Below are 57,671 nucleotides of genomic sequence, written 5' to 3' on the forward strand. Positions count from 1 at the left end.
GCAATGATTTTCAGGTCAAGATCCGGGGTTTCCGCATTGAATTAGGGGAAATTGAAACACAACTGGCGGCCTGTGAAGGTGTCAGTGATGCCGTTGTCATCGCCCGAGAAACAGAAAGTGGTGACAAGCGTCTGGTGGCTTATGTCATTCCACAGACCGATGTCACCCTTATCCCTTCCCAACTGCGCGAACAACTGGGCACACGCCTGATGGAAAACATGCTCCCCAGCGCGTTTGTGATATTGGATGCCTTCCCGCTCTCCGCCAACGGCAAGCTGGATCGCAAAGCCCTGCCTGCACCGGATGAGTCCGCCATCATCACACAAGGGTATGAAGCGCCAATCGGTGAAATGGAGAATATCGTGGCTGAAGTATGGCAAGAGTGCCTCAGTGTAGGACGGGTCGGACGCCATGACCACTTCTTCGAACTGGGCGGTCACTCCCTGTTAACCCTGCAAATTGTCGTCCGCTTGCGTCAGGTTTTGGGGATGAATATTGCAGTGCGCGATTTTCTTGCCAATCCGACCATCAGTGAATTTGTCGCATTTATTCAGTTGGACTCCCCATCCACCCAACAAACGAATGTAGTGACCGTTCGCAAAGGTAACCGCACAGACAACACTAAGCCTGCGCTGTTCCTTATCCATCCGGTTAATGGCGATATTAATTATGCTTACGAACTGGTCCCTTATCTTAATGATAAAGAGATGCCGATTTATGGGATCATCGCCAATGATGCACAGGCGGAAGAAAATACGCCGGTCAGCTTGAAAGATATGGCGAAAGGGTACATTGACTCAATCCGTCAGGCAGAAGTGCAAGGGCCTTACTCCTTTGCAGGCTGGTCTGTCGGCGGGTCAATTGCCTATGAAATGGCCTGTCAACTGATTGCGGAAGGTGAAACCGTGCATTTTGTCGGGCTTCTTGATACTCATGCCAGTTATGAAAATACTTTCTCACCGGAAGAGAAAGAGGCGGGATTTGTCTTTGATGAAATTGCCATTTTAGTGGATAACATCCCTGATGATCTCCCTGACAGTCTGGAAGATGAAATAAATGAACTCATACTGAAACGTGACTACAATGCGATGTTAATGCTGGCACAAGAGAACGACCTGCTGCCACCTGATATTTCCCCTGAAAATATCAGACAGCATCTGATCCTGTATCACAACATCTCAGTTGCGGCCAATTACTATACCCCATCGGTATGCCCTGCCGGTACTCGCATCACCCTATTCAGGGCCACGGAGCAAGAAGCGGATACTGAGCATAGTGTCAGTCTTGGCTGGGATAAGATCATTCCACCAGTACAGCTAACCGTTGTTGATATCACGGGTTCTCATGGCTCCATCATGAAGCAACCCAATATTCAATTTGTCGGTAAAGCATTGGTTGATGCCATGAAGGTTGATGCCATGATGAGCAAAGAAGAAGATTGATATACTGATAAGCGCCCGTTAAAACGGGCGCTTTATTCTTAAGCCGCATTTTAAACCGCTGAATCAGGATTTCTCAGATCAACTGTGCATTCCTGTATATCAGTAACTGCTCAGCCAATTTCTCTTTCTCTACAGCGGCAACAACTTTTCCTCGCCGCAGCACAACCTGATGCGTTTTCATTTCCTGCTCGCCGACAATCAAAATATTGGGGATTTTCATTTGATGGAATCGCTTGATTTTGCGGGAAACAGAATTATTACTGTGATCTATCAACACATGCAGCCCCGCAGATTTAAGCGAATTCGCCAATTCATTGGCATAGTCAAGCGCCGCTTCACTGACCGTTGCAATTGCAACCGGCAGCGGATGAATCCACTCAGGTAAAGCTCCCTGAGTCACTTCCAGCAACATGCCGATCCAACGTTCCAGAGAACCATACATTACCTGATGTAAGATCACCGGACGTTCTCTCTCTCCGGCAGCATTTGTGTATGTGATATCGAATCGTTCCGGCAGATTGAAATCCAGTTGGATTGTGCCGCACTGCCACTCACGTCCCCTGTTATCCTGAAGAGCCAGCTCGATTTTGGGTCCGTAAAACGCCCCTTCCCCGACCTGTAATTCAAAATCAATCGACTCGCTCCGGCAGACGTCAATCAAAACCTGTTCTGCACTTTGCCACAATGCCAATTCCCCCAAAGCTGACTCAGGACGTGTGGATATTTTGACCGCAAACTGCTGATAACCATACTGACGATAAACATGTCTGGCCCTGCCCAGAAAATGTTTGATCTCATCCTGAACCTGTGACCACGCACAAAACACATGGGCATCATCCTGAGTGAACTGACGCAGCCGTAAACTCCCGTTCAAAGAACCAGAAGGCTCATTGCGATGCACAAGACCAAATTCAAACAATTTTACCGGCAGTTCCCTGTAGCTGTGTACACCGCGTTTGAACAGTAATATATGCGCCGGACAAGACATGGGTTTTAGCGCATACTCTTGCATATTTTCCTGACCCCCACCGAAGAACATATCTTCTCCGAACATCATCAGATGACCGGAAGTTTGCCAGAGATCCTTTTTCAGAAACTGGGGAGTACGAACCTCCTGAAAACCGTGCTGTTGATAGAGTTGGCGAATATGCTGCTGAATATCCTGAAACAAACGCCATCCGTTCGGGTGCCAGAAAATCATCCCCGGCCCTTGGGGCTCTGAATGGAACAGATCGAGCTGTTGTGCGATTTCGCGATGTGTTTTCATCGTTTCTCCTTAGTGAAACTTTTATTGAGGAAACTTTAACTAATGAAACTCTGGGCGAATCGCATAAAACAGGGATAAAAAAACCCTCTGGCGAATCGCTCAGAGGGTTTTAAAAATTCAGTCGTCTTTACCCCCCGAACAACCTGCTGGTTTCGGTGGTGGTAGTTTGTTGAACTGGCTTAGCCAGAATAGGGATCAATTTAATTTTTTTCATAATGTTGATATTCTTAGCAGCCTGTTTCAGAAAAAGCAAGCGGGAGTTGTCTATTTAAGAAAATTACCAATATGCTTTTTAAGGTACTCTGATTTTCTTACTAAGCACTGTAAATTAATTAAGCATCCGAATTTGATAGTTAATAGAAAAAGAAACAACAGTCATTACAAATTAAAACGGCGTTATTTATTAATTTCAGTACATATAAAGCCAAATAAATATTTTTTAGAGAAAAGTCTCAATATAAGAGACACCCACTGCCTTGACATATAAACCCATCTCTTTATTCTAGTTATTAACTTTCGAAAAAACTGAGGATAACACCTATTATGTCTAAAGATAATTTAATCACTGGCGCTATATTTTATACTAAAAAGAATTATGACGGAGATTCTTATGAATATCCAGAAAATAGTACAGTAGTAAATTTAGTCGGCACACCATTAAATGATAAATTTCTTTCCGTTGAAGTAGGATCAGGCTCTATCGTTTTTGCCTGGCGACATGGCAGTGATAGCCAAGCGGGACAAATTTATCGTGAATGGGATACAAGTCAGACAGATGTCAGTGATATTCAAGGCTTATCAAAGTTTATTGTATCGCCTAACAACCGTGATTTACTGGCAATAAAATTAGTTAACAACTCCGGTGTGGATCAGGTTTTCAGAGCTAACATTCAAACCTATACCATTCCAGATGCTGTAGACTGCTATTCAAACGGCGACTATGAAATAGTGGGATTAATTCCTACAGATGGCCAGCTCTATGTTACATCTGTTGTTGTATTTGATCAGAATAACATTCCGGTTACACAAGGTGCTGTCTATTTTAAACATACTGGCACAGGTCTTGATATTGTTACATATGATGAAACAAAACCACCCCATATTAAAATAGAGAAAAAAGAGAGTTATCATTTTATTTTCACGTTAGAGCCTTTCTGAACCCCACATAAATAACTACAGACATAAAAAACATCCAAATTAATAACAGCAAATAAGGGAGTGCTTTTTAGCTCACTCCCTTTTTAATCTAAAAGGGTTAATATCAATAAAAGATCGCCCATCAATAACCACTCTGCTGAATTCATTCCTTTCACATAGTGTGACAATACCTTTGATTCCTTATAATTACAAAATTAACAATATCAGTTAAATTATATAAAAGTATTTATATTTAACATGCGTTATCTGTTTGTTTTTATTTTAATTTATAGTTAAATTTAAATGGAATTTAATCTATATTAAAAAATGTAACTTATGGATAAGTTTTCATCAAACTCCCCATCTCACCCTCCCTATTTCTCGGAGTTACTGAATATGAATAGAGTTCTGAGTGTCTGCATGGCACTGTGTTTTACGATAGCTCCGGCAACAGTACAGGCAGAGATTACAGCGCCGATTGTTTACCTTGATCGCGCAACCCCTTCGGTGTCACTCAATATCAACGGTAAAGAGATTGATAAGATTGAAATAGATACAGGGGCATCCGCCGCCTTTTATCTCCCTCAATCCGTCTTTGATTCGATTTTTCAAGAGCAGAAAATTCGCACGACAACCACGCAAAGTTACGATATTTTCGGCGTTGAGAGTTCTACTGTAACGGCCAGTCCAGCAAATATCACTGTGAACGGAAAAAGCCTTTCAAATGTTGATATTGAAATCCTTAAACCGTGGGGTAACGGCGGTATGTTAGACGACAACGGACAACTTCGCATAAATGGAGTGTTAGGGCTGGGTGTCGCCAAAAACAAGACACTCGTTATCGACTATGCTTCAAAAATGCTGACCATAACCGACAATCTTAAAACGCTTCCTGCGGGCTATCGCTGGCAATCTATCCCGTTCACCCGCGAAAAGCACGGGATAGAAATCAAGGTACAATCTGACAACAAGAAAATATACCGTATGGTTATCGATACTGGTGCAAGTCATACAGTGCTTTTTTCAAAGGAAGGGTGTATTGATTTCTCGCGGGCCTGTCCAAAGAAAACCATTGTGACACCTGACGGTATTAAGCTCTCTGCGCTGCTCTTGCAAGTTACTGATGACCGGATAAATTTTGATGGCCTGTTAGGTGATGACTTCCTTTCAAACAGGGTTCTTATCATATCGAATGATCGATTGATGATTAGCTTGCCGAAGTAACGATTATTCTCAATGACCTGAGCCAAACGTTGATGTCCTTTCCTCTTTCGAATATTAGTGTCAGTCTACCGGCGGAGTTTTTCGCATCATGGTTCAAAGGCTGGGTACTATAGAGCTAATGACTAGATATTTAGCCCCAGTATTTGATGGATAGTTTCATCGCAACGGGTTTGGAGGTTGTATGCTAAAATGCTGCCTACTGACAGGGCAAATCAGAGCGTTGTCAATCTAGTACATCTCAGAGTAGGATCAAAGTATGCCAAATAATCGGGCTAAACCTTCATATTTCTCTTCTTCGATCCTCATCATTTTTTGCTGTAAATGCTTATCATATTTATCCCATAAATGATGGGTTCTCGCTTCCAACCAAGGTGGATAAGTGGGCGACTTGTTTCGCCAAAATTGGATTTTTTTAGCAACTCTGGGATTAGTTCTGTGCCTGAAAAACCATCTTAACTCTTTTCCGGTCAGACTATCGTCTTTTTGGTTTCTATACTCATATAAATTACCACTACTGTTTCTTCCATTGGTGTTTATGTCTATATTACTGTATTTTTTAAGAAGACGTTCTATATTGATATTATCAAAGAAAATAACATTTATACGATAAGGTCGTTATCCTAACCCAGATATAACATTAATAATATGATCCAACGAGTGATCTACTATTGTCAAAAGTCATTGATTTAAACCCGACAAGGTTATATGGTAGTTATAAAATATTTTTAATGGAATTTTGAATAAAGAGGAAATAGATTATGAATGATTTCTTTTTATTTAACCAAACTCATTACATTAATAACTTGAAAGAAAATAAAATAATTAATGATTTCTCTTTTAAGCCTGGTCGTGGTTTTTGCTATGGAATTTCACTCTATCTATTAAAAAAAATAATAAATGAAACATGTCAATGTCATTATACTCTACTACCTCATTGTTGTGATTACATCTATGGTGAAAGAAATTTTAAATTTCCATCACTCCAGGAAGTATTTGATATAGCAAAAAAACACTCAGAAATAATCCATAACAGTGGACTAAATGCACTATCGAGTGAGTGTTTTAATTTTAATACAAATATGCTTTTTATACAGAAAAAGGCATGTAAATCTCCTTTTCCTGGTTATTTTTTTAATGATAACGAGTTTCCTGATGAAGGTTGCGTTTTAGTATTATTAAGTACTATGGATTATGAAAAAACCGCAGAAACACATATCGGATCATTGTTTTATAATAATTATAAAGACTTAGCATCCTCTAAAAATAATCTACTTTTGAATCATGCGGGATTTGCTTTTTGGAATAAGGAAAATTTATTTGTATTTGACCCAAACACCGGCGGAAAATTGGAGAAAATCAGAAAATTCACACCAGATGCAATAGAGATTGCTATAAATAGCATGTATTTTAGAATAAATAGTCATAAACGAATTAGAATTATGTGTTTTTATTTTCCAAATTTCAATGATAGAGATAATAAACATCTCAATAACATTATTGAACAAATGTAAGTACTATGAGTACTAATCGAAGAAAAAGCTTAGCTATGCTCCAAATAATTATTTAGGCTTTACAATGTCAACTCAGGAGGCAGGCAAACCCTACCCCCTTATTACGACTAAAAGACTAAAAAAAGAAAAATAAACTACAGCTTAATGATAAAAGCAAGAATATAATATGGGGGTACCACATTGACACTATGAGAATGACTGTCTTGAGTTGCAGAGGCACCATGGTCATGTGAGCCCCCCCCTCCTTCTGACTTTGAAAACTCCCATGTATAACCAGGACTCCTCCCATTCCTCTCGTATAGAGCTTGCCCGCCCCCCCCTTCATTCCCCGCAGTGTAAATAGAGTGACTGTGCGATGGGATCTCATTAATTGTTAGGGTATGCCCATTAACATTAACTCTAATGCTGGGGTTTTTTGTATCTGAAGTTACATTAAAATACTTGGCACTATTATTCCCCTGCACCTTTTGATTATTGGTTTGATTAACATTGGTAAATCCGGTAGAGCCAAGTACAAATCTATCCCGTAAATCCGGCCTTCCATTTTGGCCATCGCATAATGCCCACCCCTTCGGCATTCCAGACTCAGTGCCGGCAAACATCATCACCATCCCTTTCTGGAAGGTTTGCTCAGGAGTAAGACCAATACTATTTCCATTTACTTGAATACCATTGCTGACAACAACTTTTAAACCATTATTCTCATCCGCACTTAATCCACTGTTGGTCGCGAGTTTAACGCTCATCCCTTTAGCATTAATTTGAATACCATTGCTGACTACGGCTTTTAAACCATTACTCTCATCTGCACTTAATCCACTGTTGGTCGCGAGTTTAACGCTCACCCCTTGGGTATTAATTTGAATACCGTTCCCGGAATCAACAGATAAACCGCTGCTGCTTAATGCCAGACCTCCGGCATTGCCGTTGGTTTGCCCATCAGTACCTTGACCACCGCCGCCATTGACATGCGAGCCTTTCGCCAGTTTTAATGACACACTATTGGCACCGACGGCAAGACCGTTCCCCTCACCCACGCAGATACCGTCTTTTTTATACACCAGCCCGGAACCCAGGTCGGTTGCTAACATATCCTTCACGCTAATTAGCGGTGCATAGTCAGTGTCGGTACTGCCTGGATTTAATTTAAGTTGCAGCGTCCCGCTATTATCCAGTTTGAATCCATCACCAGAACCATTTTGATCTGAGGCTTGCCCTGTGGCACGTAGCCCGATATTTGCCATATCAATTAAATCAGCAAAATCAGTTTGCAATGGAATACTGCCCGATTTAAAACGTTCTTTTAGTGCATCTGCCAGTGGTATTGCGTTTTTTTAGTCGGAACCGTACTTTCAGAATTACGATTGTTATCAGCCATTTTCTTCTCCAAATCGATGAACATTTATGATGAACATTTATGATGAACATTTATGATGAGCATTTATAACGTTGACGGAATATCTTTCAGGACACAGAAGAGCTCTTCTTGTAAATAAATGCATTTATCATATTTTTTATTTGAACGTTTTTGATTCTATTTATTCAAGGGCATCCATATTTAATTTACCACATCAGGTTTATCAAATAATAAGCTTTAACCGGTAAGACAGAATATCTTCATCTTCGTTTGCATGTAAATGAAATTGCATAAAAAGCAAATTGCATTATTGGCAATGTACTCATTGTCACTTTTTCGGCACGATGATTATCGATATAAGCATGATATAGCCCCACAAAAATTTTTTCAGAATGATATACCTGTCATTTTGTGGCGGTAGCTTTATCTAAATATATTTTTACACCCTATTTTATTTGATATTAATCATAACCATTCTTATTTTAAAAGAGGCTATTATGTCTACAAGCACATCTCAAATTGCAGTTGAATATCCTATTCCTTCTTATCGTTTCCTTGTTTCTGTCGGGGATGAACAAATTCCATTTAACAGTGTTTCAGGACTGGATATTAGTTATGACACCATTGAGTACCGCGATGGTGCGGGTAATTGGTTCAAAATGCCCGGCCAGCGTCAACCCATCAATATTACTCTGCGTAAAGGTGTTTTCCCCGGCAAAACTGAACTGTTTGATTGGATTAATTCTATCCAGCTTAATCAAGTCGAGAAAAAAGATATTACCATTAGCTTAACCAATGACGCAGGCACTGAATTATTAATGACCTGGAATGTTGCTAATGCTTTCCCTACCTCATTGACTTCGCCTTCCTTTGATGCCACCAGCAATGATATCGCCGTTCAGGAAATTAGCCTGACAGCCGATCGCGTCTCTATGCAGGCTGTTTAAGGCATTACATCGTTAATCATTTTGTATAAAGGAATTTTTATGACAACCACGACCAGTTATCCCGGCGTTTATATTGAAGAATTAAATAGCCTGGCTTTATCCGTATCAAATAGTGCCACAGCCGTTCCTGTTTTTGCCGTGAATAAAGAAAAAAAACATATTAATGGAGATATTGCACTCCGAATTAATTCCTGGATGGATTATCTTAATCTGGAGAAAACCTTTGACAACAAAGATAAGTTGGCAGTTTCTCTGCGGGCTTATTTTACCAATGGCGGAGGTTACTGCTATCTCATTCAAACCGAGAGTTTAGAAAAACTAATTCCAACCTTAGATGATGTCACTTTGCTGGTTGCGGCGGGTGAAGATATTAAAACAGCCGCAGCAACTTTATGTCAGGCAGGAAAGGGGTTATTTGCCATTTTTGATGGCCCTGAAGAAGCATTGACTATCAATGATGCAGAAACGGCCAAAGGAAAGTATGACGCCACACCATTTGCCGCAGTTTACTACCCGTGGCTGAAAGCAGATTGGGCAGAGACAACCATTCCACCGAGTGCTGTTATGGCAGGGGTTTATGCCTCTGTCGATTTATCCCGCGGAGTGTGGAAGGCTCCTGCCAATATCGCCCTGAAAGGGAGTCTGGAACCTGCATTCTTGGTCACAGATGAATTGCAGGGCGCATACAACTCCGGTCGTGCCATCAATATGATCCGAAATTTCAGCAATACCGGTGCCACCGTTTGGGGAGCCAGAACACTGGAAGATAGTGATAATTGGCGCTATGTCCCTGTGCGCCGCCTGTTTAATACCGTCGAGCGGGATGTTCAGCGCGCCATGAGCTTTGCCATGTTTGAACCGAACAGCCAGCCGACCTGGGAGCGAGTCAGAGCGGCAATCAGCAATTATCTTCATAGCCTGTGGCAGCAAGGGGGGCTGGCCGGTAGCAAAGAAGAAGAAGCCTATTTCGTACAGATTGGCAAGGGCATTACGATGACGCCGGAACAGATTAATCAAGGGCAAATGATTGTGAAGATCGGCTTGGCTGCTGTTCGACCTGCGGAATTTATCATTCTCCAGTTTACGCAAGATGTAGAACAGCGTTAATCACATTGATTGATGAGGAATTATCATGTCAACTAATCTAAAAGCGCCCGGCGTTTATATTGAAGAAGATGCTTCCCTTGCATTGTCTGTCAGCACCAGTGCCACTGCCGTACCTGTTTTTATCGGTAAATTTACCCCGAAAGTAGCGGATTCAGCCCAAGTCTGTACCCGTATCAGCAATTGGCTTGAATTTACTTCCGCTTTTTCTTTGGCACCAGTGACCGAGATTGCCATCACATCGTTCCCCCCTTCTAAGGATGAAACAAAAAAAGAAGGAGGTGAAAAAGAACAAGTTGAACAGAAAGAGGCTGAAACCCCAAAAACACCTAATGTTCAAGTTCTCTCTGCTTCTGTTGCTGAAGAAGAACCAAAAAAATGGATTCACAATATTGAGAAAGTCTATCTATCTCAAGCCGTAGAAGCCTTGAAGCTCTATTTTCAAAATGGGGGAGGAGCCTGCTATATCTATTCACTAAATGATACTAGTGAGCTGAATCTGGCCGCTATTCCCGAATTAATTGAACAAAAAGGGGATATCACCCTGCTGGTTTGTCCAGAAGAAGATCAGGAGTATAAAAGCAAAATCTACGGTGCAGTCAGCTCACTGTTGAATAATAACAAAGTAGGCTATTTCCTGATTGCAGATAGCCTTGATGGTGAATCAGTGTCTGGCATGGGAAATAACAGCAAGGTCGCTGCCTATTATCCTAAGTTGGAAACAAACCTGAAATTCTCCACCTTGCCCGACGAGCAAGATGTTCTTATCAGTGGTTATGAGAATGAATCAGGTAAGGACAAACTAAAGACTCTGAAACAACTTAGAGAGACAGATAAAGTCCTGGCGCAGGAAATTGATGACAGATTGCAACAGGAACAGCAACGTAGTCTCATTCTTTCGCCAAGTACTGCCATTGCCGGAATTTATTGCCAAACTGATAGCCAGCGTGGCGTCTGGAAAGCCCCCGCCAACGTTGCACTCAGCGGAATCAAAGACCTGACTGATAAAGTCGATGACGAACGGCAAGGTACCATGAATGATAATGGCATCAATGTTATCCGTTCATTTACCGGCCGTGGCTTGATGGTTTGGGGGGCGCGTACTTATGCTCAGAACGGTGAGATCAACTGGCGCTACATTCCCGTCCGTCGTCTGTTCAATTCCGTTGAACGCGATATCCGTCAGGCACTGCGGGCCGTGTTATTTGAAACCAATAATCAACCGACCTGGATGCGCGCCAAGGCCGCCGTTGACCAATATCTTTATGCCCTTTGGCAAAAAAATGCCCTGTTGGGGAACAGCCCGGAAGAGGCTTATTTTGTCCATATTGGTCAGGATATCACCATGTCTGATGCTGATATCAAACAAGGCAAAATGATCATGAAAGTAGGTCTGGCTGCGGTACGGCCGGCTGAATTTATTGTTCTGCAATTTACGCAGGATGTCGCTCAGTAATCTCCATGATTAAACACAGGCACTGTCAATACAGTGCCTATCTAACCACTTTGGAGGAGATGATGATGGAAAAAATTCAACCGGGCGTGACCTTAACAGAAAGTATCATTACCACAGGCCAGCAAGAGATACCCAGCGCAGTGCCCGTATTTATTGGCTATACCGCCCATAATCCACAGCAACTAAAGCAACAGCAAGCAGAAACCGCGGTTCGTATCGACAATCTGGCGGAATATAACCAGCTATTTGGTGGCGATCATCTGATGGCATTGGCCGTCAGGCACTATTTCGATAATGGCGGGCAACGGGCTTTTGTGTTACCGCTGCAAGGCAATATGCCCTCAGCAAACATGACCCAAGCGGAAGCCGAAACCCTGATAGCCGCATTAAGCTCTGACGCGGTGAAAGAAGCCATTGGCGGTGAAACACAAATTACCCTGATTTTGGCACCGGATATCGCCCGGCTGAATGACAGTGTGATTGAGGATCAACACACTTTAGTCAATTTGTGGTCTGAAGGTTGGATGACCCTGCTGCAACTGAGCCAGATCCGCGCCAATCTTTTTGTACTGCTGGACGCACCGGATGAGGTTGAACAGGCTCACCAATGTCTGAGGGATTTATCATCAGCGTATCGCCAATGGGGAGCCGCCTATTGGCCACGTCTGGAAACCACTTATCAGGACGTATCCAGCCAAGATATATCCAGTAAAAACATAGCCGGCAAGAAAGGTATCGTGCTTTCCTCTACCGCCGCCATCGCAGCAATTATCCAGCGCACAGATAGCGAAATCGGCGTGTGGAAGGCGCCGGCCAATATTGCCCTGTCTCAGGTGATTCGGCCGGTTAGATCCCATTTTCAGGGGAGTGTGCTGTTTAACGCCAATGGCACTTCGCTCAATGTGATCCGCAGTTTTCCCGGCAAAGGCATACGCGTATGGGGATGCCGCACGCTGGAAAACACAAACAACACACCGTGGCGTTACCTGCAAACCCGTCGTCTGGTTTCTTATGTCACCGTACATTTGGCGCAATTGGCCCGTATGTACATCTTTGAACCCAATAACGAGCTGACATGGATGAAATGCAAGGGACAAAGTTACAACTGGTTACGGCAATTGTGGTTACAGGGTGGCTTGTACGGCTCACGGGAAGATGAGGCATTTACCGTGCTGTTAGGGGTCAATGAGACGATGACCGAAGAGGATATCCGGGCCGGGAAAATGATTATGAAAGTCGCCCTGGCCGTATTGTCTCCCGCTGAATTTATCGAGATCAGTCTGGTCTTTGATACCCAGACGGGAGCGCTTTTGTCTTAAGAAGGAAAGAGCACAATGAACGATTATTACACCCCCGTGGTATCCCACCGTTTTATGGCGAGTTTTATTTTTAATGGTATTCCCGATCCACTGGATATCCGCTTTCAGCGCATTTCCGGCCTGAGTCGGGAACTTCAGGTGACCCAGCACAGTCAGGGCGGCGAAAACGCCCGCAATAATTATCTGGCCGAGAAAATCCAACACGGCACATTAACGCTGGAGCGCGGCGTGATGACGGTTTCTCCTTTGACCTGGATGTTTGACCGCGTATTGCGCGGAGAAAAAGTCGCCTATGCGGATGTAGTGATTATGCTGTTAAACGAAAATTCACTGCCCGTATCCAGTTGGACACTGAGCAATGCCTTGCCGGTACGCTGGCAAACCAGCGACTTTGACGCGAACAGTAACGCCATCTTGGTGAATACCCTTGAGCTGCGCTATCAGGATATGTGCTGGTTGGGAGTCAAAGTATGACCGTAGAAATCAGAGAATTAATCATTCAGGCAAAAGTGGTGTCATCAGCACCAATATTACCAACACAAGCGACTGAATCAGATCAACAAGGCCATTCGTTGATTCAGGAAAGTCTGGATGAAGCAGCCTTGATTGAAAAAATTAAACGCGAAGTGCTGGCCGAATTACGCGATGAGGAAGGGTGGCGTCCATGAGTCTGATTGAACGTGGTTTAGCGAAGCTGACCATTAATGCTTATAAAGACAGGGAAGGAAAAATACGGGCAGGCACCGTGCAAGCCATGTATAACCCCGATTCCCTGCAACTGGATTATCAAACGGATTATCAACAATCCCAGGCCATTAACAGCGAGAAACAAAGCAGTATTTATGTACAGGCCAAACCCGCAGGATTATCCCTTGAGTTGATTTTTGATGCCACGATGCCGGGTAACAAAACCCCCGTTGAAGCTCAGCTAATGCAGCTCAAACAACTGTGCAGCGTGGATGCCACCAGTAATGAAACGCGATTCCTGCAAATTAAATGGGGCAAAATGCGTTGGGAAAACCGCGGTTATTTTGCCGGCAGGGCGAAAGGTTTGTCTGTGAATTACACCTTGTTTGATCGTGATGCCACCCCCTTGCGGGCGCGGGTCATCCTGACACTGGTGGCGGATGAAAGCCTGGTCTTGCAGGAGACAGAACAAAACCTGAAATCGCCGGCAAAAATCGCCTTACGGGTACAAGATGGCGTATCGCTGGCGCTGATGGCAGCCGGTACGGCATCAACGCTGTCCGGCGGTGTCGATTATTTGTCACTGGCCTGGCAAAACGGTCTGGATAACCTCAATGGCTTCGTACCGGGTGAAATATTACAGGCCACCAAAGGAGACGCACCATGAGCCATCAACTGAAAATTATTGCAGATGGCAAAGCATTGTCTCTTTTGGCCGTCGTCGATGTGGATACCTATTACCGCGTGAACAGCATCCCTTCGGCAACGCTGAAAATCAGCCTGCCGGATAGGCCACTGTCCTCTTTCAGCCAGACAGATGTACAGGCAGAACTGGCCCATTGTCAGGCAGGGAAAACCCTGCGTCTGGAAGTGACTGACGGCGGCCGGAAATCGGTGCTGTTTAATGGCCTGATTACCCGCAACACATTGAAGATCAAAAATAAGCAATTATTGCTGACGTTGCTCGTCAAGCATCGCTTGCAACTGATGGTAGATACCCAACATTCACAACTGTTTAAGGCCAGCAGCGAAAAAACCATCTTAAATACCTTGTTGAATCAGGCTGGCATCAAGGCTCACTTTGAACGGATAGCCGCGTTAGATCAAAAACATGAGCAGATGGTGCAATTCCGTTGTTCAGACTGGCGTTTTCTGCTGTGTCGGCTATCTGCCACTGGCGTATGGCTGTTACCCACGATAGAAGGCGTTCAAATTGCCCAACCTGAATCCCTGAAATCCAACTCAACCCATATCCTGAAAAGCCGGGGGGATGAGAAAAAAGATATCGTCGTCAAGGATGCCAGTTGGCAGTTTGACAATCATCTTAACCCCGCTTCACTGGAAGTCAGTGGCTGGGATATCAGTAAACAACAGGAATTATCAGGCGGCCGCTACGGCAGTGTTGCCGTGGGAAAAGCGGCACTCTCCCCTGACAGGCTGGCATCTTTAAATAAAACGAGTTGGGACATTCGCTACAGCAGCCCGTTAACCACTCAAGAGAGTGGCTATCTGGCACAGGGACTATTGTTGAATCAACGCATTTCTGGCGTCACAGGTGAATTCCTGCTTAAAGGTGATGGACGTTATCAGTTAGGGGACAACATTCAATTAACGGGATTTGGTTCACAACTGGATGGTACAGCCAGCATTACGGCGGTGCGCCATCGTTTTAACCGGCGAATTGATTGGGAAACCACCCTGAGCATAGGCTTACAACAGGAATATCTGCCCGTGTTGCCCGATGCCCCTGAACTGCATATTGCGACGGTCGCGAAATATCAGCAGGACAAGGCAGACTTGAACCGCATCCCGATTATTCTGCCGGTGCTGAACCGCCCGAATGAATTTCTGTGGGCAAGACTAGGGAAACCTTACGCCAGCCACGAAAGCGGTTTCTGTTTCTATCCAGAACCGGGTGACGAAGTGATTGTCGGCTTTTTTGAAAATGATCCACGTTATCCGGTGATTCTGGGGGCCATGCACAACCCGAAAAATAAAGCACCGTTAGAACCCACCCAAGATAATCAGGAAAAAGTCTTGGTGGTTAAGCAAGGTGAAAACCAACAACAAATTGTCATCAATGGCAAAAAGAAAATCATCCGAATCAATGCGGGAGAAAATCAAATCGAGCTCCAGCAGGATAAAGATATTTCTCTGTCAACGAAAAAAGACTTAACACTGAAAGCGCAGACAATGAATGCCCAAATGGACAAATCACTCAATCTGTCCGGCAAAAACAGTGTTGAGATCAAAGGTGCCAAAATTAATCTTACCCAGTGAAAGGTGAACAATGGAAAACCAAATACTGACACAACTCTATGGTCGTGGCTGGGCTTTTCCTCCCGCCTTCTCCCTTGAAAAGGGGGTGGAAATGGCGGAGGGGGCAGAAGATGTGCGCCAAAGTTTGCACGTTCTGTTCAGCACAGAGCCGGGGGAACGCCTGATGCGCGAAAATTATGGCTGCGGATTAAATGATTTTATGTTTGAAAATATCCGCAACGAACTGTTTGCTGAAATTGAATCCCATATCCAGGACAGCGTATTGCGTTATGAATCACGGGCGGATATTACGGATATCCAGGTTCGTCAGTCGCCAAACAGCAAAAATACCCTGCAAGTGCAGGTGATGTATCGCCTGCGGGGAAGCGATATCAATCAGCAGATTCAGGGAACACTGGCACTGAGTGAAGGTCGGGTGATGGAGGTGGTATGAGTGAGGCCATTGTAGTGAACGGTGACATGCTCCAGTTTGATCCTAACTTTGGAAATCGAAAGGTGATGGTTCCCAACCCGGGTAAGATCAGTGCTAAAGGGCATGCGCAGGTAAGCGGCAAGAAAGTCTGCATTCTGGGGGATGAGAAACAAGTCAGGGTTTCTGCAACCTATACCACAGATACGCATATGACACCGGGAACCGGCACTATTACCATCAGTGCGTTGGATGCCAGCCAGCAAGCTCTTCAATGTACCAGTGGCGCGGCCTTAATTATTAAGGGGCAGAAGTTTACAGCCATGTTTACGCCTCAATCACCCGCCATGAATAATACCGTGAACCCGCCACAACCGGATGTTCCGGCTCCTTCATTCGGCAAAGGCAGTTTTATCACTCAACAAAATTTTGCCACCGTGAATTAAGGCTTTGGCTGAAAAAAATCGAAATTAAACAGTGTGAGTAATCCTTTATTCACAGAGGAATCTCTGTGCCACACAGGTGATATTATGGAATCAACTGAGTTAAATAATAAATTGTCAGACTTGGTGCCGATGAGCGATTTTAAATTAGATAATCGAGCCAGTTTGCAATTACTCCAATATATTGAAAAGTACGCCCAAGTCATTCCCTTTAATCAGGACGGTAAGCATTGGAATGACTTTTTCTTTATGGCGAATAATACGCCAGAGAAACTGGCCGAATTATATCAAGGGGAAAGCGAAGCCAATGGCGAATTATTACCTCATCAGGCTTTTCTATTGGCCATATTGCGATTATTGGAAACCCCAATATCCTTATTGAATACCTTACCTGCGGCGCATCGCAATCTTTATTATCGGGCGCTTTTGGGCTTGTCTCCCTGTCCGGCGAAACCCGATCAGGTTGCCTTGTCGGTGGAACTGAATTCAACCGTGACAGAGCAACTGATTACTAAAGGTACCCTGTTCGAAGCGGGACAAGATGAACAAGGCAATGCCCTGCAATATGCGCTGGATGCCAGTTTGTTGGCGAACCGGGGCTATATCAGTGATTTGTACTGGTTACGGAATAAAGAACAACAGCAATGGATGACCGCGACACCCTGGAATTCACAGGCACAGATATCATTGCCATCTGATGGAATACGGTTATTCAGTAAAACGGATTTGGATAAATCTGTACTGGGTGGAGTGTTGCTCACCTCTGCACAATTGGCGATGGAAGAAGGAACAAGAAAGATAACTGTTACCTTTGAGAAAGATATTGATAGCCAAAGTTTGCTGGCACAAATTAGCAGTGGCAATCAATGGTTAACTTTACAAGTTGAGGAAAATAAAAAAGAAGTCACACTGACGCTTTCAGAGAAAGAACCGGCAATCAGTGCGCCAGAGGATCTGGATAACCTTGTTTTCACCCAGCCAGTGCTCCGGCTACAGGGAAAAGACAGCCAGGCACTGCCTGCGATAACTAACATCCAGACTCAAGTAAATACCACAGAAATTCAGGGCATCTCTTTTGAGATATCTTACCTAACCCCATTTGGCTATAGTCATGAAATTGAGCCATTGGAAGAAAATCCCGCGTTATACCTCGGTATCACTGACGTCGAACCGGGACAAACTTTATCGCTATATTGGAAATTGAAATCGCCGCAGCAACCCGAAAAAGTTTCCTGGTATTACCTGAACCAAAAGAACCAATGGACTGCATTGGATGCGTGGGTCAATGATAAAACCGAACATCTGTATCAAGATGGCACCTGGCAGGTTGTACTGCCCGCTGACGCGTCCAATCAGGCAACAACAATGCCAACGGGACGCTATTGGTTAAAGGCAGTCGTGACCATCCCTACACACGAAGGCTCATGGGGAAAAACCCCTTGGTTATGCGGCCTGATCTATAACGCTCTGACAGCAACATTAGTGAATGCCGATAACATCAGTCACAGCCATTTCTTAACGCCATTACCGGCAGACACTATTCAGCGTCCGGTTGAACCCATCATTGTCGTGGCTTCAATCAGCCAGCCTTGGGCGTCATGGAATGGACGTTTACCGGAAACCGACAGCGCTTTTTTTGAACGGGGAGCACAACACCTGTCCCACCGTAACCGAGCCTTAACCTGGGGCAATATGGCGACACTGTTAAAAGAGCGTTATGTCAGCATCTTTGATGTTAAGTACCCCGACAATGATGAACTCACCCGAGTACCGGCATTGAAGGAACAAAAGCTGACCATCATCCCCGCCAACCGATATAACGACAGCGATGATCCTCTGCGTCCGGTGCTAAACCCGGCACGTCTGCAAGGAATGACAGAATGGTTACAGCAAAAAGGCTCTCCCTGGGCTGAGATTAAGATCAACAATCCCCAATATGTTGATGTGAACATTAATTACACGGTGGTTTTTAAGCCGGATGTTAACACCGATTTTGGTTATCGCCAGCTACGGCAGCAACTCAGTGAGACATATATGCCCTGGAGCGTCGATGAACAGCGCCCCGTTATGTTGAATAACAGCATTAACTATTACCAGTTACTGGCGACCATTCAACAGCAGCCGCTGGTTGAGCGGGTCACTTGTCTGACGTTGCGTCGGTCGGATGAAGCTAAAGGCAGTGATATCACCGTATCGGTGGAAGCCAAAGATAATGAGGTGCTGATTTTAGTCTGGGAAGCAGACAATAAGCTGCAATACCGAGGAAATAACGATGAATAATCAAGAAGCACTGTTTCACAAAGTGAAAGACGATATTCACTTTGATACCTTGCTGGAACAGGCTCATCAGGTGGTTGAGCAACAGGCCGGAAAACAGTGGAGCGACACGACAGAACACGACCCCGGAATCACCTTTCTGGAAGGGCTTAGCTACGGTGTGTCAGATTTGGCTTACCGTCATACCCTTCCCTTAACAGACTTATTGACCCCTGCCCCCAATGAGCAGGAACAGCAAGATGGTATTTTCCCTGCTGAATTTGGTCCCCACAATACGCTGACTTGTGGACCAATCACCACTGATGATTATCGGAAGGCATTGCTGGATCTGCATAGCAGCGACTGGACAGGAGAGACATCAGCATCAGAACAAGATAAAGGGGATTTTCTGTTCCGTAACGTACAACTGGTACGTGAACCGGAAAAGCAAGGCTATACCTATTGGTATGATGCCACCAAAAGGGAATATAGTTTTGTCAGTCGTGAAGGGGCAAAAGAGTTTACCTTGCGGGGAAATTACTGGCTCTATCTGGAACCGACCCGTTGTACGCAGGAGAACCTGACAACAGCTACCCAGCAATTGACAGACTTTTTGATCCAAAACCGCAATATTGGGGAGTCAGTCAGTCAGATTATCTGGTCACAACCGGTTGATTTCCCGCTATTACTGGATATCGAACTGGATGACGATGTACAGGATATCGCTGGTATTTTTGCTGCCGTCTATAGCACCGCAGAGCAGTATCTGATGCCTGAGGCACAGCGTTACCACACTGAAACGCTGCAAGATGCCGGAATGCGCAATGATAAAATCTTTGAAGGGCCACAATTACAACATGGCTGGATCCCTGAATTGCCGACAGCCCGTGACTATACCAAACGGATCATCCTCAATCTTAGCCGGCTGGTTAATAAACTGCTTGAGATTAAAGGTGTTCAGAGTGTCAATCGCCTTCGGTTGGATGAAGGTTTTGATAAAAACCTGATTGAGTCGGTTCAAGGGGATACCTGGTCGTGGTCAATTAAAGAAGGCTACTATCCTCGCCTGTGGGGCCAAGATCCGATCCATCAATTGGCACAACATGATGGCCCGCTCAGGATGATCGCCAAAGGCGGAATTAGCGTCACAGTCAAAGAAGACGAAATTCGCAAAAGTTTACCCAATCCAACTCTGATTCAGAATAAACCTGTGGTATTGGCTTACGGTCGGCATCGCGATGTGGCGCGTTATTATCCCGTCAGCGATACGTTGCCCGCTTGCTATGAGTTACAACAACCCTTGTCTGAGAGTGAACATGCCCAACGCTTGTTATCACTTCATCAGTTTATGCTGCCATTTGAACAACTGCTGGCTTGCGGCTGTCAGCAAATTGCCATGCTGCCACAATTGTTGGCTTTTCAGCGCGAGGGATATGAAGTCTGGGGCGATCAATGGCCGTTTAAACCAGGTTCTGTCAATGATGAAGCCCATCAGGATTACGCTCCGGCATTAAAAGCACTGTTAAAACAGATTGCGCACGATAGCGATCATGAATTGGATATCGTCAATTATCTGCTCGGCTATTTTGGCACCCAGCGGGCACCGCGTACCTTTACCACCCACATTGATGATTTTCGCGTCGTGCAACAGGGCTATCTGGCTCAACAACCGACATTAACTTATCACCGTGCCAATATTCGGATTGACCAGGTTTCGTCGCTACAAAAACGCATTGCTGCCCGCATGGGATTAGGCGATGAACTGTTTAAACCGGAGCCTGACCTGAGCAAACTGCCTTTTTATCTGGTGGAACACCGGGCATTGCTGCCAATCAAGCCCAATAGCCTGTTTGATAAAGAGCAGGAGCTGGAATCGGTAACAGAGGAGAAAGAAAGCCAGACTGATCAGCATTATCTGGTGATTAAGAAAGCCGGTATTAATGGCAAGCTGAGACAGGGGCAAGTGATCAATTTAATCCTCTATGAAGGCGAACAGGGCAAAACCCAATTTACAGTGCGTGGTCAGATGATAGTCAAAGCCGAGGGGGATCAATTTTGGCTGGACATAGGTAATAGCGCTCAACTGGAATACAATCTGGAACGGATAATGGCCGCAGCCAAAGCGGAAACACTGTTCTGGCAAAACAGCGTGGTCTGGATGGAAGATATGAACTACCGTCTGGCCTACGATAGTGACCAATCCCAGAATGGCAAGCCATTGCCTGATAACCAGCGGCGCCTGACCCGCACAGCACAAACCCCCTTCCCGTCCCTGATTGCGGTAGGTAATGAAATTACCCTGACCAAACATTTAGGGATAGTCGGAGTCACACAGGAATATGCTGATGACTCAGAAAAACTGTATGCAAAAGTTGTCAGCTTTGATCGTATCAAGGGTACCTTGATTATTGAACGTCAGGATAGTTCGACATTGACATTCCCTGCCTCGGAAGAAGCATGGCGATACAGTTGGCATTTTTCGGGTAAGGAATTTGAAAATACCGATCGTTTTTCATTTGTTATCAGCGTGGTGGTAAACAGTGATTTAATTAAAGTGTCCGGTGTTGATCCCTATAAATTAGAAGAGTGGGTAAAAGAAACCATTCTTACCGAGTTCCCTGCCCATATTTCTATGATTATTCACTGGATGGATCGGGAAGCATTTTTAAATTTCGGCATGACTTATCAACGTTGGCAAAATAACGGAGCACCACTGGGTGATTCTGCCTATTCGATTCTGGAGAGCCTGACATTAGGTAAATTACCTTCTGCTTTAAAAGGCATAGGAACAATGCGAATTGCTACACCGCACCAAAGAGAAGACGTTGTCGGTAAAAATAACGATCAGTGGAATACCGATAAAATAATCCAGAATGAATTATTCTATGTTCCTAAAGAGAACGAATAAGAAAAAATATCTACCAATCACAATTTTAAATTAAATATAGTTTATGGGGTTAGTCATGAAAGAGATTCGTTATTCTGCAAAAACACAAGAGCAACAAAAATTATCTGACTCAAAAGGTATTGGGCCTGAAACTGATAAATTAAAAAATAAATTTAAAGACGGCAGTATTCCTTTACAAATTGATTTTAATGAATTGATTGATATTGCGGATGTTGGTCGTAAAGCGACTGGACAAACTCCTGGACAATCAGGAGAACCGGGTAACGGTTTGAGTTTGACAGATGATGGAACTTTACAGACCGTTGTGAATTCAACCGGCGGACTGCATTTTGATAAAAAAGCATTAGCAATTAAACCTTACGATGGGATTAACGTTGATAATCATGGTGTTTCAGTTAAAGCCGGTAATGGCATAAAAGTGGACAATAACGGTGTCAGTATTGATTCCAATAAAATATTACCCAAAGGAATGATTGTGATGTTCTCTGGTAATAGTGCTCCTACTGGATGGGCTTTTTGTGATGGTAATAATGGAACGCCAGATTTAAGAAGTCGCTTTGTCATGTGTGGTGAAACAATTTCTGAGATAGGAAAAAGCAACAGTAAAGCCAGTGGGAGTGATAATGGAAAAAACTTTTCCAAAGATACAACATCAAAGACAATTTCGGTAAGTGTTACTGTGAAAGATACTATATTGGAAGAATCACACATACCTAGTCATAAACACATTGGGGGTATGTCTTACTATAATAGTCGTGGATTTAAATATAGTTATAGCCCTGATATCCAAACCGAATATCAAATAAATAATTCCATCTCTGTCTCAGATAGTGCAATATGGATGAATCCTTCATCAGGGGCAAATTATTATGCCTACACATCAGAAACAGGCGGAGGAGAAGGACATGATCACCGAGCAACAGCCTCATCCCCTTCACATAGCCATAGCATTGATGTAGTTCCGCCCTATTATTTATTAGCCTTTATTATGAAACTCTAATAAAACTTTTTAAATTTATATTAGTAGCAGTGAGTATTAACTAATACTCATTGCTAGTTTACATCACTAATGTTATTTATGGAGTAAGTTATTTGATGATTCCATTGGTCAAAGAAACAAATTGCATTATTTACAGAATTATCATATCCATTGAATCCATAGATTATAATGGTGAAAAAATAATGGATAAATGCTCGTATCTCTTTAATGACAAGCTAGAAACAATCATTAAAGAAAATATTAAAAAATTAGAATCAACCAGTAATAACAAATTATTATTAGAAAAAATAGCCTTGGATTTAGGTAATATTGAGACAGATTTTTTTGAAACAGAAATCCCCATAAAACTAGAATCTGAATTAAGAAAAACTTTTCAAAAATACTTTTATTCTTCCGAACATACTCCATGGAAAGAGAAAAGATATTTCCCACAATCAGAAAAGAGTATTTCCCATCACACCTTTACTGGATCTCCATTAATAGAAAAAGTAGATCATTACTTACACAAGGGAAACTGGTCATCTGATGACGATAAACATCATGCAACAAATACTTTGAATATTGACAGAGAACACTGGCAACAGATCAATCACCAATCCCAACAATGGCTACCTATGTTAGCCAAACACTGTTTACAACCTGCGGGGTTAAGCCGCTTAATTCAGATCTGTCAGCCAGACGTTCTTGCTATGCTTTGTCGGTTATTTACTGAAACAACATCTGAATTTGTTAATTCAAAAGCGCAGGTAATCACAGATACAAAAGTAACACCCCAAAAACTGAGTTTAGCTGCTGAATATTATCTTCGGCATCAGATGAAATATGTACATAACTCACAACAAGCACTTACATTGCAAACTAAAAATGAACTAACATCGGAAAAAAACATTATTGATAATAGTTTTAATCCATTAAGGCAGGATAATAACGAAGCAAATACGCTAACAAAAACGACACTACAAACTCAAAATAAGCAAATACCGAGGGTAAATATTACTCAAAATGATAGCCATCTATTAAAACAGAATCATAATAAAACTGACATGCCAATGGATACAGCACCGCCATTTGCACTCCAGCCCATGCAAACACCCCCTCAATCAGCGGCCACACAACAGCGTCATGGTTTGATAAAGGAGACGGTAAAACAAAACCCTGCAACTTTACAAAACAGGGAGCAACACAAAGAATTACTGGAATCGGCTTTATCAGCGCAAATATCATCCATACAACCTGATAATAGAATTCAAACTCCATCAGCACAGTCGGTTTTACCCATCAGCAATGCCGGTTGCATAATTTTATGGCCGTTACTACCAACATTTTTCCGTACCTTTGATTTATTGGATAAAAACCGATTTATCAGCCTTGAAGCGCAAAGAGAGGCCGTCTGTTTACTTGACTGGCTGATTTGGGCCGAAGAGGAAATACCTGCATGGCGACTGACACTAAACAAAGTGATCTGCGGCCTTCCCATAAATGACAACGCGCTATGGCGTTCACCAGAACCAGAACAGCGAGCGGCCATCAACCAATGGCTGGAAAAAACCCTTATACAACTTCCGGCCTGGAAAAAAATGAGCGCCCGCGATGTACGACACTTATTTCTGCAACGTTCCGGGGAATTGAGTGAATTAAACGGTGTAACAAACATCCATATTCAACCCGAAGTTTACGATGCACTAATAAACGAATGGCCGTGGCCAATGAATATAGCGAGTTTTAGCTGGTTGCAACAACCCATTACCATCACATGGTTATAACCCTCGATCACAATCATTTAGTCTGAGTAAAAATTTATGAATACAGCGCCTGTTTTCTCTGATTTATTTCAACAAAATAATGACCCTAATCTGACATTTTTATTTAGCCAACTGGAACGCATCGATCTGGTTCTTCAATACCATTTCCATTGCATATCAGGTCAGCGAGGAGATCTCCTTGATGAGTTTTTGTTAACCGAAGAAGACGTTATCGCCAGACTGGATAATCCACTGGGTAAACCTCATTGGCTCAATGATGACTGTCTGGCAATACCACAAACCATCACTCCCGTGGCATCCCGATTCACTGACCTGATTACACGTTTTGAACTGACTGATTTTGAAAGAGATGTTTTGCTGCTGGGTTTACTGCCTCATTTTGATAGCCGCTACTATCACCTGTTTGCGCTGATTCAGGGGGAACAACAATCCCGGCTTCCTTCTTTTTCGCTGGCGCTGGAACTGTTTTGCCATTCAGTGCCGGAGAAACAGGCACAGCAGGCCAGTTTTCTGCATCGGTCGCCTTTGATTGGCTGCCAGCTATTATCCATTGATAGCCGCCAAAAAACGTTGTCCTGGCTCCAGACGCCCTTTATCACTGACAGCGGCGTATATCATTTTTTACTTGGACATCACTATATTACGCCCGCTTTAGAACATTGTGCTGAGTGGATAACACCTACAGAGATCGGCGGTTATCCCGCAGGTTTAAAACAAGCATTGGGTCATGTTCTGTTATCTGAGCACGATGAAATTCGGCCTATTATTTTGTTACGGGGCATGGCTGACAGTGCCAGAGCCTATGCGGTTGCCAATATGATGGCATCGGAAGAACGCCAAACGCTATTGGTGGATATGGCTAAATTGGCTGATAACGATGATAAAACCTTATTCTCCCACATAAAGCCTATTTTGCGGGAGACTCGCATGCGGGGTGCCTGTTTATTGTTGCGAAATTTTTGCTTATTTGCAGAACAGAATAAACAGCGACTGGATCCTCTGTCAGCCTTATTAAACCAACCAGAATTAAGGGTTATTTGTCTGGTTGAACCCTATTCACCGTTAGTATGGCTGAAAAAGATATCGACATTACTGATCGAGATGCCCGTTTTCACCTCGGTAGAAAAAGCCAGATTATTGACGACCGGCTTACCCAATAACTGTTCAAATGATATTGATGTCATCGCCTTAAGCCAACGTTACGCGTTTAATCCCGAAACCCTGCCATTGATTTTGCAAGAGGCGCAACTTTACCAACAGCAGCGAGATCCTTCGGGTATCTTGCAGCAATGTGATATCCGCAAGGCTCTCAATTTACGGGCACAGCAAAATTTCGGTCAATTGGCGCAGCGAATTATCCCTAAACGTTCATTAAAAGATTTGTTAGTCTCCGATGAAATTGCCCGGCAAATACAAGAAATATTCACGGCAATTAAGTATCGGGAACAAATTTTGGCAGGAGGGTTTAAAGATAAGATTGGTTATGGCACTGGTATCAGTGCCCTGTTTTATGGTGATTCCGGCACCGGAAAAACGATGGCAGCAGAAGTGATTGCTCATTATATCGGCGTTGACTTAATCAAAGTGGATTTATCTACCGTCGTGAATAAATATATCGGCGAAACCGAGAAAAACTTATCCCGTATTTTCGATTTGGCCGAGCAGGATGCCGGTGTTTTATTCTTTGATGAAGCGGATGCCCTGTTTGGTAAACGCAGCGAAACCAAAGATGCACAAGACAGACATGCCAATATTGAAGTCTCTTATTTACTGCAACGGCTGGAAAATTTTCCGGGGCTGGTCATTTTATCCACCAATAACCGCAGCCATTTGGACAGCGCTTTTAATCGTCGTTTTACTTTTATTACCCGCTTTACTTATCCGGATGAAATCATCCGCAAGAAAATGTGGCAGGCAATCTGGCCTGAAAATATAAAAATCGCCCAAGATGTGGATTTCGATAAATTAGCCCAACGAACCAGTGTGACAGGGGCGAATATTCGCAATATTGCTTTATTGTCTTCATTCTTTGCCGCAGAAAATAGTCACAATGAAGTCAGCAATGAAAATATCGAAATGGCATTGGAACGCGAATTAGCCAAAGTGGGACGATTAACTTTTTAAAATTCATAGCAAGAAAAATACAAGAAAAATAACTGAATATACTGATTACCTAATAGGTATCAACATAATAAATTAAGAGGATTATTTATGTTTAAAACGCAAACCGTTATTGAAGTTAATAAGGCAATGAAAACTATGCTGGAAAAATATCTGGGTGACAAAATTGCGATTCGTTTTGACTTACCTGAATTAGACACGGTTCAATCAGACACAATGGTGAGTGTTTTTCTTTATGATATCCATGAAGATCTACAGCTTCGAACAACAGAATCCAGAGTGTTTAATGCCGCTTCGGGGCGATTATTGCCGGGTTGGGTCAATATTAAATGTAATTACCTGATTACCTACTGGGAATCGACCAAACCCGCAACAGATGCCAGCAGTCCTGACAGCCAACCTGATAATCAGGCAATACAAGTCATGTCACAAGTCTTGAACGCCTTGATTAATAACCGTCAATTGACGGGAATTCCCGGTGCTTATACTCAGGTTGTACCGCCGAAAGAAAGTTTAAACAGCTTAGGGAATTTCTGGCAATCATTGGGGAATCGCCCACGACTCTCTCTGAATTACTCAGTGACAGTACCAATTAGCCTTACCGATGCTAAAGATAATGCGACTCCGGTAAGCACTGTTTCTTCTACCGTGGAACAAACCGCTTCACTCAGTCAGGAAACGATTAGTCATACTTTGCGGGAATTACTGATTACGGAATTACAGAAACTCCCTGTTACAGAATTGGAAAATCAAGAGAATATTAGGCTGGCACTAAGTAAAGTTGAACTGTTAACGATGAAAGATATTATTATTCCAAGCAACCCAGAAAAAGTCTCTGTATCTCTGTCTGTCTCTGGCATTACCCGCCAGAACTATCTGGAAGAAATCAATAAAATTTTTGAACGCTGGTTAAGTGATAACAATATTATCACCAAGATCGATGATTATGGCATCTGTATTAAAAACATAGAAAAAAGTCATCTTTTCGGCATTTAATTTATTGTTATTTCTATAAATCATTAAATAACGTTTTTCAAATCGGAGTACTATTGTGCATAGTTTTAAACAGAAAGAAGAAAATAAAAATCAATCCTCCCGTCCTAATCAAGATGTTGTCAATGATAGTCATGCAACATCATCAAAAATAGCTGAGTTGAGAAAAAACTTTCAACAATCTGATTCGAATGGAGGGTTCCAAACAGTGCGTCCACGTATTGCCCCGCGCCCATTGACTTTGCGCCCCCAAGCGCCTTTGAGAACAGAGGCATTTCAACAGACCACAAAAGCACCCGTGGCCTCTGAAAAAGTAATTCCTGCCAGTACAACGGCCGTTAATACACAAAATTCAAAAGCAGCACCAACGCCAACAAACAGCGCAAAAAAACCATTTACATTATATCGGGCAGATAACCGAAGCTTAAAAGAGTTGCAAACAAGTAGCCCTGAAGGATTTAAAGCCTGGGTGCATCTTGACAGTGAAAAAGCGAGGAAATTTGCCAGTGTATTTTTGGGTAATGACAATGTTGAGAGTTTGCCCAAGCATATTATTGATGAGATTAATAAATGGAAGAAAGCAGGAACACCTAAGCTAAGTGACCTTTCCACATTTATAAAATATACCAAAGATCGCTCAACCGTTTGGGTTTCTACCGCAGTCAATACTGAAGCCGGAGGGCAAAGCTCAGGAGCACCACTTTATGAAGTATCAATGGAACTTTATGAGATTGGCGTAGATAAAGGAAAATTGATTCCATTGCCAAATGGAAGAACCGGGAATATGAAACCTTCCATTCTTCTTGATACACCGAATCTCGAAGACGCAACAATTATCGCCCTGAATCATGGACCCGTTAATGATGCTGAAATATCCTTTTTAACAACTATCCCGATGAACAATTTAAAACCTTATAAAAGATAAAATCTGAAACCCTAATTAAGGATAGAATCAATATGCCAATACATTCTGATTACCAGAGAAAACCTAAACAGAGAAATCACAATATCCATGAAGCATCTTCATCGTCTCATTTCTCTGATGAAATAATTACACTTCCACATCATTCGGTTAATGACACTCTTACTCGTCAACAAGTTAAGAGAGAATTTATTTGGCAAGGCCATATGGACGCAATTGAAAAAGCATCTAAAAATGGTAATTTTGCTGTTAGTTTTCGGGCGGCGGGTGCGCCAACACTGAGAGCCTTAAGTCAAGGTGCCGCAGCCAAGGGGCATGATATTCTGGAAAAAACCATCAAACCCGGTTCTATCAACAAGGCTTATCCCAAAGATCAAGCGCCTGATGTGATAAAGAAAGTACAGGCTGCGGGTATTGAAGGCTATGTCGGCCACTGGAATAAAGAGACCGGACAGCTTCAAGGTGTCTATATGAGTCGCGATCACGGATTATCAGATGGACAGGTCAATGGAAAAATTTATCCCATCGATTTAGACAATCTCGAAGCCAGCCTTTCGGCCTTGAAAGAAAAAGAGAACTGGGCCGCACTACCCTTCACGGGGGACTATGATATGCATGACATGATCGGTTTCACAGGACAACCTCATTCAGTGCCATCCAATTCATCAGAAGAAAAAAGAATCATTGATCTCATTAATCAATATATCGCCGAATCTGACATAAACCGGCCATTTAACAAGATAGAACATAATGTTATCAGGCATGGACCTCAGGTAAGTTATCCTGCTTATGCGATGGATCAAGAAAAAGAAGAGATAAAAAAGCACGGGGGAATTGTTAAAGTCGTAGCTGAACCCGGTGAATTTCCTGTTGCCATTGTCAGCAAAGGCAAATGGACAATTGCCAACAACATTAATGAACTCAATCAGTTTTATAATAGTATTGGTGCAAAAATGAAAGTCAGCTGGAAACCAGGTGCAGACAATCCCGGGTTCGTTTCCAATTCACAAAAACCGGGCATGGCCAATTTTAACCGGAAAAGATAAAAGCAATTTCCGTGTGATCAAAGTTGTATTCAAAATACCGCTTCACACAAAATATTTTACGGACTCTATTCAACTATCAGGCTGACCTTCAAACTTTATTGACTAAAAACTGGAGTCTATTAGGTATATATCAACATTAATCAGCGATATAAATAAAATCACCATCAACTCAGTGAGTTTATTTATTATCATAATTGATGGGGGTATTCTTAAGCACAAACAAAAAACAAACTCACAGATATTTAAATTAAACTTACAATTAACCACCTAAATTCATTAGTAATATTTTATATTTTATCGCTATCCCATTAATTTTTATTATTTTAATTATCGTTTTTATTTATGTATTAATTTACACAGACAATTGTTGACAAATACTGATGTATATATATTATTGCCACCCAAAGAATGAGGGTATTATTCTAAATCATTGCACTAAATAATTTATTAAAGATAAAAATTAATCAATTTATTCATGTTAATTATTAAGTTAGTAAATAAATGCTATTATATTAAAGAAGGAATACAGGTGTTTACTTCGAAAGAACTTTTAAATTTTATTGCTGTAGCTAAGAATAAATCAATAAACAAAGCAACACAGGAACGCTTTATCACACAGTCACCTATTTGTCGGAGCTTAAAAAAACTGGAGTTTTCATTAGGCGTCAAACTTTTCGAAAGAAAAAGCCAAGGATTAATTTTAACAAAAGAAGGCGAAAGTTTATACAATAAAGTATCAAAAATTCATGAGCAACTTAAAAAAATCGAAAATGATTACAAGAATAATAGATCTCCCTATTAAGAGATTTATCAAAAATACACATGATAATTTAATGTAACGCATAAATTCAAAAACCGCCGTTAACATAATTAACCTGAGTTTTTGGATTTATATTTAATATATTTTATCACTATTCATAGAAATTAAATAAGAAACGTAATATGCCTATATATTTTAGAGAAACAACAAAAGAAAAAACGTGTTCAACACAACCAACTCATTCTTCTGATGACGATATAGACAGCGCTAGATTAGAAATAGGATTAGCTCCAGATACGGCGTTCGGAGACAGTCATGTCAGTTTGAATCAAATTCAAGAATATAAATTTTGGAAAGAACACATATCCCAATATTACAAATGGATGGTTGTTGTTAAAGAACATTTAAAGAGGCTGGATCTAACTTTAAAATCAATGGATTCCGCGGAAACAGCCAATATTAATTTGGCAAAAAATATAGGCTCTACTGCACTACACTCTATATTAAATATAGGAGGGGCTGTAACCGGTGGTGCTATTGGAGGAGCGATAGGAACCGCTATACCAGTCCCAGTTATAGGTACTATAGTTGGTGCGGCGTCAGGATTCGGATTAAGCTATCTTAATAATATAGTTATTAAAAAATTAAATAATAAATTAAGGATCGCACATCCTTATCCTAAAACAAGGAACATGATATTCGACATCAATAACTATGATAAAAATCCTATTACTAAAATAATTAAAAATGAAACTGACAAAAACAACATGAAAGTCACTGCTGCCAACATGTTAACATCACAAGTGGTGAATCAAATAACTCCAATTAAAATTCCTGTATATAAACTTGCTGATCTGGCAGTATCACGTCATAAAGCATCAGGAAAACTCAGCAGTGATAAGGCTGAACATATATTAGATTTCACTAAAAAAATTAGTGAAGTGTTAAATGAAAGCCATTCTGACGCAGTCACTTTTATGCGTAAAGAATATGGCGACAACAAAATGAGTCTTACTGGATTTTCCTCTAGAATAAAGGGCGAAAAATTAACCGCAGATACTATGGTAAGAACTAAAAATAAAATAGAAATTAAAATCAACAGCATTGATAAACAGATATTAAAACTTTTATCAAAAAACAGTGACATATAATTAACTCATAGTAATAAAAATCACCATCAGCATACAATACTTACTCAAAATTAATAACAAGATGCTTAAGTCTCAATTCAGCATTAATATAATGAATAGAACAAGCAGATATAGAAAGAGATTATTTTTCCAAATTAGAAGAATCTTTTTTAAAATAATGAAGGGCAGGCAGAAATCCTTTTCCCCAAAAACACCGCCTTCAATGTTCATTCAATCAAACAAGATGGTAGAAATACCTATGTTTTACTGAATGATATGTCCTCTGATATCGCCATAGATACAGATATAAAAGATATATTTTCAGGAGAAAAAATATGACATACAGTTATGACAACAAAATGATTTATAGGAAAAAGCAAGAATCGAATACGGCATTGGAAGCTTTGCATCTCGATACACCTGATACAGCAGAAGTCTCTGCTGCCTATCAGCGTCAATTGTCTTCTGTCATGAAGGAATTCCAGAATAAAACAGACTCAATTCTTGAGGAATCCAAACAACCTCCTCTCCCCAAGAAAAAGCAACCAACGCCCAAAAAATATTCCAAAAAGGCATTACAAAACTTTGCTGCCCATGCCGGCTATTCGCATAACAACGCTTATCAAGATGAGTTTGTTAACTTTAAGGATAATAATCAAAACCTGGCCCCCGGAAAACTGTTCCCCAGTGTGGAATTAATACCTCAAAAAACCATTGAAATAAACAGACCGACAGGGCCACGGAGAAATAAACTTGCCTATGATATCGAAGATACGTTCAGAAATAACATGGCAAATGAATATCGGATAACAAGTATTCCTGACTTTATCAAAGGATTACGGGATATGTATGAAAAAAATGGACAAACGCTGCACCCGATGACTCAACGCTTGGTTGAAGAGCATATCGCACATAACAATAACATCCTGCCGACGATGGCGGGTATTGCCGGTCTGCATGCCGAAGTACAGGCGTTGAACAAAGTATTTATTAAATCAGATCAGGATGCTGGCGAATCTTCTGATCCCCTCAGTCCGGCGCGTTATGCCAAGGCCATGCTTCAATCATCAATCTTCACCAAACGGTTGACCACGGCAAATGCAGGACAAGACTTTCCGGCTTGTCACAACTGTTCGGGTATCATCCAATCACCCGCTAATGTGATTACGGGAACAGTTGACAGTGCGGGCAGCAATTTTTCTGCGCAATACGCGAAACGCAATCGCTCCCAGTCACTGAGTAAATAAGTGATATTCGTTGTGATCCCGGACAATTTTTTGTTTGTACTCATGTGAAATAAAAGCCTGAGGCACGATCAATTTTTTGTTTTTTCACAGAACGTTAATCATGCCTCAAACAAAAACATCTTAGCAGTACCAGACTCAATACCAACGAAAGATTTTCATTCCCGCAATAAACATCACCACGCCGATTAAACTCAGGATAATGGCTGCCGGGATGGTCTGCATGACATCGCCGCCTTCGATAAATATTTTGCGTATATTATCGGCCAATATGGTCAGCGGCAGGTATTCGACGATATTTGCCATCCACTCAGGGAAGTTTTTGTAGCTGAAGAAGATCCCTGATAACAGAATCTGTATCAAAATCGAGACTTCCAGCAATCCGTTGGCTGTCTGTCCTTTGCGCGCGCGGGATGCCACCAGAACCGCCATGCCTGAGAAGCAGATATTTCCCGCTAATAATAAAAGCAGGAAAGCGGAAAACGACCCCTGCATTTCAACATCGAAGTAGATTTCCGCAAACCAGTAAATAATTAATATTTCAACAAAGTTGATGATGAGACAGGCCAGAATGTGCGCCATCAAAAATGTTGATTTTTTCATCGGTGTGATGCACATCTGGCGTGTCACCCGTGTAATGCGTTTTTCTGCCAGTGCCCAACCGACGGCGATCAGGCAGGTTTCCATGATCGCCATCGCCAACAGTCCCGGTATGAGAAAATCTAAATAGCGCAAGCCGGGGGTTTCCAGAATGAAGAGATCGCGGTCTGCCTGTTCTGCTTTCTGCTGGTTGAGCAGGTAGTATGTCAACAGGGCATCGCTGTTCTGGGGATCAATATAGTGAATGCGCTTTCCCTCCGCATTCTGTTCAATAAACATCTGGATATCACCCCGTTTTAATCCCAGCACCACGGCGTCACGATCGGGATAATATTTGATGCGGTATTTAACCTTAACCAGCTTATCGCGCTTGATTTCATTCTGGTTGATAATGCCGGAGATAACGTGCTCCTGTGCCGCAAGCCCTTCTCCCCACTCTTTGATTTTCTGCTGTTCCGCAATTTCCGTCGGTAAAACAATGCCGACATCCCTTTCAGGAATATTCTGGGATGAAAACGATATACCCAGTAACCAGACCAGCAAGAGCGGAAAGCCAAATGACCAGAACAGAATTTCTGGTTCACGCATATATTGTCTGAACTGGGTCGTCATTAAGTTGATTAGTGCGCTATTCATGGAATCGTCTCCCTGCCAAAGTCATGAACAGGTCATCCAGTGTTTTCTTCCTGACCACCAATTCATTGATATTAACGTTGACTTGTTTAGCAAACTCAAAAAGATAGGCTACAAAACTGGTTGAGTCGTTGATCATCATATAGACCTTATTCTTCTTTTCATCGAACTCATAATTCAGGACTTGGGCATGTTGACTCAATGCCTGTAAACGCTCAGGAAATTGAGTTCTTAATTCCACCCAGTCACCGTGACAATATTGTTTCAGTAAATCATCCATACTGCCCTGCGCGATGATTTCACCCCGGTTCATGATGCAAATGCGATCGCAGAGATATTCCGCCTCTTCCATGTAATGGGTGGTCAGCAGCATGGTCGATTGTTTTTCCCGGTTAAGTTTGCGCAGAATATCCCATGTATCGTGGCGGAACCGGGGGTCCAAGCCGGTCGTGGGTTCGTCCAGGATCAGGATTTCCGGTTCATTCATAATGGCGACGCCAAGTGCCAAGCGCTGACGTTGACCACCCGACAGCCCTTCCACATAGGTTTTACGTTTTTCCGTCAGTTCAATCAGCTCCATGACGTCTTGTGTCCGTTTGCGGGAGCAACCATAGAAACTGCCAAAAAGATTCAGCACTTCTTCAACTTTGAGTTTATTGATAAACAGCGTTTCCTGTAGGACACCGCTGAGACGTTGACGCAGGTAAGGTGAATCTTGTTGCCACGTTTTACCCAACACCCGAACAGTGCCGGAATCCTGTTTTTTCAGGCCCTGCAATATTTCGACCAGTGTTGTTTTACCCGCTCCGTTCGGGCCGAGTAAGCCAATGAACTCACCGCGCTTAACATCCAGCGTAATGCCTTTAAGCGCCTGAAAATCTTTGTAGTTCTTGCGGACTTGATCGAACTCAATCACTTTCTCACGGTCTTGGGTGCCGTGTTGGATACCATGTTTAATACCGTGTTGAATACCCATAAGGTTCCTGTATCTCACTTGGTGATAAATTGGGAAAGGGAAGATAGCTTTGTTTTCAGCAATCCCGTAAATTGCGCCATTCCTGCCTGACTGAAACAGCAGCAATCAATCTGCATGATCGGTGAACCCTTCTCAGAAAGTGTGACATAAATATTGATAGAGTCACTTTCCCACCGGGTGGAAATAGCCTGACTCGGCTGAGTTTGCTCTTCCCGGTGTTCACTTCGCCAATAAGTGCTGAGACGCAGTCCTCCCGGACTTGAATCGACTGTCGGTACTTTGAAGATATCTTGTAATATGTTGATGTTAATTGTCGGATCAGAAACGGCCTTATTGTGTTTTTGACGCCGGAACAGCGCTTGTGGCGGGTTAGGTTCCATAAAAAACAGATCTGCCAGAAAGCGGGGATATAGCTCAGCACGCCGGAAAATTTTGCTGTAAATCCAGCTTCCCGCCCGGATAGCCAAAGAATATATTTTCGGGCTGGCACTCCAGCGTTGTTCAGCCATGACGCCTATCGGCATACTCCACGGGCATTCCATGTGATCATAAGCCCGCAGTATTTTTGCCCTGATATGATCCAGTAATGCAAGCGTTGCGGTTTCTCCTTGTGAAGTCTTATCCATGATTGTGTCCATACAGACAGGCACCGGCATGACACGCAATAAAGGGATCATCAGCGTCTCACTGCCTGACTGTTCCCGCCCTTCCAGCACTGAATTGAGCGAAAAGCGTGACTGTCCCGTCATCTCATGAACAATCTCTGCAACCAGCGTCATGAATACCATCTGCAATGTTGCTCTTTGCTGTTTCGCAAGCACATCCAGTTGCTCGTAGCTGTCATCGGGAAATGGCAGGAGGAATTCGTGATCAATCAGAACATCCTGATTGATATAACGCTCAGGAAAACGCGCGTAAGGGTATCCCGTCAGATGATCTCGCCAGAAAGCCAGATTCTGCTGCCCCTGACGTCGGTAATTTTCCCGTTCATAGCGAACCCATTCACCAATCTGGGTATGAGCCGCAATGGTTAATTGCGGTTTTCTGCCCTGACATCCCTGAGCATAAAATCGCCACAATTGTTGTTCAAACAGATGAATGGCACCACCATCCGCCACAATATGGGGAAAGCATAAAGACAGCATGTGTTTTGCTTCTCCCAGTCGGCATAGTTTAGCGTGCAGATGGGGAGGTGATTTCAGGTCAAATGGGGTATTCAGGAACTGCTGGATACTTTTGTAAATGATCTGTTCCTGTTCAGCGGCATCATGACCCGACAAATCCAACAGGGGCAAGTCAAACGAATCGACATGGCAAGGCCGCTGGACCGGAGCATAATCCAGGATTTCCGTGCGCAGGGAGATATGTGACTGAATCAGGGCATTGATGGCCTGTTCCAGCAAATCTACCCGTAGTTCACCTTCAATCAGGATGCCGACATGATTGTTGACCGTATCCCCGAGCGCACTGGCCACAAACCAGAAGCAGTGCTGGGTATATCCCAACGGGAGCCACGGCTCCCGTCCTTTTTTCCCATAATTTTTCCCATAATTTTTCCCATAATTTTTCCCATAATGATAGACGGATGCTGATTGACGTATCGGCGTTCTGATACTCATTCCTCCCCCTTCTGGTTATCTACAGCGCTGTTCACTTGCTGTTTGTTGCGTAAATCAACTTGCTCCGCCAATTGCGCAATAGAGGGATGTTCATAAATAAATCCGACCGGAAATGCCACTTGCAGCCGTTGTTTGATTTTTGCAATGATTTGCACCGCCATGAGTGAATGACCATTCAGCTCGAAAAAATCATCAAACACTCCCAACGGGCCAATACCCATTTTTTCATGCCAGATATCAGCAATGATTTCTTCTGTCGGATTACGCGGTGGCTGATAATCAACACTCAGCACCGGACGGGGATACAGCTTCTGTTCCTGTGTTTTCTGGGCAGCGGAATGTTTGTCCGTATTCAGACTTTGTTCCGCTGACATGTTTTCCTCTGATTCATGACCGGTATCCGGCAGCGGTAAACCTTGCGTAGAAATGGCGTAAACGCTGTCATCATGAGCCAGCAGACGTTCCAGTAACTGACATCCCTCTTCCGGCTGAATACCGTGCTTAATGACTTCTTGTTCTTCATCCTGATACCACCGGCTCAGGCTATCCACCGCCATTCCCACTTCCCGCCATGAATCCCAACCGATAGCCAGATAGCGGGTCTGACGTCTATTGCCCGAACGGTGTTGATGGTGTAACAGGGCAAAGGCATCTTCATACGCATTAGCGGCACAATAAGCCACCTGACCGACTGAGCCTACCGTGGATGCCAGTGATGAACATAAAACGAAGAAATCCAGTGAATGATGCTTTAAACAGCCATCCAGCACTTGTGTACCCATCACTTTTGAGCGGAAAACCTGAAGGGAGTCTTCTAATTTCCGGTTTTGAATCAACCCTGCATCGGCTATCCCTGCACTGTGGAAAATACCGTGGATCTGTCCGTGCTGGAGAGTGATATCAGTCAGGGCTTTACTGACCCGACGGGCATCGGCTAAATCAGCGGAAATAACAGACACTGAAGCGCCCATCTGCTGTAACTGTTGCAGTAACCGAATATTCTGCGACCGTTTATTGTTGGCATCATGATTGTCGAGCCAATTTGACCACTCATTTTTCGGCGGCAATTCGCTGCGGCTGATGAAGATCAAATGAGGCTGATAGCGGCTCGCCAGATGAGTCGCTATCGTGGCACCGATACCGCCGAATCCTCCCGTGATCAGATAAGTACCGCCCTGCCTGAAAGAGGGTGAAACAGCAACGGGCAATGTGGCCGTTTCAATCAGCGGCAGATAACGGTTTCTGCCACGAATTGCCACGATACTGTCTGAGTTATTACCTGAATTATTGCCTGAATTATTACCTGAGTGATTGCCTGAACGATTGCCTGAATGTCTGACAATCTCTGCCAACAATACCGATAGCGTCCGGGAGGGCAATGAATGGAATAAAGGCAACGACCATTGATTGGCAGACAATGAGATATCGATGCTCTTGCACTCTACCTGTTCAAATTCTTTGGGGATCACGCGACACGGGCCAATCAGCAACGCTTTGGCCGGATCGTTGCGATCATGTTCTGAAATGGCGTGTAACCGGTTAGAGAGAATGTTGATTTTCAGTAAGGTGTCATGCTGGTTTTCCGCTCTGCCCACCGCAAATTGGCGGGCAATGTGCAGCAAGGATTCATAATTCGTGAAAGCCGTCTGCAATGAAATAGAGGATGAGCGAGTTACCGACCATGCGTGAATAATGTCGTTAACCTCAATCTGCCGGGATTTAAACAGCATCGCCAATGCCTGATAATCTTCTTCATGCTGAGGATTAATGGTGATCCGACGCAAGGCGATATTCGCGTTGTAACGCCTGCCCTGTACTACCTGCCAGACTTTTCCGCCATGTTTTTCAAGCTGGACAGCCAACTGCTTACCTACGCCCAATCGATCCATAAAAATCAGGAAAATCTGCCCGTCCAGCCCGATATTATCCATTGATGGCGCAAACATTTGTTTCCAGCGGATCTGGTGGCTCCACTGTTCCAGTGGCAAGCGTCCGGCTTTTGGGGCAGAAAGTTTGGCTTGTGAATGATGAACAAGAGATTGACTGACTAATGTATCCAGACTGTAACGCTGATGCTGGAAAGTGTATCCGGGTAAAGGAAGACGACGGCGCGTCTGCTGCTGATAAAGGGCTGACCAATTGACGGAGACCCCTTGCTGCCATAATTGCCCCAATACATTCAGCAAGTGTTGCCTGTCTGGAACTTCCTGCTTGATGTCCCGTGTACTGCTAAAAACACGTTGGTATGCCAATCCTGCTGCCACCTGCATTCTGGCCAGTCCGCACAGGGCGCTGCCCGGCCCCACTTCCAGCAAAACAGGGACTTTTTGGGGCACTGTTGTTGGGGACATTGCTTTTGGGGACGTTGTTTTTGGAGACGTTGTTTTTGGAGACGTTGTTTTTGGAAATAACAAACACGCAATGCCCTGACTGAATTCGACGGGTTCACGCAACTGGCGCACCCAATAATCCGGCGATGTTGCCTGCTCGCGACTAATCCACTCACCCGTTACACAGGAGATAAATGGCAGATCAGGCGGTGACAGTGTGATGCCCTCAAATACCTGTCTGAATGGCTCAAGACAATCCTCCATCATGGCACTGTGGAAAGCATGGGAAGTATGCAACGCTCTGGTTTCAATACCATCAGCTTCAAGAGTGGCTTCCAGTGACAATATGGCCTCGGTTTCTCCCGATACCACACAAAATTCGGGGGCATTGCACGCAGCCAGTGTTACGCCTTCATGGAGATAACCCTGTAATATCCTTCTGTCCAATCCCACTGCCAGCATTTTTCCGGTCGGCATCTGATTCATTAATTCCGCGCGCTTGGTCACAATCGTCAGCGCATCTTCCAGCGTAAATACGCCGGCAAGACAAGCCGCGACATATTCACCAATACTGTGACCCATACAGGCCGAGGGACGGATACCCCATTCCATCAGCAATTGGCTCAGGGCATACTCGACAACAAACAGGGCCGGCTGGGTATAACGTGTTTCATACAAAGCCGACGTTTTATTGCTTACTGCCGAATCAAAGATCAGCGGGCGAATATCGCGTCCCAACAAGGGCTGCAAAATTGCCGCACAGTGATCAACCACGGCCTTGAATCGGCTTTCCTGCTCATAGTAGCCCCGCATCATGCCGGAGTACTGAGAACCCTGCCCGCTGAACATAAAGACAACGGTTGAAGAGGTCTTTGAAGAAATGCCTGAAGAATTTGTACGTGTAATATTTTCCTGTGCAGCCTGAGATAAATAGTTGTCCAGCACAGCTATGGCATTTGCGTGGTCATGACACACCAGACTGTACCGATAATCCATTTCATTACGGCCAACATGCAGGGTATAGGCGATATCAGCCAATGGCAGTTCAGGGGATTTATCCAGCCAGTTGCGGAATTTCATTAGGTTTCCACGTAATGCAGCCGGTGTTTTGGCTGAAAAGCAGAGCAACTGTTGCGGATGGGCCGGGCCGGATGGCGGAACGGACGGCGCTTCTTCCAGGATCATATGAGCGTTGGTGCCACCCATGCCAAAGGAACTGACACCTGCACGGAGAATGCCCTGACCCTGCCACGCTTTTCCTTCGGTCGGAATATAGAATCTTGAACCTGTCAGGTTAATTTCAGGATTCAGGCGGGTAAAGTTAACCGCCGGAGGCAGGTAGCGGTGGGTCAACATCTGGGCGGCTTTCATCACGCCGGTGACACCGGCGGCAGAATCCGTATGACCAATATTGGCTTTAACAGACGCTACGGCACAAGGAGTTTGAATTTCCCTTTCTTGAAGAATACCTTCCTGAACAGCCAACGCTTCCTGATCATAAGCATTGATCAGGGCCTGCATTTCCATCGGATCGCCAAGATGGGTGGCGGTACCGTGTGCTTCGATATAACTGACACTGTCTGCCGAAACCTCAGCCGCCAGCAATGCGCGCTGGATCACGGATGTCTGGCCTGCAACCGAGGGGGCGGTAAAACCGATTTTCTCCGCACCATCGTTATTGAGTGCTGAGCCTTTTATCACCGCATAAATATGATCACCGCTGTCCAAAGCATCTTGTAACCGTTTCAGCACCACCGTCCCAACGCCATCACCGCTCAGTGTGCCGGATGCTTCTGCATCGAAGGTGCGGCAATGTCCGTCATGGGAGAGAATGCCGCTGCCCTCAAAGTGATAACCACTATGGCATGGAAAACCAATATGTACGCCGCCACCCAATGCCATATCGCACTCTCCGGCCAGCAAAGACTGGCAGGCATAGTGCAAAGCCACCATTGAGCTGGAACAAGCCGAACCGACAGTAAAACTGGGGCCTCTCAGGTTGAGCTTATAGGACACCCGGGTCGAAAGCAGATCCCTGTTATTGCCGAATAACAGTATGTCCGACAAAACTTCCTGCATCACGGCGGAGTGATTCAATAAATAGTGGAATAAATAACTGCTGCTGGATGTACTGGCAAATACGCCGATGGCGCCCGGAAATTTCTCCGGCGCATAGCCCGCATTCTCCAATGCCAGCCATGACGTTTCCAGAAACAGACGTTGCTGCGGGTCCATCGCCTGCGCTTCCCGGGGCGAATAACCGAAAAATTCAGCATCAAAGTCTTCTGGATTGTTGAGTACGGAAGCGTTGCGGATAAAGTCGGCGCGTTCACGCGCCTCCATCGTGACTCCTGCTGTATCCAGTTCCTCATCGCTCAATGGCCTGACAGACTCCACACCGGCAGCGATATTTTGCCAGAATTCATCAATATCATTGGTACCCGCAAACTGCCCCGCCATACCAATAATGGCGATTTCAAAGCCATTTATTTCAGGATCATTCGTTTCAGGATCATTCATTTCAAAATCAGGTGACAGATCCATTGATTGTGTCGTTTGGGCGTTATTGACATCGGTATTATTCATGATTTGCTATCCCTTTTCCCATTACCCTTTGTGCTGCATTTTTTTCTGTCGTTTTGCCAGACGTTGACGTCCATCAGCGAGATTGTTCTGATTCATTGGCCTGTTTTCTGACTTCATCCCCATGACAGGTAACGACTCTTTGTGCTCACCCTGTTTCCGTCCGCTGCTGATAAACTGAGCGAGCTGGTGGATAGTGGAGTAGTTGAGCAGATCAATAATGGACAGACGGGGATAACCCAACGCATGCAGTTTCAGGTGGACACGCGCCAGAAGTAGAGAATCGCCTCCCAGATCGAAAAAATTCTCATCACAATCGGGAGATTCCATATCCAGTACTTCGGCCCAGACTTGCTGAATGGCCTGTATGACAGGGTCGGGCGATAACTCCCACGGGGCTGTTTCTATTTTTGTGTTTTCTGAGGCCATGCTTTCTCTTTCTGGATCACTCGCCGTCATACCCCAATCATGGGATGGCAGACGAGCAATATCGAGCTTGCCGTTTGCATTCAGCGGCAGAGAGGGTAAGGTCTGGAAATAGGCCGGGATCATGTAACGCGGTAATCTTTCCGCCAGATAAATGCGCAGCTCCATCAGATCCAATGTTTTTTGCGCCCGGGGGACGATATAAGCCGCAATACGTTTACCCCGTGTCTCCTCAATGATCCGAACAGCCGCGCGCTCAATATCAGGGTGCTTGCATAACACGGCTTCAATTTCCCCAATTTCAATCCGATAACCCCGGATCTTGTTCTGGCTATCAATGCGCCCCAGATATTCGATGTCGCCATTGGGCAGGTAGCGCCCGCGATCGCCGGTTTTATACAGCCGGGCTGACAGGGATTTATCGAATGGATTATCAATAAACAGATTTTGATAAAGGCTCTCTTGATTCAGATACGCCAGTGCCAGACCATCACCGCCAATGTACAGCTCACCAGTCGTACCCATCGGCACGGGTTGATGGAACGCATTGAGGATATAGACCAGATTGCCTTCATTGGGTCTGCCGATGGGCACACTGTTGCCCTCCGTCCCACGATAACGATAGGCGGTGGTGAATGTTGTATTCTCCGTTGGGCCATAACCGTTAATCAGACGCAATGCCGGATAGTATTTGCTGATACGGCTGGCATGGGCGGATGACATGGATTCACCACCGGAAATCAACTGTTTCACCGTTTGCAGTGTCTGTGGACGTTCATCGACAATCAGGTTGAACAATGATGTCGTCAGGAACAAACTGTCTATTTCTGCTTCTTTGATGATTTTTTCCAACAAAAGCACAGAAATGGCACTTTGCGGGTAAATGACAATCGAGCCGCCATTCAGTAATGGTCCCCAGATCTCCAGTGTTGAGGCATCGAAGTTGACGGACGCCAATTGCAGGAAACGCCCAAAGGATTGGAAATCAGCATAACTGACCTCCTTAACCAAGCGGATAATGCCTTTTTGCCCAATCAGCGTCCCTTTTGGCTTGCCGGTCGATCCCGAGGTATACATGACATAGGCAGGCAGGTTAGTCTGGCCCTCAACAGGGTGATCGCGATTGTCCGGCAGCTCCGTGACAGGCATTTGTGCCCATGTTGACTGTTCTGCATCCAGCCATATCACAGCGGATAAATTGGCGGCTTTCATCGGCAGTGAACTGTCGATTACCCGTCTGTCCGTAATGAAAAATGCACATTGTGCATCTTCAACCTGTTCAAGCAGACGCGCGTCCGGATCTTCGGGATTGAGCGGCAGGTAAACGGCTTTCAGTTTGACCAATGCCAGAATCGATATAATCAATTCGACACTGCGCCCCAGCAATAAAGCAACCCGCTGTCCCTGCTTCACCCCTTTTTGCAGCAACAAATGTGCCAGTTGGTTAGATTGCTGGTTTAGCTCCAGATAACTGAGCTGCTGTTTTCCGGACTGTTGCCCGACTTGTTTTCCGACTTGTTTTCCGAGTTCGATGGCACACGCAGAAGGTGAACGGGCAACCTGTTCAGCAAACAGTTCAGCCAGAGTTTGTTGTCCCTGATAACCCTGTGCTCCCTGACTGAAAATCTCAATCTTCCGTTGCTGCGTCACAGGAACGAAGTGATCGGCACAGTGCAGGTTCTGGGATTCTGTCACCATTGCCGTAAAGACCGCCGAATAGCACTCAGCCATATCCGCCGCCAGTTCACGGCTTAATTTATTTTCATCGTAATCAATCTGGATCGAAACCTGATCACTGATTAATGCCGAAGTCAGGGTCTTGTGCTGAAAATGAACAGTCAGGGAAAAATGCGTCCCCTCGTACACATCCTGGGTATGCAGTTTGCCTATTACGTCCAATCCGAGTTCTGATGCCATCTGGTCATAAACATGGAAGTCAATGTAGTTAAACAGGACTTCATCCAGCAACGGTTGCTGACCGAATTGACGTTGGATTTCCGCCAGTGGATAGCGGCGGTGGGGAATGGCTTCAATTTCGTTGGCGAAAACCTGCCGGATCAGTTCATGCCATGAAACAGCGGATAAGATCTGGCGGAATGGCAATATATTGAGGAACAAGCCATACAGATTATCCCCGCCTTGTGCTTCCGGACGTCCGTTGGTAGAAATACCGGTCAGAATGTCATGTTCCCCGCTGAAAATGCTCATCACTTTGATGTGCCCTGTCAGCAAAACACTTTTCAGTGGTACGCCAAGTTGCTGCATCAGATGACGCAATCCCTGATAGACCGAACCATCCAGTGTCAAAGAGAATGATTTTATTTTCGGGCCAACACTATCCACATTATCCACACCATCCACATCCTCCACCGCATCAATAGGCGGTTTGCGGGGCAATTCCATGATGGTGCAATCGTCCAGTTTTCGTGCCCAGTAAACTTTATTTTTTTCATCGGCAATCGCCGCTTGCTCCAGTGCAATAAAGTCACGGTATTCCAGCGATTTTTTATCCGGTGCCTGCCATTGGGCCAGTCCGGTCAGCGTGGCGTAGCGATTGAACACCTCTACGATCATGGTGTTATAGCTCCAGCCATCAAATATGGGATGGCATTCAGTCATCGTAAACTGGAATGAGTTATCCGTGCGTAAATAGATGAAGAAACGCAGCAGTGTCGGATTGAGCAAATCAAACGGATTTATCCGCTCTGCTTCCAGTAAGGCTTTTACGCGTTCGTCCTGTTCTGCGTCAGATAAATGGCGCAAGTCTTCAACGACAGTCGGCAATTCAGCAAATTCAAGCACCAGTTGAAGGGGTTCACTGTAACTTTCCATATCGAACGCGGTGCGCAATACATCATGGGCAGCCACTGTCTGGGCTGTCGCCTCGCGGAATGCTTGCTCATCAAACTGCCCGTTGATGCGCAGATGGGTTGATCCGGTACAGTGGTACACATTGGCATCAGGGGAAAGATTCATGTGATAGAACATGCCTGCCTGCATCCGGCTGAGCGGATAAGCATCGACAACGTTCTCCGGCAGGCGCTGGCGATCTTCCTGCGAAATCTGACTAAACGGAGCCTTCGTCTGCTCTGTCGGCTGATTCTCTTTGCTGCGCTCATCAACCAATATCGCCAACTCTGCCACGGTCTGGTGCTGGAACAGATCCACCAGCGTCAATGACCATCCGTGACTCTGAGCCTTGCCCGTCAGTTGCACACCACGCAGGGAATCCCCCCCTAAGGCAAAAAAGTTATCGTGAATGCCAATCTGGGATACCGGCAGCGTTTCTTGCCACAGCGCCAACAATGCTGTTTCTGTTTCATTTCGTGCCGACTGATATTTACTGGCAAGCTGGGGACGTACTTGTTGTGGCGCGGGCAATGCCTTACGGTCAATCTTGCCATTGGGGGTCAACGGCAGGGCATCCAGAAAAATAAAGGCAGACGGCAACATGTAGTCCGGTAAGGTGTGTTTCAATTCAATCCGCAATGCATCGACTGATAATTTCTCCTCAGACGATAAGTGACCTGAATGTGTATCCGCCACCGTCTCCGCAACAATATAAGCCACCAGACGGAGAGCATGATTGGCGTCATCCTGATGAGCGATCACGACGGCCTGATCCACCGATTCAATGCGTTTCAGTGCAGTTTCAATCTCACCCAGTTCAATGCGGAAGCCCCGGATTTTCACCTGATGATCAGCACGACCAAGGTATTCCAGTGAACCGTCACGACGCAAGCGGGCCAAATCCCCACTCCGGTATAATCTCTGCCCGGCGTCTGCCTGCGGAAAAATCTGCCGCTTATCAATAAAACGTTGTGCCGTGAGTTCGGGGCGGTTCAGATAACCCCGTGCCACTCCTGCGCCTCCTACATACATTTCGCCCACCGCGCCCAGCAAAGACAATCTGTGCTGTTTATCCAGCAAGAAAATTTCCAGATCGTCCAACGCCTCACCTATCGGGCTTTTCCCGCCCTGCAAGGCATCCGGCTGCATAATCCGGCGATAAGTCACATGTACCGTGGTTTCGGTAATGCCATACATATTGATGATGTGGGGTTGTTCATCGCCGTGTTTTTTGAACCATCCCTGTAATTTGGCCGGTTCCAGCGCTTCACCACCGAGAATCACATAACGCAGTGACAACGCACTTTTTTCGTCCTCTTTTTTCGCTCCGTTCAACTGGCTGTCTGCCGCAATGAATAGCTGGAAAGCAGAAGGCGTCTGGTTCAATACCGTGACCTTTTCCTGCTGTACCCACTGATAGAAGTCTCCCGGTGTACGGCTGACCCAATAAGGCACAATACTGAGGCGACCACCGAACAACAGCGCTCCCCATATTTCCCAGACAGAGAAATCAAACGCGCAGGAGTGGAATAACGTCCAGACATCGTTTTCGGTAAAATCAAAGTGACGTTCGCTGGCATGGAACAGTCGCATGACATTGGCGTGGGTTATTTCTACCCCTTTCGGTACACCCGTAGATCCGGAGGTATAAATGACGTAGGCCAGAGAATCCGGCTGACTGGTCACGTCAGGATTATCCGGCGGCATGGTCTGGATGAAGGTTTTTTCCGTGTCGATGCAAAGGTAATCCAGCTTATTGGAATCAAACAATGCCTGATGTTGTGGTACACCAATCACCAATTGCACATTGGCGTCCTCAACGTAAAAACGTATCCGCTCCGGCGCATGAGTTGTGTCAATCGGCAGGTAAGCCAGCCCGGCTTTCAATACCGCAAGAATGGAAACCAGCATCTCTTCGTCACGCTCCAGACAGAGACCAATCAAGGGCGCGTCAGTCGGTGCCATTTCCATTTGCTGCATGATTTGTACAATGTAGTGTGCCAATTGATTGGCGCGCTGATTGAGTTGTTCGTAAGTCAACAACCGCCCATTATCGGCACTGAGAGCAATGGCGTGCGGACGCTGCAATGCCTGCTGTTCAAACGCCTGATGCAGGGTTTGGCTGACCGGATGGTGCGCCAGTTTGCGCGGCCATTCATGCAGCAGCCACTGTTTTTCGTCTTCATCAATACATTGGTAATCCGCCAGAACAGCATGGGCGTTCCGGGCGATTTCTTCCAGCAAGAAACGGAAATTGGCATCAACTTGCCGGATAGTCGCTTCATCAAACAGATCGCTGCTATATTCAAACGCGCCTTGCAATTGCGCCACGCCATTTTCCAGCCGCGTTTTTTCCATTGATAATGTCAAATCGAATTTGGCGCTATCGCCCAACAAGGTGAGAGGCGTCGTTTTCACCCCCTCAAACTGCCATCCCGTGGTGCCGGATTCATCAAAGGAGAACATCACCTGAAACAGCGGGGAATAACTCAAATCACGCTTGGGATTGATCGCCTCAACCAGTTTTTCGAAACTCACTTGTTGGTGTTCTAATCCGGCAAGTACTGTGTCAAACACCTGATCCTGCAATTGGGTAAACGTTGCGTCCGGCTCCAGTTCAATCCGGTAGACCAGTGTATTGACAAAGAAGCCGATGATACCTTCCAGCTCCAGTTGCCCGCGCCCTGATACCGTCGAACCCACCACCAGATCCGTCTGACCGCTGTATCGGTGCAATAACAGGTAAAACGCACTCAGCAAGGTCGTGAACAGCGTTTTATTGTTCTGCTGTGCCAGTGCGGTTAAAGCCTGTGTCAGTTGAGGCGATAAAGTGAAGCAATGTGTCTTTCCGCGCGGGCTGAGACGGCTGGGACGCGGATAGTCAAAAGGTAAGGCGATAGGCTCACTGCCCGCCAGTTTTTGTTTCCACCATGCCAGAGATTCACCAAACGCGGGATCGTCGCTCTGTTGGTGCTGCCATTCAGAATAATCAATGTACTGAATGGGCAGTTCCGGCAGTTCTGGGGCATCTCCCCGTCGGCGGGCGTTATAGCACGTGGTCAGTTCACGGCTGATAATACCGGCAGACCAGCCATCAGAGATAAGGTGATGCAGCACCATCACCAGATAGTGACACTCAGTCCCGCAGCGATACAGGGTGAAACGCAACAGGGGCGCTTGCTGCAAATTAAACGGTTGCAGGCTATCCCGCTGCAACCGCTGTTTTTGCTCGGTCTCACTCAGTGCGGACAGATCAATCGTCTCCAGCGGCAAGGTCACCGACTCATGGCAACGTTGATAAAGCGTGTCGTCCTGATACACAAAATCGGTACGAAAAGATTCATGTCTATCCGACATATCGTTGATAGCCTGCTGCAATGCCGCTATATCTAATTGTCCCTCAAGCATCAATGCCGTTGTGATGTGGTAAAGCGCCGATTGTTGTTCGAGTTGTTCGTGCAGCCACAACCGTTTTTGTGCCTGGGATGCTTTAAATTGAAATGTGTTTTCCTGCATGTGACTCCCCTTCAATTTTGTTTAATTCCATTGTTCATTGATTTTTATTCACATTCCCCGCACAACACGTTTGATCGTGCCGTAACGAACAGGGTTTTCCGCTGTAACACGCGGCTCCAATAGACGAGCGAGCTGTGTAATGGTTTGATGTCGTAAAAATTCAGCTAAAGAGATCCTGACTGATAGCTGTTGTTCAATTCGGGCGGCTATACGCAACGCATGAAGTGAGTGCCCGCCCAGAGAAAAGAAATTCTGGTCACATCCGATGTCTTCCCGTTGCAGCACATCACACCAAATCCCGCCAAGCCGTTTTTCCAATGGTGTCTGTGGTTTGCTCAGTGAATGTTGTTCTTGCTGCCGTAACACAGACAAATGTTCAGGCAACAGCGCCAGTAACGCGGCGTGATCCACTTTGCCATTAGTGGTTTGTGGCATCTCATCCAGCAATACAATGGCATGGGGCAGCATATGGACGGGTAAATGCCGGCTGAGAAAATCGCGTAATGTTTCTGACCATACGGTTTCCAAAGATAGCGTTTCCGAAGAAATGTCAGCTTTGGCGGTCGATTTAAGGGCAACACAGGCCACCAGCCGCATTTCACCTTGTTCATCGGAATAAGGGATCAAAGCACTTTGCTGGACGTGCGGGTGCTGCATAAGCTGGGCTTCTATCTCTCCCGGCTCAATACGATATCCACGCAGTTTGATTTGTCGGTCATAGCGTCCGAGATAGAGCAGCTCTCCGTTCGGCAGGGCACAGACCCGATCTCCTGTACGATAAGCCCGGATTTCGCCGTTCGGTTCTGACAAGGTGATAAATTTTTCTGCGGTCAGTTCGGGACGATCCCAGTAGCCTCTCGCCACGCCCAAACCACCGATGTACAACTCACCTGCCATGCCAAAGGGTGTCGGTGACAGATCATCGTTAAGCACAAACAGTCGGGTATTGGCAATCGGCAAACCAATCGGCATCATGCCCTGTAAATCCTGCGCCCTGTCAGCACGGTGGACACAACAGCCCACAACAGTTTCAGTCGGGCCATATTCGTTAAACACGCCAAGCTCCGGTGCCTCAGACAACCACGCCTGTACCGTTTCACAGTTCAGGGCATCCCCCCCGATGACCAATGACTTCACATGGGATTTTGCCTGTGCATTGAGGTATTCCCCCAAAAGACCGAGATAGGCCGGCGTGATTTTCAATAACTGGTTATCTTGTTGCTGCAATGCCTCTGCCATTAACGCAATACCGGCATCATCCTGTATTACCGTGATCGTGCCGCCATGCAGCAGCGGTAGGTAAAGACTGGTCAGTGTGGCATCAAAGCTGACGGACGAGTGGAGCAGGCTTTGGGTATCCGCACTGACCTGATAACGCTGGCTGGCATCCGTCAGATAGTTAATCAGGCTAAGGTGTTCAATCATGACCCCTTTCGGCATTCCCGTAGAGCCGGAGGTGTAAATCAGGTAAGCCAGTGCGTTTGCGTCATCACTATTGAGTTCACAACTGAATGGCGGCAAAGAGCACGTCGGAACAGGATCAGTTTCTTTATCCAGCACCCGTACTGCGATATCAGGAGCAAAATTTGCTGCCAACGCCTGATGAGTCACAACCAGACGACTTTGGCTGTCAGACAGCAAATAAGTGACCCGCTCGGCAGGATAAGAGGTATCAATAGGCACATAACAGGCACCCATTCTGCTGACAGCCAGCATCGCGGCAATATAGTCCGGACTGCGCGGCAAATAGAGGGCAACCCTGTCACCCGAGCTAATCTGGTCGTGATGCAGACAATGGCAGATATGCTCTATTCTCTGTGCCAGCTCCGCGTAACTAATCTGATTTTGTCCGTCAACAACGGCAATCTGTTGGGGAGAACGCTGTACCTGACGGTCAAACAGGCTGTAGACATTGCCGGTAAAAATGGGTAATTCCGGCCCTTGCCATTGCGTCAACAACTGTTGTTTTTCCTGTTCATCCAACAATGCAATATCGTTCAGCATTCCCGTCATGTTATTCATCAATCGGGTCAGAATACCGGTAAAGTGCCCTGCCAGACGTCCCACGACAGACTCATCATACAGTCCGGTGTCATACACCAGTTCGCCATGCAAACGGTCAGAGAATGCCGTGACCAGTGTCAGTGGGTAATTGGTGCTCTCCGTTGCCTGTTCAAATTCAAACAGCTTTTCCTTTAATCCCGATGGCTGCGGGTAATTTTCAAATACCAGCAACGTATCAAAGGCGGGCAGATTACAGGCCGATTTCAGATCTGCCAGCGAAACAGCACTGAATTTTTCATGTTCCCGCAACTGCTGCTGAATGGTGCCCAACCAGTCAGCCACGGTTTGGCCGGCATGGCTGGTAATGTGGATCGGCAATGTACTGATTAACAGCCCCACCATTTTATCGATCCCGGCCAAATCCGCCTGGCGGCCCGAAACGGTCATACCAAACAGACATTCATCCTGCTGACTGTAACGCTGCAACAACAATGCCCAAGCCCCCTGAACCAGCGTACTGAGCGTCAGGCGATAATCGCGGCCTGTTTCTGCCAATTGGCGAGACAGTTCTGCGGACAGGCAGAAAGCATGGCGCTGTTTCAGTTGACTGGCCGTCCTTACCGGATGAGCCGCAGGCAACGGTGTTGCCGAAGTGACATCGGCCAGCCGTGCCTGCCAATAATCCTGACATGTTTTCCGGTTCTGCTGTTGCCAGCGAATAAATGACTTAAACGCCGGAGCGGGCAGCAATACATCATCGGGGCGATGGTAAATCGCTTCGACGGTCGTCAGTATCAGCCTGACTGACCAGCCATCCAGAATGGCGTGATGATGGCTGAATATCAGTTGTGTCTGTTCGTCAGGCAGTTGCAGTACGGTGAAGCGATACAATTTATTAGGGTTCAGTACGTCGTGGTTCAGTACATTGTGGGTCAGTACATCGTGGTTCAGTACAAATTCTTCGGCCAGATCCGCCGACAGTAAATTCTGGCGATGTTGCTCCGCCTCGGTTGGCTGATGAAGCCGCAGATCATGCTGCCGCCACTCCGGTGTCTGGTGAGGCATAATCACTTGCAATGGCTCATCAGCCAGACTCAGTTCAAAGCGGCTGCGCAGGATAGGATAATAAGCGACCACTCTCTGCCATGCCTGCTGTAAACGGGCAATATTCACATCTTGGGGCAGGTTAAAACATAACTGTTCGTGATACAGGCCGCTGCCTTGTTCCGCCATCGAGTGGAACAACATGCCTTCCTGGGTGTATGTCAGCGGGAAAATATCTTCCATCACACCGTAACGCTGCTGTAACTGGTGCAATGTTTCTGGATTCAGACGAGCGAGCGGAAAATCGGATGGCGTGTAAGTCGTCTGTTGCTGAGCCATGCAATGTTCAGTCAGCCGGATAATCTGCTCTTTCATTGCCGTTGCCAGTTTATCGATGGTTTCATCCTGATAGCACTGACGGTTGTACGTCCACTCTATCTGCAATTGTCCCTCATCAATGTAGCTGTCCACTTCCAGCGCATACTGCCTGAAATTATCAGGCGCATGACGGTGTTCCCGCACCATGTCGGCCACGCCGCTCAAGGGTGTCTGATGGAATGAGCGGGTAAATTGCCCCAGATAGTTGAAGCAGATATCTGCCGACGGGAAATCAGGCAGGCTGTTCATGCCAGACATGTCAGAGAAAGCACGCAGCGCGCCATAACCCGCGCCGCTGTAAGGCACTTGGCGTACCGCTTCTTTGACCATCGGGATCAATTGCTCCGGCGGGCAAGATGCAGGCAAATCCAGCAACAGCGGATAAATGGCGGTAAACCAGCCTACCGTCCGGCTGACATCCACGGTTTCATGCAGGCTTTCACGTCCATGCCCTTCCATATCCACATGCAATCTTCCTGAACCGCTCCAGCGTTGCAGTGTTGCTACCAGAGCCGACAGCAATAAATCACCGGTATGGGTACGGTAAGCTTGTCCGGTATGCTGCACCAGTGCGGTTGTGTCAGCAATATCCAGCATCAGCCGGTATTTGGCCGATTCTTTGACTAAACCCGGGAACGGTTTTTCTCCCCGATCACAAGGCAGTGAAGGCACAGAGCAATGGAGTTTCTGCTGCCAGAAATGACGTTCATGTTGCGCCAGCCCGGATTGGGCGTAATCTGCCAGATGAGATGCCCATTCAATCAAAGAGGCACTTTTCGTCGCCAGACGCGGGGTTTCTCCTGCCAGCAAAGTCCGGTAGTAGTGAGTTAAATCTTCCGTAATAATGCGCCATGAAACACCATCAACCACTAAATGGTGAACAGTCAGCAATAAATAATCACCCGCTGCGGTGGTGAAATGGGTTGCAGTAAGCAGAGGGCCATTTTCAATATTCAGTTGTGCCTGCCGTTCAGCCGCCGCTTGCAGCAATGCTTCGTTGGCCGGATTTTCCTTAATATGAACTTGTTCTATCTGCCATGCGGCAACAGGGGCATCGATCTGCGCATATTTCTGTGCATGTTTTCCGGTCAGCGGGAAGCGGGAGCGTAGCCCATCATGCTGATTAATTAACAAAACCAGCGCTTGTGTCAGAACCGGAATGTCTGTTCCCGCTTCCAGTGCATACAGGTAAGAGAGGTTATAGTGGTGAGGATTGGCATGATGTTGTTCAAATAACCAGCGCTGGATTGGCAGCAAAGCGTATTCACCCTGCACAGGCTGCGTTTTGTCATCAGCAATGACCATCGGCATAACCACGGCTGCCAGTGCCGCAATAGTCGGATAATCAAACAGCATTTTCGGCGTGATCCGCAGACCCATTTCCCGTGCCCTGAATACAATCTGTAAGCTGAGAATGGAATCTCCGCCCAAGACAAAGAAATCATCATCAATGCCCAGATTCTCCTGATCCAGCACCTGTTGCCAGATTTCTGTCAGTTGTTTCTCCAGTACGGTAACGGCTGTCCGATGGGTCGGCATACGCGGCTTTTCCGCCAACGGGATCTGCGCTAGTTCCTTGCGATCAATCTTGCCATTCCCTGTTAATGGCAGGGTTTCCTGCATAATCCATTGCGTGGGACACATGTGCTCCGGTAGCCGTTGGCTCAGCTCCCTGCGTATTCTGTCCATATCGGCATCTGCCGCCGCTTCGTTGACTGCGGGCTGGTTCATGACCACATAAGCCACCAGATGCTGACGCCCGTGGATATCACGCAAACCCACCGCCGCTTGGGAAATGCCCTGACAAGCAGTAAGCTGCGCTTCCACTTCTTCCAGTTCGATCCGATAGCCATGCAGTTTGATTTGCTGATCTCTGCGGCCCAGAAACAGTAAATTGCCGTCCGGTAAGTAACGGGCTAAATCTCCTGTCCGGTACAGCTTCGCCTGTCGAGCGGTTGCGAACGGATCAGCGATAAAACGGTTTTCTGTCATATCCGGACGGTTGAAATAGCCCAGACCGACACCCATCCCGCCGATGTAAAGTTCACCAACCGCGCCAAAGGGCACTAATTGCTGACATTCATCCAACAGGTAAAGTTGGGTATTGGCTATCGGACGACCAATCGGCAGCACACCCTCCCCGTCGATATCACCCGCCGGTATGTCATAAATACAGCAGCCAACCGTGGTTTCCGTCGGGCCATATTCATTGATGATCCTGACCTGTGGCGCATGTTGACGCCAGAAACGCAGCGCGCTGGCAGAAAGGCTTTCGCCACCAATCACCAGTAAGGGTATCCGCCCGAGACTCTCTGACGGCAATTGCTGGCTCAGGAGTTCCAAGTGAGCTGGCGTGATTTTCGCCATGGCCAAATTCGGCAACTGCTGCCAAGCCTGCACCAATGCCGGAATATCTTCACCTTCAGGCAGGATGAACAAGGTTTGCCCCTGTAGAAGCGGCAAGAACAGGCTGGTAATGGTGGCATCAAAGGAGACGGACGCATGAAGGGTGTTACCCTGCTTGCTTGGGTCGGCATAATGTTCGCAGGCATGTTGCAGGTAATTACCCAGCCCCCGATGCGGAATGATAACGCCTTTGGGTTTCCCCGTAGAGCCAGAGGTATAGAGGATATAAGCAGGTTGTTCCGGCGAAATCGTTATTTCAGGATCGGCGATAGTGTCCGGATTATCCGTCAATGGTTCGGCTAATTGTTTTGTTAATTGTTTTGTTAATTGCTCGGCGGTCAACAATATGACGTGATGCTTGGGCAGACCGAGTCTGGTGGCCTGTTCATCAGTGGTGATCACCCTTGCCACTTGGGCATCTTCCAACATAAAGCTGATCCGATTGACCGGATAGGCAGTATCCATCGGGACATAAGCCGCGCCCGTTTTCATGACTGCCAGTATCGCCGTGATCAGCATGGCTGAACGCGGCAGGCAAATCCCGACCCGTGAACCCGCACCAATTCCCTGTTCCAGTAACTCTTTCGCCAATCGATTCGCCTGTTGATTAAGCTGATGATAACTCAACGGGTTATGGCTAAGTGGGTTATGGCTAAGTGGATTATGGCTAAGTGGGTTATGGCTAAGTACGTGTCCTGTTCCGGAAAGCGCATTCAGGGCAATGGCCTGCGGGGTTTTGCGCACCTGCTGCTCGAACCATTGATGGACGACCGGATGCAGCAATCGCTTCTCAGTGTTATTCAGATTGTTTATCTGATGTTGCCGTTCTTGTGGTGACAGTAGATCCAGTTGATAGATAAATTGGTTGGATGCCGTGATCACGCTATCCAATAATTGAGCATAGTGCGCCATCAATTGCGCGACCATTTCCTCGGCAAAACATGCCTCACGATATTCAATCCGTAATTGCAGGCTGTTTTCTGTTTCCTGCACAAACAACGTTAAATCAAATTTTGCTTCCGAATTATTTATTGATTGTTCGTGTGATTGTTCGCGCAGGCGTGAATCAGTCTGCTGCCGGAACGCATTGAACACAAACATGATCTGAAACAGAGGAGACAGAGAACGTTTCCCCGCTGGCATTACCGCATCCACCACTTGCTCAAACGGGAGGTCTTTGTTAGCCATCGCCTGATTCAATGTCTGCGCGCTATTGGCCAGAAACTCGGTAAACGGCAGGGTGATATCCACGTTCTGGCGCAAAGCCAATGTGTTAAGCAACAATCCCACAACGGATTGTAATTCCGGCCTGTCGCGCAGGGAAACGGGGATTCCGATGACAATATCGCCGGAGTCTGCCCCTTCGCTGCTGTAACGCTGCAATAAGATCTGGAATGCCGCCAATAACAGGGTAAACAGGGTCGTATCCTGCTGTTGGGCCAACTGACGCAAAGCGGCTGTTTGCTCAATGGAAAGCGGCAGGTAATGGTAAGCCGCTGTCGCATCTTCTGCGACAACGTTACCGTTACCTTTCTGGGGCAATCTCACCATCGGCGGCAGAGAGTGATAGACACCGCGCCAGTAATCCAATTGTGAACGCCACTCTTGCTGGACTTCAGCACTGCGTTCCCATGTGGCAAATTGCAGGTAATCAGGCGCAGAGATTTGTGGTGCGTTTTCTCCCCACTGGTAAAGAGACATCAATTCATCATCAAGCTGTCCCAACGACTGTTCATCAACCAAAATATGGTGCAGACAAAAAATTAATGCCGTTCCCTGCCGGGCATCGGTCACCAGTAACAAGCGGGATAACGGCTCTCCGATAAGCCGGAACGGTGTTGCCATCATTCTGGCAGCCCGCTGCTGTAATTGTTGCTGCCATTCCTGTTTATCCCGCACGTCGATAATTTCATGGACGCAATGAGGCGGCTGGTCACTGTAATATTGTCGTGGTGTATCACCTTCCATCCGCAAGCGCAGGTTCAGCATAGGATAACGACGGAAAAGCAGATTGATGCTTTGTTGCATCCGCGCTGTTTCTATTTCGTCAGGAAAGGTTTTGATGTTGATAATGTGGTAACGGCTGCTGTCAGGATACAGTTGATCAAGGAACCACATCCGATGCTGGGCAAAACTCAGCGGTGCATCGTGGATCGTGGGTAAGTTGAGTAAAATCTGGGTAGTGGCCGGACTGACCCGTTCTGCCAGCTTCATCGGTGTACGGCAGGTAAAAACATCGCTGACTTTAAAATTCAGCTGGTATTGGCTGGCAAGTATTGCCACCATTCTGGCAGCCAGCAGAGAATGCCCTCCGGCCGCGAAAAATGAGGTATTCCGGCCTATCGCCTGATGTCCCAATAAGGTCTGCCAGACGTGGATAATGGCCTGTTCCGTTTCGTTATGGGCGGGTTCAATAACGATTTCGTCTGCCTGTCGCATCGGTGTGGGGAAGCGTTTCCTGTCCACTTTGTTATTTGGCAAGCGCGGAAATTCCCTCAAAAAGACGTAGCAAGAAGGAAGCATGAAATCAGGGAGAAACGCTTTCAAATGCGATTCAATCTGTGACTCGTCAATTGATGTGTCAGATTGCGTGAGTAAATAGGCCACAATAGCACTGGCGTTCAGATAATCTTTCCGCACCATGGCCACTGCGCCGGAAATAGCGGGATGACGGCGCAAGGCGCTCTCAATCTCGCCCAATTCCACGCGGTAACCCCGGATTTTTACCTGTTGATCCATGCGCCCCAGATAGACAAGGTTTCCGTCTGCCTGATAATGCGCCAAATCACCAGTACGGTAGAGACGGGCACCGGGCTGGGCACTGAATGGATCAGGCACAAAACTGCGTTCCGTCAGTTCAGGCCGGTTAAGATACCCTTCTGACACCCCCACTCCGCCAACACAGAGTTCTCCCGCAACCCCGATGGGCAAGGGTGCGCCGTATTCATCCAAAATCCAGACCTGAAAATTAGGGATCGGCCGGCCAATATGGACGAGGGTATCTTCTGGGGTTAAATCGGCATTGCTCGTACCGACCGTGGCTTCCGTCGGGCCATAGGCGTTAATGAAGCGGCGGTTTTTGCCCCATTTGCGCACCAGATCAATCCCGCATGCCTCCCCTGACACCATCAATACCTGCAAATCAGGCAAGTCAGTTTCGGGCAGGACTGCCAGCGTCGAAGGCGGTAACGTGATATGGGTGACGCGACGCGTAATAAGCTGTTCCAGCAAATCAGGGCCGGGCATCAGGGCCAGACGTGGTGCCATCAGCAGCACACTGCCGGAACAGAGCGCCATGAAGAATTCCCAGATGGAGACATCAAAGCTGAAAGAAGCAAACTGGAGCACCCGGCTGTCCGGCGGAATAGCCAGATACTCAATTTCCGCCTCCGCAAGATTACATGCGCTGCGGTGGCAGATGGGAACGCCTTTGGGTTTTCCGGTCGAGCCTGACGTATAGATGATATAAGCGGTACTCTCAGGCGGAATATCGACCTGCGGCTTTTCGGTGCTGAACGTGTTTAACTGTGGTAACAGGGCTTCAAGGGAGAACAGGAAGACCTCGCAATCCTGATAACCT

33 protein-coding genes (1 of these 33 running past the window's edge) are annotated in these 57,671 nt (G+C 45.7%); 25 read left to right on the forward strand and 8 right to left on the reverse strand.

What is annotated here, in order from left to right; genetic code table 11:
* The coding region (locus FE394_RS09875) for a thioesterase domain-containing protein (RefSeq protein WP_319926221.1) at window positions 1–1,442 on the forward strand (1,442 nt) is incomplete at its 5' end.
* 73 nt (window positions 1,443–1,515) lie between these two features.
* Here FE394_RS09875 and thrS read toward each other — a convergent pair.
* The gene (gene thrS, locus FE394_RS09880) at window positions 1,516–2,709 is read right to left on the reverse strand and encodes a threonine--tRNA ligase (protein WP_319926222.1); all 1,194 of its coding nucleotides are present in this window, start codon (window positions 2,707–2,709) and stop codon (window positions 1,516–1,518) included.
* A 543-nt stretch (window positions 2,710–3,252) separates the two neighbouring features.
* Here thrS and FE394_RS09885 point away from each other — a divergent pair.
* The 3 genes from FE394_RS09885 (at window position 3,253) to FE394_RS09895 (ending at window position 6,581) form a co-directional block, all read left to right on the forward strand.
* The gene (locus FE394_RS09885; RefSeq protein WP_319926223.1) at window positions 3,253–3,867 is read left to right on the forward strand and encodes a beta/gamma crystallin domain-containing protein; all 615 of its coding nucleotides are present in this window, start codon (window positions 3,253–3,255) and stop codon (window positions 3,865–3,867) included.
* 375 nt (window positions 3,868–4,242) lie between these two features.
* Window positions 4,243–5,070, forward strand: coding sequence for a pepsin/retropepsin-like aspartic protease family protein (locus FE394_RS09890; protein ID WP_319926224.1), 828 nt, complete (start codon window positions 4,243–4,245; stop codon window positions 5,068–5,070).
* 758 nt (window positions 5,071–5,828) lie between these two features.
* Window positions 5,829–6,581, forward strand: a complete 753-nt coding sequence (locus FE394_RS09895) for a hypothetical protein (protein WP_319926225.1) — start codon at window positions 5,829–5,831, stop codon at window positions 6,579–6,581.
* A 134-nt stretch (window positions 6,582–6,715) separates the two neighbouring features.
* Here FE394_RS09895 and FE394_RS09900 read toward each other — a convergent pair whose 3' ends face one another.
* Window positions 6,716–7,855: a hypothetical protein gene (locus FE394_RS09900; RefSeq protein ID WP_319926226.1), complete on the reverse strand. Its 1,140-nt coding sequence runs from the start codon at window positions 7,853–7,855 to the stop codon at window positions 6,716–6,718.
* A gap of 580 nt (window positions 7,856–8,435) precedes the next feature.
* Here FE394_RS09900 and FE394_RS09905 point away from each other — a divergent pair.
* The 21 genes from FE394_RS09905 (at window position 8,436) to FE394_RS10005 (ending at window position 32,729) form a co-directional block, all read left to right on the forward strand.
* Window positions 8,436–8,885, forward strand: coding sequence for a phage tail protein (locus tag FE394_RS09905; RefSeq protein WP_319926227.1), 450 nt, complete (start codon window positions 8,436–8,438; stop codon window positions 8,883–8,885).
* A gap of 39 nt (window positions 8,886–8,924) precedes the next feature.
* On the forward strand, window positions 8,925–9,992 hold the full coding sequence (locus FE394_RS09910; RefSeq protein WP_319926228.1) for a phage tail sheath family protein: 1,068 nt from the start codon (window positions 8,925–8,927) through the stop codon (window positions 9,990–9,992).
* A 25-nt stretch (window positions 9,993–10,017) separates the two neighbouring features.
* Entirely contained in the window at window positions 10,018–11,445 is a 1,428-nt protein-coding gene (locus FE394_RS09915; protein ID WP_319926229.1) for a phage tail sheath family protein, read from the forward strand.
* 65 nt (window positions 11,446–11,510) lie between these two features.
* Window positions 11,511–12,764: a phage tail sheath C-terminal domain-containing protein gene (locus FE394_RS09920; protein ID WP_319926230.1), complete on the forward strand. Its 1,254-nt coding sequence runs from the start codon at window positions 11,511–11,513 to the stop codon at window positions 12,762–12,764.
* Window positions 12,765–12,779: 15 nt separating this feature from the next.
* Complete coding sequence (locus FE394_RS09925; protein WP_319926231.1) at window positions 12,780–13,238, forward strand: phage tail protein; 459 nt, start codon at window positions 12,780–12,782, stop codon at window positions 13,236–13,238.
* Complete coding sequence (locus tag FE394_RS09930; protein WP_319926232.1) at window positions 13,235–13,432, forward strand: DUF5908 family protein; 198 nt, start codon at window positions 13,235–13,237, stop codon at window positions 13,430–13,432. Before FE394_RS09925 ends, FE394_RS09930 begins: the two co-directional genes overlap by 4 nt.
* Complete coding sequence (locus tag FE394_RS09935; RefSeq protein WP_319926233.1) at window positions 13,429–14,118, forward strand: CIS tube protein; 690 nt, start codon at window positions 13,429–13,431, stop codon at window positions 14,116–14,118. Before FE394_RS09930 ends, FE394_RS09935 begins: the two co-directional genes overlap by 4 nt.
* A complete protein-coding gene (locus FE394_RS09940) occupies window positions 14,115–15,731 on the forward strand; it encodes a phage baseplate assembly protein V (RefSeq protein WP_319926234.1) in 1,617 nt (538 codons plus the stop codon). The genes FE394_RS09935 and FE394_RS09940 overlap by 4 nt, the downstream gene beginning before the upstream one ends.
* 10 nt (window positions 15,732–15,741) lie before the next feature.
* Window positions 15,742–16,164, forward strand: coding sequence for a GPW/gp25 family protein (locus FE394_RS09945; RefSeq protein ID WP_319926235.1), 423 nt, complete (start codon window positions 15,742–15,744; stop codon window positions 16,162–16,164).
* Window positions 16,161–16,586, forward strand: coding sequence for a hypothetical protein (locus FE394_RS09950; RefSeq protein ID WP_319926236.1), 426 nt, complete (start codon window positions 16,161–16,163; stop codon window positions 16,584–16,586). The genes FE394_RS09945 and FE394_RS09950 overlap by 4 nt, the downstream gene beginning before the upstream one ends.
* A gap of 84 nt (window positions 16,587–16,670) precedes the next feature.
* The gene (locus tag FE394_RS09955) at window positions 16,671–18,863 is read left to right on the forward strand and encodes a baseplate J/gp47 family protein (RefSeq protein ID WP_319926237.1); all 2,193 of its coding nucleotides are present in this window, start codon (window positions 16,671–16,673) and stop codon (window positions 18,861–18,863) included.
* Window positions 18,856–21,747 (forward strand): hypothetical protein, encoded by a 2,892-nt coding sequence (locus tag FE394_RS09960; RefSeq protein WP_319926238.1) that lies wholly within the window; start codon window positions 18,856–18,858, stop codon window positions 21,745–21,747. The genes FE394_RS09955 and FE394_RS09960 overlap by 8 nt, the downstream gene beginning before the upstream one ends.
* Window positions 21,748–21,802: 55 nt before the next feature.
* Window positions 21,803–22,747: a tail fiber protein gene (locus tag FE394_RS09965; protein ID WP_319926239.1), complete on the forward strand. Its 945-nt coding sequence runs from the start codon at window positions 21,803–21,805 to the stop codon at window positions 22,745–22,747.
* Window positions 22,748–22,842: 95 nt separating this feature from the next.
* A complete protein-coding gene (locus tag FE394_RS09970; RefSeq protein ID WP_319926298.1) occupies window positions 22,843–24,510 on the forward strand; it encodes a contractile injection system tape measure protein in 1,668 nt (555 codons plus the stop codon).
* Between the two features lie 36 nt (window positions 24,511–24,546).
* On the forward strand, window positions 24,547–26,634 hold the full coding sequence (locus FE394_RS09975; protein WP_319926240.1) for an ATP-binding protein: 2,088 nt from the start codon (window positions 24,547–24,549) through the stop codon (window positions 26,632–26,634).
* An 87-nt stretch (window positions 26,635–26,721) separates the two neighbouring features.
* Entirely contained in the window at window positions 26,722–27,627 is a 906-nt protein-coding gene (locus tag FE394_RS09980; RefSeq protein ID WP_319926241.1) for a Pvc16 family protein, read from the forward strand.
* Window positions 27,628–27,682: 55 nt separating this feature from the next.
* Window positions 27,683–28,549, forward strand: coding sequence for a hypothetical protein (locus tag FE394_RS09985; protein WP_319926242.1), 867 nt, complete (start codon window positions 27,683–27,685; stop codon window positions 28,547–28,549).
* 32 nt (window positions 28,550–28,581) lie between these two features.
* Window positions 28,582–29,592, forward strand: a complete 1,011-nt coding sequence (locus FE394_RS09990; protein ID WP_319926243.1) for an Insecticial toxin — start codon at window positions 28,582–28,584, stop codon at window positions 29,590–29,592.
* A 529-nt stretch (window positions 29,593–30,121) separates the two neighbouring features.
* Entirely contained in the window at window positions 30,122–30,394 is a 273-nt protein-coding gene (locus FE394_RS09995) for a helix-turn-helix domain-containing protein (protein ID WP_319926244.1), read from the forward strand.
* Between the two features lie 140 nt (window positions 30,395–30,534).
* Window positions 30,535–31,503, forward strand: coding sequence for a hypothetical protein (locus FE394_RS10000; protein ID WP_319926245.1), 969 nt, complete (start codon window positions 30,535–30,537; stop codon window positions 31,501–31,503).
* 314 nt (window positions 31,504–31,817) lie between these two features.
* Entirely contained in the window at window positions 31,818–32,729 is a 912-nt protein-coding gene (locus tag FE394_RS10005; RefSeq protein WP_319926246.1) for a YwqJ-related putative deaminase, read from the forward strand.
* Between the two features lie 135 nt (window positions 32,730–32,864).
* Here the strand turns inward: FE394_RS10005 and FE394_RS10010 are convergent, their stop codons facing one another.
* The 6 genes in view from FE394_RS10010 to FE394_RS10035 are tightly spaced (at most 48 nt apart) and all read right to left on the reverse strand, a layout consistent with a single transcriptional unit that may run on beyond the window.
* Complete coding sequence (locus FE394_RS10010) at window positions 32,865–33,962, reverse strand: ABC transporter permease (RefSeq protein WP_319926247.1); 1,098 nt, start codon at window positions 33,960–33,962, stop codon at window positions 32,865–32,867.
* Window positions 33,955–34,935 (reverse strand): ABC transporter ATP-binding protein, encoded by a 981-nt coding sequence (locus tag FE394_RS10015; protein ID WP_319926248.1) that lies wholly within the window; start codon window positions 34,933–34,935, stop codon window positions 33,955–33,957. Before FE394_RS10015 ends, FE394_RS10010 begins: the two co-directional genes overlap by 8 nt.
* A 14-nt stretch (window positions 34,936–34,949) precedes the next feature.
* A complete protein-coding gene (locus tag FE394_RS10020; protein ID WP_319926249.1) occupies window positions 34,950–36,554 on the reverse strand; it encodes a condensation domain-containing protein in 1,605 nt (534 codons plus the stop codon).
* Complete coding sequence (locus FE394_RS10025; RefSeq protein WP_319926250.1) at window positions 36,551–41,470, reverse strand: type I polyketide synthase; 4,920 nt, start codon at window positions 41,468–41,470, stop codon at window positions 36,551–36,553. The genes FE394_RS10020 and FE394_RS10025 overlap by 4 nt, the downstream gene beginning before the upstream one ends.
* Window positions 41,471–41,491: 21 nt before the next feature.
* Window positions 41,492–48,259 (reverse strand): non-ribosomal peptide synthetase, encoded by a 6,768-nt coding sequence (locus tag FE394_RS10030; protein WP_319926251.1) that lies wholly within the window; start codon window positions 48,257–48,259, stop codon window positions 41,492–41,494.
* Window positions 48,260–48,307: 48 nt separating this feature from the next.
* Window positions 48,308–57,671, reverse strand: partial view of a non-ribosomal peptide synthetase gene (locus tag FE394_RS10035; RefSeq protein WP_319926252.1) — the 3' portion only. The gene runs 3,704 nt beyond the window's last position; only the last 9,364 of its 13,068 coding nucleotides appear in the window; its start codon lies off the right edge, out of view — the gene reads right to left on this strand; it ends in the stop codon at window positions 48,308–48,310.

Source organism: Xenorhabdus littoralis, from assembly GCF_033949345.1.
GTDB lineage: Bacteria > Pseudomonadota > Gammaproteobacteria > Enterobacterales > Enterobacteriaceae > Xenorhabdus > Xenorhabdus littoralis.

What these genes read in the sequence shown, in the direction of transcription:
- thrS (WP_319926222.1), bottom strand. Translation starts at nt 2,709, where the DNA reads ATGAAAACACATCGCGAAATCGCACAACAGCTCGATCTGTTCCATTCA.
- FE394_RS09885 (WP_319926223.1), top strand. Translation starts at nt 3,253, where the DNA reads ATGTCTAAAGATAATTTAATCACTGGCGCTATATTTTATACTAAAAAG.
- FE394_RS09890 (WP_319926224.1), top strand. Translation starts at nt 4,243, where the DNA reads ATGAATAGAGTTCTGAGTGTCTGCATGGCACTGTGTTTTACGATAGCT.
- FE394_RS09895 (WP_319926225.1), top strand. Translation starts at nt 5,829, where the DNA reads ATGAATGATTTCTTTTTATTTAACCAAACTCATTACATTAATAACTTG.
- FE394_RS09905 (WP_319926227.1), top strand. Translation starts at nt 8,436, where the DNA reads ATGTCTACAAGCACATCTCAAATTGCAGTTGAATATCCTATTCCTTCT.
- FE394_RS09910 (WP_319926228.1), top strand. Translation starts at nt 8,925, where the DNA reads ATGACAACCACGACCAGTTATCCCGGCGTTTATATTGAAGAATTAAAT.
- FE394_RS09915 (WP_319926229.1), top strand. Translation starts at nt 10,018, where the DNA reads ATGTCAACTAATCTAAAAGCGCCCGGCGTTTATATTGAAGAAGATGCT.
- FE394_RS09920 (WP_319926230.1), top strand. Translation starts at nt 11,511, where the DNA reads ATGGAAAAAATTCAACCGGGCGTGACCTTAACAGAAAGTATCATTACC.
- FE394_RS09925 (WP_319926231.1), top strand. Translation starts at nt 12,780, where the DNA reads ATGAACGATTATTACACCCCCGTGGTATCCCACCGTTTTATGGCGAGT.
- FE394_RS09930 (WP_319926232.1), top strand. Translation starts at nt 13,235, where the DNA reads ATGACCGTAGAAATCAGAGAATTAATCATTCAGGCAAAAGTGGTGTCA.
- FE394_RS09935 (WP_319926233.1), top strand. Translation starts at nt 13,429, where the DNA reads ATGAGTCTGATTGAACGTGGTTTAGCGAAGCTGACCATTAATGCTTAT.
- FE394_RS09940 (WP_319926234.1), top strand. Translation starts at nt 14,115, where the DNA reads ATGAGCCATCAACTGAAAATTATTGCAGATGGCAAAGCATTGTCTCTT.
- FE394_RS09945 (WP_319926235.1), top strand. Translation starts at nt 15,742, where the DNA reads ATGGAAAACCAAATACTGACACAACTCTATGGTCGTGGCTGGGCTTTT.
- FE394_RS09950 (WP_319926236.1), top strand. Translation starts at nt 16,161, where the DNA reads ATGAGTGAGGCCATTGTAGTGAACGGTGACATGCTCCAGTTTGATCCT.
- FE394_RS09955 (WP_319926237.1), top strand. Translation starts at nt 16,671, where the DNA reads ATGGAATCAACTGAGTTAAATAATAAATTGTCAGACTTGGTGCCGATG.
- FE394_RS09960 (WP_319926238.1), top strand. Translation starts at nt 18,856, where the DNA reads ATGAATAATCAAGAAGCACTGTTTCACAAAGTGAAAGACGATATTCAC.
- FE394_RS09965 (WP_319926239.1), top strand. Translation starts at nt 21,803, where the DNA reads ATGAAAGAGATTCGTTATTCTGCAAAAACACAAGAGCAACAAAAATTA.
- FE394_RS09970 (WP_319926298.1), top strand. Translation starts at nt 22,843, where the DNA reads ATGATTCCATTGGTCAAAGAAACAAATTGCATTATTTACAGAATTATC.
- FE394_RS09975 (WP_319926240.1), top strand. Translation starts at nt 24,547, where the DNA reads ATGAATACAGCGCCTGTTTTCTCTGATTTATTTCAACAAAATAATGAC.
- FE394_RS09980 (WP_319926241.1), top strand. Translation starts at nt 26,722, where the DNA reads ATGTTTAAAACGCAAACCGTTATTGAAGTTAATAAGGCAATGAAAACT.
- FE394_RS09990 (WP_319926243.1), top strand. Translation starts at nt 28,582, where the DNA reads ATGCCAATACATTCTGATTACCAGAGAAAACCTAAACAGAGAAATCAC.
- FE394_RS10000 (WP_319926245.1), top strand. Translation starts at nt 30,535, where the DNA reads ATGCCTATATATTTTAGAGAAACAACAAAAGAAAAAACGTGTTCAACA.
- FE394_RS10005 (WP_319926246.1), top strand. Translation starts at nt 31,818, where the DNA reads ATGACATACAGTTATGACAACAAAATGATTTATAGGAAAAAGCAAGAA.
- FE394_RS10010 (WP_319926247.1), bottom strand. Translation starts at nt 33,962, where the DNA reads ATGAATAGCGCACTAATCAACTTAATGACGACCCAGTTCAGACAATAT.
- FE394_RS10015 (WP_319926248.1), bottom strand. Translation starts at nt 34,935, where the DNA reads ATGGGTATTCAACACGGTATTAAACATGGTATCCAACACGGCACCCAA.
- FE394_RS10020 (WP_319926249.1), bottom strand. Translation starts at nt 36,554, where the DNA reads ATGAGTATCAGAACGCCGATACGTCAATCAGCATCCGTCTATCATTAT.
- FE394_RS10025 (WP_319926250.1), bottom strand. Translation starts at nt 41,470, where the DNA reads ATGAATAATACCGATGTCAATAACGCCCAAACGACACAATCAATGGAT.
- FE394_RS10030 (WP_319926251.1), bottom strand. Translation starts at nt 48,259, where the DNA reads ATGCAGGAAAACACATTTCAATTTAAAGCATCCCAGGCACAAAAACGG.